The 55,939-nt window shown below is 63.6% G+C and carries 54 protein-coding genes, 1 tRNA gene and 1 pseudogene (1 of these 56 running past the window's edge); 18 read left to right on the forward strand and 38 right to left on the reverse strand.

The features are described 5' to 3' along the window. Positions 1-518 precede the first annotated feature (518 nt). Positions 519-899 carry a hypothetical protein gene (locus PCA31118_RS12105; protein ID WP_150625456.1) on the reverse strand — a complete coding sequence of 127 codons (381 nt, stop codon included), beginning with the start codon at positions 897-899 and terminating at the stop codon, positions 519-521. A gap of 322 nt (positions 900-1,221) precedes the next feature. On the opposite strand from PCA31118_RS12105, the gene PCA31118_RS12110 reads away from it, so the two are divergent. The 3 genes from PCA31118_RS12110 to PCA31118_RS12120 all read left to right on the forward strand — a co-directional run bounded on the left by PCA31118_RS12110 (position 1,222) and on the right by PCA31118_RS12120 (position 2,529). Then, on the forward strand, positions 1,222-1,470 hold the full coding sequence (locus tag PCA31118_RS12110; RefSeq protein WP_150625457.1) for a helix-turn-helix domain-containing protein: 249 nt from the start codon (positions 1,222-1,224) through the stop codon (positions 1,468-1,470). Between the two features lie 65 nt (positions 1,471-1,535). After that, entirely contained in the window at positions 1,536-1,796 is a 261-nt protein-coding gene (locus PCA31118_RS27655; protein WP_150625458.1) for a DUF551 domain-containing protein, read from the forward strand. A gap of 490 nt (positions 1,797-2,286) precedes the next feature. Continuing rightward, on the forward strand, positions 2,287-2,529 hold the full coding sequence (locus PCA31118_RS12120) for a helix-turn-helix domain-containing protein (protein WP_150625459.1): 243 nt from the start codon (positions 2,287-2,289) through the stop codon (positions 2,527-2,529). A 67-nt stretch (positions 2,530-2,596) separates the two neighbouring features. On the opposite strand, the gene PCA31118_RS12125 is transcribed toward PCA31118_RS12120, so the two are convergent. The 3 genes from PCA31118_RS12125 to PCA31118_RS12135 form a co-directional block, all read right to left on the reverse strand. Next, a complete protein-coding gene (locus tag PCA31118_RS12125) occupies positions 2,597-3,142 on the reverse strand; it encodes a hypothetical protein (RefSeq protein ID WP_150625460.1) in 546 nt (181 codons plus the stop codon). A gap of 257 nt (positions 3,143-3,399) precedes the next feature. Then, entirely contained in the window at positions 3,400-4,038 is a 639-nt protein-coding gene (locus tag PCA31118_RS12130) for a hypothetical protein (protein ID WP_150625461.1), read from the reverse strand. A 17-nt stretch (positions 4,039-4,055) separates the two neighbouring features. After that, positions 4,056-4,337, reverse strand: a complete 282-nt coding sequence (locus PCA31118_RS12135) for a hypothetical protein (protein ID WP_150625462.1) — start codon at positions 4,335-4,337, stop codon at positions 4,056-4,058. Positions 4,338-4,692: 355 nt separating this feature from the next. On the opposite strand from PCA31118_RS12135, the gene PCA31118_RS12140 reads away from it, so the two are divergent. The 3 genes from PCA31118_RS12140 to PCA31118_RS12150 all read left to right on the forward strand — a co-directional run bounded on the left by PCA31118_RS12140 (position 4,693) and on the right by PCA31118_RS12150 (position 7,436). Beyond that, positions 4,693-5,118 carry a hypothetical protein gene (locus PCA31118_RS12140; protein ID WP_150625463.1) on the forward strand — a complete coding sequence of 142 codons (426 nt, stop codon included), beginning with the start codon at positions 4,693-4,695 and terminating at the stop codon, positions 5,116-5,118. Positions 5,119-5,270: 152 nt separating this feature from the next. After that, positions 5,271-5,344 (forward strand) — tRNA-Gly (locus PCA31118_RS12145). Positions 5,345-5,582: 238 nt separating this feature from the next. Beyond that, a complete protein-coding gene (locus PCA31118_RS12150; protein WP_150625464.1) occupies positions 5,583-7,436 on the forward strand; it encodes a tyrosine-type recombinase/integrase in 1,854 nt (617 codons plus the stop codon). Positions 7,437-7,483: 47 nt separating this feature from the next. Here the strand turns inward: PCA31118_RS12150 and PCA31118_RS12155 are convergent, their stop codons facing one another. Further along, positions 7,484-8,110: a LysR substrate-binding domain-containing protein gene (locus tag PCA31118_RS12155; protein ID WP_150625465.1), complete on the reverse strand. Its 627-nt coding sequence runs from the start codon at positions 8,108-8,110 to the stop codon at positions 7,484-7,486. A gap of 106 nt (positions 8,111-8,216) precedes the next feature. Here PCA31118_RS12155 and PCA31118_RS12160 point away from each other — a divergent pair, with 106 nt between their 5' ends. Continuing rightward, positions 8,217-8,516, forward strand: a complete 300-nt coding sequence (locus PCA31118_RS12160; protein WP_150625466.1) for a helix-turn-helix domain-containing protein — start codon at positions 8,217-8,219, stop codon at positions 8,514-8,516. Between the two features lie 26 nt (positions 8,517-8,542). Here the strand turns inward: PCA31118_RS12160 and mobH are convergent, their stop codons facing one another. From mobH to PCA31118_RS12175, 3 genes are all read right to left on the reverse strand, one after another. Further along, positions 8,543-10,387: a MobH family relaxase gene (mobH, locus tag PCA31118_RS12165; RefSeq protein WP_150625467.1), complete on the reverse strand. Its 1,845-nt coding sequence runs from the start codon at positions 10,385-10,387 to the stop codon at positions 8,543-8,545. Between the two features lie 202 nt (positions 10,388-10,589). After that, positions 10,590-11,510 carry a nucleotidyl transferase AbiEii/AbiGii toxin family protein gene (locus tag PCA31118_RS12170; RefSeq protein ID WP_150625468.1) on the reverse strand — a complete coding sequence of 307 codons (921 nt, stop codon included), beginning with the start codon at positions 11,508-11,510 and terminating at the stop codon, positions 10,590-10,592. Then, positions 11,503-12,261, reverse strand: a complete 759-nt coding sequence (locus tag PCA31118_RS12175; protein WP_174990437.1) for a type IV toxin-antitoxin system AbiEi family antitoxin domain-containing protein — start codon at positions 12,259-12,261, stop codon at positions 11,503-11,505. The genes PCA31118_RS12170 and PCA31118_RS12175 overlap by 8 nt, the downstream gene beginning before the upstream one ends. Positions 12,262-12,490: 229 nt before the next feature. Between PCA31118_RS12175 and PCA31118_RS12180 the strand changes: the two genes are divergently transcribed. Then, the gene (locus tag PCA31118_RS12180) at positions 12,491-12,856 is read left to right on the forward strand and encodes a DUF3742 family protein (RefSeq protein ID WP_023115034.1); all 366 of its coding nucleotides are present in this window, start codon (positions 12,491-12,493) and stop codon (positions 12,854-12,856) included. A gap of 7 nt (positions 12,857-12,863) precedes the next feature. On the opposite strand, the gene PCA31118_RS12185 is transcribed toward PCA31118_RS12180, so the two are convergent. From PCA31118_RS12185 to PCA31118_RS12260, 16 genes are all read right to left on the reverse strand, one after another. After that, complete coding sequence (locus PCA31118_RS12185; protein ID WP_150625470.1) at positions 12,864-14,387, reverse strand: conjugal transfer protein TraG N-terminal domain-containing protein; 1,524 nt, start codon at positions 14,385-14,387, stop codon at positions 12,864-12,866. Positions 14,388-14,402: 15 nt separating this feature from the next. Further along, positions 14,403-14,756 (reverse strand): hypothetical protein, encoded by a 354-nt coding sequence (locus PCA31118_RS12190; protein WP_150625471.1) that lies wholly within the window; start codon positions 14,754-14,756, stop codon positions 14,403-14,405. After that, positions 14,753-16,159: an integrating conjugative element protein gene (locus PCA31118_RS12195; protein WP_150625472.1), complete on the reverse strand. Its 1,407-nt coding sequence runs from the start codon at positions 16,157-16,159 to the stop codon at positions 14,753-14,755. The genes PCA31118_RS12190 and PCA31118_RS12195 overlap by 4 nt, the downstream gene beginning before the upstream one ends. Positions 16,160-16,169: 10 nt before the next feature. Beyond that, a complete protein-coding gene (locus tag PCA31118_RS12200) occupies positions 16,170-17,114 on the reverse strand; it encodes a TIGR03756 family integrating conjugative element protein (protein WP_150625473.1) in 945 nt (314 codons plus the stop codon). Further along, complete coding sequence (locus PCA31118_RS12205) at positions 17,111-17,560, reverse strand: TIGR03757 family integrating conjugative element protein (RefSeq protein ID WP_150625474.1); 450 nt, start codon at positions 17,558-17,560, stop codon at positions 17,111-17,113. Before PCA31118_RS12205 ends, PCA31118_RS12200 begins: the two co-directional genes overlap by 4 nt. A 167-nt stretch (positions 17,561-17,727) precedes the next feature. Beyond that, positions 17,728-18,222, reverse strand: a complete 495-nt coding sequence (gene radC, locus PCA31118_RS12210; protein WP_011237261.1) for a RadC family protein — start codon at positions 18,220-18,222, stop codon at positions 17,728-17,730. A 195-nt stretch (positions 18,223-18,417) separates the two neighbouring features. Continuing rightward, complete coding sequence (locus PCA31118_RS12215) at positions 18,418-19,161, reverse strand: DsbA family protein (protein WP_150625475.1); 744 nt, start codon at positions 19,159-19,161, stop codon at positions 18,418-18,420. Positions 19,162-19,174: 13 nt separating this feature from the next. Further along, complete coding sequence (locus PCA31118_RS12220; protein ID WP_150625476.1) at positions 19,175-22,063, reverse strand: conjugative transfer ATPase; 2,889 nt, start codon at positions 22,061-22,063, stop codon at positions 19,175-19,177. Next, positions 22,063-22,497, reverse strand: coding sequence for a TIGR03751 family conjugal transfer lipoprotein (locus tag PCA31118_RS12225; protein WP_150625477.1), 435 nt, complete (start codon positions 22,495-22,497; stop codon positions 22,063-22,065). Before PCA31118_RS12225 ends, PCA31118_RS12220 begins: the two co-directional genes overlap by 1 nt. Next, positions 22,478-23,911 carry a TIGR03752 family integrating conjugative element protein gene (locus PCA31118_RS12230; protein WP_150625478.1) on the reverse strand — a complete coding sequence of 478 codons (1,434 nt, stop codon included), beginning with the start codon at positions 23,909-23,911 and terminating at the stop codon, positions 22,478-22,480. Before PCA31118_RS12230 ends, PCA31118_RS12225 begins: the two co-directional genes overlap by 20 nt. After that, positions 23,901-24,815, reverse strand: coding sequence for a TIGR03749 family integrating conjugative element protein (locus PCA31118_RS12235; protein WP_150625479.1), 915 nt, complete (start codon positions 24,813-24,815; stop codon positions 23,901-23,903). The genes PCA31118_RS12230 and PCA31118_RS12235 overlap by 11 nt, the downstream gene beginning before the upstream one ends. Continuing rightward, positions 24,812-25,504 (reverse strand): PFL_4703 family integrating conjugative element protein, encoded by a 693-nt coding sequence (locus PCA31118_RS12240; RefSeq protein WP_150625480.1) that lies wholly within the window; start codon positions 25,502-25,504, stop codon positions 24,812-24,814. Before PCA31118_RS12240 ends, PCA31118_RS12235 begins: the two co-directional genes overlap by 4 nt. Beyond that, positions 25,501-25,911, reverse strand: a complete 411-nt coding sequence (locus PCA31118_RS12245) for a TIGR03750 family conjugal transfer protein (RefSeq protein ID WP_150625481.1) — start codon at positions 25,909-25,911, stop codon at positions 25,501-25,503. The genes PCA31118_RS12240 and PCA31118_RS12245 overlap by 4 nt, the downstream gene beginning before the upstream one ends. A 12-nt stretch (positions 25,912-25,923) precedes the next feature. Then, a complete protein-coding gene (locus PCA31118_RS12250) occupies positions 25,924-26,298 on the reverse strand; it encodes a TIGR03745 family integrating conjugative element membrane protein (protein WP_150625482.1) in 375 nt (124 codons plus the stop codon). 22 nt (positions 26,299-26,320) lie between these two features. Continuing rightward, entirely contained in the window at positions 26,321-26,560 is a 240-nt protein-coding gene (locus tag PCA31118_RS12255; RefSeq protein ID WP_003140997.1) for a TIGR03758 family integrating conjugative element protein, read from the reverse strand. Continuing rightward, entirely contained in the window at positions 26,557-26,922 is a 366-nt protein-coding gene (locus tag PCA31118_RS12260) for an integrative conjugative element protein, RAQPRD family (protein ID WP_150625483.1), read from the reverse strand. The genes PCA31118_RS12255 and PCA31118_RS12260 overlap by 4 nt, the downstream gene beginning before the upstream one ends. A 223-nt stretch (positions 26,923-27,145) precedes the next feature. Here PCA31118_RS12260 and mads1 point away from each other — a divergent pair, with 223 nt between their 5' ends. From mads1 to PCA31118_RS12300, 8 genes are all read left to right on the forward strand, one after another. Beyond that, positions 27,146-27,346: a methylation-associated defense system helix-turn-helix domain-containing protein MAD1 gene (mads1, locus tag PCA31118_RS12265; RefSeq protein ID WP_031754989.1), complete on the forward strand. Its 201-nt coding sequence runs from the start codon at positions 27,146-27,148 to the stop codon at positions 27,344-27,346. A 58-nt stretch (positions 27,347-27,404) separates the two neighbouring features. Beyond that, entirely contained in the window at positions 27,405-30,284 is a 2,880-nt protein-coding gene (locus PCA31118_RS12270) for an SNF2-related protein (protein WP_150625484.1), read from the forward strand. After that, the gene (locus PCA31118_RS12275) at positions 30,284-32,050 is read left to right on the forward strand and encodes an AIPR family protein (protein WP_150625485.1); all 1,767 of its coding nucleotides are present in this window, start codon (positions 30,284-30,286) and stop codon (positions 32,048-32,050) included. The genes PCA31118_RS12270 and PCA31118_RS12275 overlap by 1 nt, the downstream gene beginning before the upstream one ends. Beyond that, a complete protein-coding gene (locus PCA31118_RS12280; protein WP_150625486.1) occupies positions 32,050-34,047 on the forward strand; it encodes a Shedu immune nuclease family protein in 1,998 nt (665 codons plus the stop codon). Before PCA31118_RS12275 ends, PCA31118_RS12280 begins: the two co-directional genes overlap by 1 nt. Positions 34,048-34,059: 12 nt before the next feature. Beyond that, entirely contained in the window at positions 34,060-35,769 is a 1,710-nt protein-coding gene (locus PCA31118_RS12285; protein ID WP_150625487.1) for a site-specific DNA-methyltransferase, read from the forward strand. After that, the gene (locus PCA31118_RS12290) at positions 35,769-38,507 is read left to right on the forward strand and encodes a DEAD/DEAH box helicase (protein WP_150625488.1); all 2,739 of its coding nucleotides are present in this window, start codon (positions 35,769-35,771) and stop codon (positions 38,505-38,507) included. Before PCA31118_RS12285 ends, PCA31118_RS12290 begins: the two co-directional genes overlap by 1 nt. Positions 38,508-38,642: 135 nt before the next feature. Beyond that, complete coding sequence (locus PCA31118_RS12295) at positions 38,643-40,376, forward strand: ATP-dependent nuclease (protein ID WP_150625489.1); 1,734 nt, start codon at positions 38,643-38,645, stop codon at positions 40,374-40,376. Beyond that, entirely contained in the window at positions 40,363-41,781 is a 1,419-nt protein-coding gene (locus PCA31118_RS12300; RefSeq protein WP_150625490.1) for a UvrD-helicase domain-containing protein, read from the forward strand. Before PCA31118_RS12295 ends, PCA31118_RS12300 begins: the two co-directional genes overlap by 14 nt. Here the strand turns inward: PCA31118_RS12300 and PCA31118_RS12305 are convergent. The 6 genes and pseudogenes from PCA31118_RS12305 to PCA31118_RS12330 all read right to left on the reverse strand — a co-directional run. After that, a pseudogene (locus tag PCA31118_RS12305) lies at positions 41,778-42,023 on the reverse strand (TIGR03747 family integrating conjugative element membrane protein); the annotation flags it as partial. The gene PCA31118_RS12300 and the pseudogene PCA31118_RS12305 sit on opposite strands and share 4 nt — an antisense overlap. Positions 42,024-42,052: 29 nt before the next feature. Then, positions 42,053-42,529 carry a Mov34/MPN/PAD-1 family protein gene (locus PCA31118_RS12310; RefSeq protein ID WP_050411167.1) on the reverse strand — a complete coding sequence of 159 codons (477 nt, stop codon included), beginning with the start codon at positions 42,527-42,529 and terminating at the stop codon, positions 42,053-42,055. Next, entirely contained in the window at positions 42,517-44,148 is a 1,632-nt protein-coding gene (locus PCA31118_RS12315) for a ThiF family adenylyltransferase (RefSeq protein ID WP_150625491.1), read from the reverse strand. The genes PCA31118_RS12310 and PCA31118_RS12315 overlap by 13 nt, the downstream gene beginning before the upstream one ends. Next, a complete protein-coding gene (locus PCA31118_RS12320; RefSeq protein ID WP_150625492.1) occupies positions 44,145-45,287 on the reverse strand; it encodes a CBASS cGAMP synthase in 1,143 nt (380 codons plus the stop codon). The genes PCA31118_RS12315 and PCA31118_RS12320 overlap by 4 nt, the downstream gene beginning before the upstream one ends. Continuing rightward, a complete protein-coding gene (locus PCA31118_RS12325) occupies positions 45,281-46,282 on the reverse strand; it encodes a CBASS cGAMP-activated phospholipase (protein WP_017462924.1) in 1,002 nt (333 codons plus the stop codon). The genes PCA31118_RS12320 and PCA31118_RS12325 overlap by 7 nt, the downstream gene beginning before the upstream one ends. Before the next feature lie 6 nt (positions 46,283-46,288). Further along, positions 46,289-46,513 carry a DUF2188 domain-containing protein gene (locus PCA31118_RS12330; RefSeq protein WP_023093135.1) on the reverse strand — a complete coding sequence of 75 codons (225 nt, stop codon included), beginning with the start codon at positions 46,511-46,513 and terminating at the stop codon, positions 46,289-46,291. A gap of 288 nt (positions 46,514-46,801) precedes the next feature. Between PCA31118_RS12330 and PCA31118_RS12335 the strand changes: the two genes are divergently transcribed. Together PCA31118_RS12335 and PCA31118_RS12340 are read left to right on the forward strand one after the other, a co-directional pair. Next, positions 46,802-47,191: a helix-turn-helix domain-containing protein gene (locus PCA31118_RS12335; protein WP_017462926.1), complete on the forward strand. Its 390-nt coding sequence runs from the start codon at positions 46,802-46,804 to the stop codon at positions 47,189-47,191. 2 nt (positions 47,192-47,193) lie between these two features. Beyond that, positions 47,194-48,063, forward strand: a complete 870-nt coding sequence (locus tag PCA31118_RS12340) for an ImmA/IrrE family metallo-endopeptidase (protein WP_017462927.1) — start codon at positions 47,194-47,196, stop codon at positions 48,061-48,063. Between the two features lie 57 nt (positions 48,064-48,120). Here PCA31118_RS12340 and PCA31118_RS12345 read toward each other — a convergent pair whose 3' ends face one another. The 8 genes from PCA31118_RS12345 to PCA31118_RS12380 all read right to left on the reverse strand — a co-directional run. Further along, on the reverse strand, positions 48,121-48,870 hold the full coding sequence (locus tag PCA31118_RS12345) for a TIGR03747 family integrating conjugative element membrane protein (RefSeq protein ID WP_150625493.1): 750 nt from the start codon (positions 48,868-48,870) through the stop codon (positions 48,121-48,123). Then, positions 48,867-51,023, reverse strand: coding sequence for a type IV conjugative transfer system coupling protein TraD (gene traD, locus PCA31118_RS12350; protein ID WP_150625494.1), 2,157 nt, complete (start codon positions 51,021-51,023; stop codon positions 48,867-48,869). The genes PCA31118_RS12345 and traD overlap by 4 nt, the downstream gene beginning before the upstream one ends. Positions 51,024-51,031: 8 nt before the next feature. Next, the gene (locus PCA31118_RS12355) at positions 51,032-51,565 is read right to left on the reverse strand and encodes an integrating conjugative element protein (protein WP_150625495.1); all 534 of its coding nucleotides are present in this window, start codon (positions 51,563-51,565) and stop codon (positions 51,032-51,034) included. After that, on the reverse strand, positions 51,562-52,182 hold the full coding sequence (locus PCA31118_RS12360) for a lysozyme family protein (RefSeq protein ID WP_150625496.1): 621 nt from the start codon (positions 52,180-52,182) through the stop codon (positions 51,562-51,564). Before PCA31118_RS12360 ends, PCA31118_RS12355 begins: the two co-directional genes overlap by 4 nt. Beyond that, a complete protein-coding gene (locus PCA31118_RS12365) occupies positions 52,167-52,886 on the reverse strand; it encodes a TIGR03759 family integrating conjugative element protein (protein WP_150625497.1) in 720 nt (239 codons plus the stop codon). The genes PCA31118_RS12360 and PCA31118_RS12365 overlap by 16 nt, the downstream gene beginning before the upstream one ends. 9 nt (positions 52,887-52,895) lie before the next feature. Continuing rightward, positions 52,896-53,543 carry a hypothetical protein gene (locus PCA31118_RS12370; protein WP_150625498.1) on the reverse strand — a complete coding sequence of 216 codons (648 nt, stop codon included), beginning with the start codon at positions 53,541-53,543 and terminating at the stop codon, positions 52,896-52,898. After that, positions 53,540-54,109, reverse strand: a complete 570-nt coding sequence (gene pilL2 / locus PCA31118_RS12375) for a PFGI-1 class ICE element type IV pilus protein PilL2 (RefSeq protein ID WP_150625499.1) — start codon at positions 54,107-54,109, stop codon at positions 53,540-53,542. The genes PCA31118_RS12370 and pilL2 overlap by 4 nt, the downstream gene beginning before the upstream one ends. Before the next feature lie 197 nt (positions 54,110-54,306). Beyond that, positions 54,307-55,939 carry the 3' portion of a helicase-related protein gene (locus PCA31118_RS12380; protein ID WP_150625500.1) on the reverse strand. Its footprint extends 641 nt past the window's final position, so only the last 1,633 of its 2,274 coding nucleotides appear in the window; its start codon lies off the right edge, out of view; the stop codon is at positions 54,307-54,309.

Here is a 55,939-nt window from a genome sequence, read left to right on the forward strand (position 1 = left end):
CACAGGCAACAAAAAGAGCCCGTGCACAAGGGCTCGGGCGAAAAGCCGTACCCTCGGGGGGGCATGTCGGGGCACGGCACGTTGATCAGCTTCCACCCGGCACCGAATGCACACAACGAAAATCCTCTGATCGGAAGCTCGGCTTTGTGAGTTGATTTTGTTGTCAAGCGCCCTTCGTTTTTACTTCATATTTTCGTCATACTCCCCGCCTATATAGCCCCGCTCCAGATGGGAATTTCCCCGATTGGATTGCACCTACCGCCAACAGTTAAGCTTGGTGATTTTATCCATCACCTTTTCCATGTACCTATCCTTCACGTACTTGGGATTCTGAGAAGTCGCGATGTCTCGAACCATCCCGGCTAACGGTTGGCAGATTGGGCTTTCCACGCGAATTCGCGTCGCGATCATTTGGTCAAGGTCGGGGGACGGCTGGGTCTTCTGTTGACCAGTCTGCGCAAATGCAACGCCACTGATTGCCCAGCAGATCACGAAACATGCACGTGGGATCGCTCGCATCATCGCTCCCATGGGAGTTTTGGACGGGGTATGTACACTTCGACGGTCTTCACCTTCGTATCAGGCGACAAGTACGCCATCGTTTCGCGGATCGTCTCGTTCGAGTTGATTCGCGTATCGCCGAACGCCCGTTTCTCCAGAACGACACCGCCATCCCCCTTCTGAATCACACCTCCCCCTTGAAGCGAATACCACCGCGCGCCGGACGTGTTCGTGATATCGCAGTACACGTCAGGGGTGAACCACCCTGATTGCTTGCACACGACCTTCAGGTCGGGGTTGTCGTTGAACAACTTGATTTCCGGTGGTGACACAGCACCGCAGCCTGTCACGAGCGCGGAAACTGCCATAGCTCCAAGAGCCGTTCGAAATTTCTTCATCTGGAATCCCCGTTTGGCGTCGATTCTTATCGAATGCGTTCCGTCTGGCTGTTGCCACAACGCACACAACGCCCGGTGTTGAACCCCATGTTCGAACAAGCGCTGTTCGACACCTGATTGCACCCCACGTGACCGCACCGTACGCAGCGATACAGCAACATCCCGCATGACGAGCCGTTACGGGTTCCTTTGCACATCGACATGTTCTTGTTCTCCGTAGTTGATGGCTGGGCATGATGACCAGCGTCGGTTACGATATCCCAACTTAGACTAACCCACAATAGGTTATTGAATAGTCCATATCCGGTTCAAGAATTACCGGATGCCGAATCCTATCCATGATCCGAAGTACCAAGTGTTCCGTCAAATGTTGTTGGATGCCCGCAAGGAGAAGGGGCTACAGCAGGTCGAAGTTGCGGAGAGACTTGGGAAGACCCAGTCGTTCGTGTCGAAGTACGAACGGGGGGAGAGACGCCTCGATTTTTGTGAGTTCATCGAGGTTGCAGCAGCGCTGGAAATTGATGTGAACGCCTTCGTCCTTCTTTATCGAAGTCTACTCAGCGACGTTTGATACCACTCGAACGCGTCTCGTTCGTTGACAAGTCGCACTCACTCGCACCGGAGATTACTGCTCCTATGACGCCAGTGGATTGGATTTCATCTAGTGACCGTCTTCCAGCGGCAGAACCCGGACGCACTCGCGTGACGGTACTGGCAGTCGTAAACGACCCCACGTTCTTGGCACCGGGAGAACTCCCGTTTGTTGATATTGCGACGTACTGGCGCGAACGCGGAATTTGGACAATCACATGCAGGAGTGAAGATCGAAGCGTTTCAGACTTGCCGGTTTTGGTGAGCCACTGGATGAACCTCCCTGCGTTGCCGATCTTGACCTAGAATTTCCTGGCAGCATGCCGGGTTTAAACGGACCACGGGCAGTAAAAGGCTATCTTGCTCGGTCGGTTTCTGAACTGACCTGACACTTCGCGCTGAGGAAGCAAAGAAAAAATTCAGCCTTCGGGGGCATACATACGGACCTGTGTCTTTTGCATAGGAGTTCAGGGTATTGATGGCTATTGCAGTATCGTTCCCCTACAACGGACTTCGAATTGTGAGCAACTCAGTCCCTGACACGAAAGGTGGATTTCGGGGCGTTGCTGAAATATTTGCGGTCGAATCTGGCCTCACACACGAAACTCTACTCAAAACGGTACGTTCCGGCATGCAGATGGACGCGGCATCCGCTATCGATGAAGTGTCTGAACTGGCAAAGAAATGGGTGGACCGCCGAAATCGTTAGGCGCCAACGATTTCTGCGCACCGACTAGCTTGCACTTCTCACTCTTTGACACGACGGTGCGATCAACTTGCATGTAGATCGCACCTCATGAACTTCTTCCCGCATCACCAACGTCGCATCGACGCTCTCGCCGAGATCCTTATCACCACCCGGAAAGCGAAACGCTTGGCAACAAAACAGCTTGCCGCCCGACTTGGCAAACCTGAAGCCTTCGTTCTCGGCTACGAGTCCGGCGTGTACCGGCTTGATCTTCCTGAACTCGTAGATATCGCTGATGCCATTGGGATCGACATGGTTGAACTCCTCAACCTTTACCAGCAGAGAATCTGAATAGAACAACCCTACTGTGCATGGTCACTGCAGCTACGCCAATGTCCAAACATGAAACACGACGTGGCTACCAACGTGCGTCGACCTCGATTGACGAGATACTCACGCCGGGGCGCAGCTGGAAAGGCGACATCTCATCCCACCAATGATCGTCTGCCCACGCTTCTAGCTCGCTTTTTACCGAGACCAAGAAACGCTCCCCGGACAAGGACTCAACGTCTCCAACAACCTGAAGCACCGTATCCTCGACAAGGCTGACGTCAGCGTCGATTAGTCGATCGTTTAACTCGTTAATTGCGTTGATCGCGAATTGAGTGATCACGAGGCAGAACCCATGACTGTGCCCTCGGTCACGGAACGCGGGCTCAATGAAGACATCCCGAATTTCAACTTCGACCGCAATTTCTGTACCGCGACCAAAATATTGAATCTGCACCGTGAACGCACAAAACCCTACGGGCCCATCCGCGTTTGCGAGCACCAACATGTAATCGATTAGAAGCGTTTCCGGGTCGTAATGGTTCAACACCGAGTTCCCTGTGCAAATGCTCGATGCGCCCATTTTCTTCGACAATGTCCTTCCTGCTAGGCCCGAATACTCCGGATCAGACATTTGATCTCTCGCCCACGCCTTCTTAAGTTTCGCCTTGAGAGTACGGCACGTTTCGAGCACAGACCAACCAGGCGCAGCACCGTAGGTTATCGTCCACCGATTGTGTGAATTCCGCGAGGAATTGTACTCATAGATAATCTCCCCGACCGAGAGTGGAACCGATAGCGGCTTCGCCATCGCCAATCTGAACACGTGTTCGGTGTCTCCTTGGGCGGAACGCATATTAAGCTCTCAATTATTACGCGGCATGCACAGACTTAGTCTTCGGGGATACCAAACATCTCAGCGCAGTGTTCGATTCTCTTCCTGACATTTTCAGAGACTGGTACCGTGATGTCCTCCTCGACAAGATGCAATACTTCCTTCGCACCAGACGGGTTCTTCTTCAATATCACGCGGGCATACACTCGAGCTTCAACATCGTATTCATCCGCCGTCTGATCGTTATTCCGACACGTTAGTCGATGGCGAATTAGGGCCAGTGCCGCGTCTGGCTTGCTGCCGTGTTCTTGGTCCCGAAGAATGTTAAGAAGGCGAGCGAGTTCATCGTCGGAAACTCGCCAGTCGACGCCCCGCCAAGCTATCGGCTCCACGCCACTCCACTTGTCCTCACGGAATTCGGCAAATACTGTACGCGCCTTATCCTTAATTTGATATACACCGTCACGGGTAGGCAAGCGCTCGGCGGGATACCACTCAGTGATGGTCCCGGTATCTTCGCAGCTAGTGCACACGCCACTCTCGTTTCGCGCCGCCTGATACACGAGAAATCCAAGGCCATCCTCGCTCTCCGACGCCGGATGGTGCTCTGTATAAAAACCCAGAGCGCGCAATCGGGCCTCGAACTCTGAGATCAGCTCACTTACCTTCCTATTGATGCGTCCTTGGCGGTCCATTGTAATCGCGTATCTCGTCAGATTAGGTCAGCAAGAGGCTTCTCAGTTTCGTTGGAAAATCTTTCACGACGCAGCGAAATGAAGTGCTCCCCTTCAAGAATTTGGAGCGGGAGAGCCTCATCGTGACCAAACTCCTGACAGAGATCTTCCCAGAGGCTGTGGAGGACCCGATATGGCTTCTTAACCTTACGCTCCACTCCTGTCCAATGATAAAGCTGATCTTTTCGGATAGTCGCATTACCTGTCAGCCACACCTCTTCGAGGACCTGCTCCAAAAGCGCTTCGCGATACTTGGACATAACTTCACTCTCACAAAGAAAGATGAGAGACTAGCACGCTAAAAAATTAACGGCATCTTAATTTTTTATTCGAACACAAAAACACTCAGAGTCACATAAATTTCTTGTAGGAAGGAATGACAAGGACCATGATCGTCTCAACCGCGGCCTCAAGTACGTCCTTAGATAGATTAGCTGCAAACCTAGACGGAGATTTCCGCGTACTCCGTGGTCTTGCTGCTGATCATCGTGAGTGGTGGTGGCACTTTGGGGAACGACGATCAAGAAAAACCACGAAGAACCACAAAACACCGCTCTGTGATATTCTGTAAGGTTGCACTCAAACGCCAATAGACATAATGCACCGAGGCACGGTATGTCATACGACGCGGTACTTCCGAAGGCAAAACGCATTGAATCGCTTCTTCGTAAGCTCGGCTACTCCGGGAAAGGTATCCATGAACTCGTGACGTCTGCGGGCGATGACTTACCACGCAACGTCAGCCGAGCTGCACGCAAAGTGGCAAGCATAAGAAATAAAGTAGTCCACGAAGCAGACTTCGTTCTGAACGACGATGACCTTGCCAGCTTCCTCGAAAGCGCTGAATTTGTTATTAGGGAATTGGATGACATATGGGAATGCAGGCAACCACGCAACTCAAGTTCGTCGGAGGAATCACAACACAGGTCCCCCGCCCCTGACACCGGGAGCGACTATTGGGATACAGCAAAAAAAGTTGGCGCCGTCGCTGGCACGGTGATTCTCGCAGTAGCTGCAATATTCTTCGCGACGTACAAATGAGCCGGAACACCGCCACGAAATCGGACCAAAAGGAATCCCCAAAAGCGCCTGCGATGGGAATCGATCCCAAGGCTCTCACCCCAGAATCGTACACACCGACAAAACGCCCAGATTGCCAAACGCCCCCAACCCCGCGTAAAATGGCGCTCTTCGCGGGCGTCGTATAATGGTAATACCCTAGCTTCCCAAGCTAGAGCCGTGGGTTCGATTCCCATCGCCCGCTCCACCGCATCATTCTGCGGACTTCCGCAGAAGTCCAAGAGAGTCTGCAAGTCATTGCCATACAAGGACTTTTCCTCTCTTTGACGTTCTGCCGCGGTCCACTGCGATCCGCCTACAGCCAGGACTTTTAAGTCCACAAACAAGTCCATTTTTGCGGGCGCGGCTGATTCCGGATTGTTGATGGAGGGGCGAAGTCGACGTGACCAGCATCTGGTTCCTGACTCATGTTCAGGAGCAAGAGCATGGCACTCTCAGACCTGGTCGTTCGACAGGCCAAGGCAACTGGCAAGGCATACACCCTCCCTGACTTGGATGGCCTCTCCCTGGCCGTCACCGCTGCAGGGGGCAGGACTTGGCACTTCCGCTACTACTGGGCGGGCAAGCAGAAGCGGATGTCGCTCGGCACCTACCCGGAGGTGACACTTCGCGAGGCCCGCAGCCTACGCGATGAAGCGCGCGCCCTGCTGGCCAAAGGCACCAATCCTCGCGTTCACCGCAAGCAGAAGCGCACCGCTGTCCGGCTCGCCGACGAAAATACCTTCGAGGCGGTGTATCGCAAGTGGCTCAAGCATCGCGGGCTCAGCCTCAAGGAAGGCCGGCAGACGACCCTCTCGATACTTCCGCGCATCTTCGACAAGGATGTGCTGCCCGCCTTGGGCAAGCGGTCGATCTATGAGATCAAGCGTCCCGACCTCTTGGAGGTGATCGCCAAGATCGAGAAGCGCAGGGCGCTCTCCGTCGCCGAGAAAGTCAGGACGTGGTTCAACCAACTGTTCCGCTACGCGCTGGTGATCGTGCCGGGCCTGGAGCAGAACCCCGCCTCCGATCTCGATGTGGTGGCGCTGCCGCTGCCACCCGTCAACCACAACCCGTTCCTGCGCATGGCCGAGCTGCCGAAGCTGTTGCAGCGGCTGCGCAGCTATCGCGGCAGGCGGCAGACCCAGCTCGGGCTGCGGCTATTGCTGCTGACCGGCGTGCGAACCGGAGAGCTGCGACAGGCGACGCCGGATCAATTCGATCTGGACCGTGGGCTGTGGATCATCCCGCCCGACGTCGTGAAGCAACTCCAGTTGGATATGCGCAAGAAGCGGCAGCAGCCAAAGGACATCCCGCCCTACATCGTGCCGCTGTCGATTCAGGCCATGGAGATCGTCCGGCACCTGCTGGATGAGTTCAAGCCGGCCCAGCACCACCTGTTCCGGCACGACAGCGACTTGAAGAAGCGCATCAGCGAGAACACGCTCAATGGTGCGCTCAAACGCATGGGCTATCAGGAGCGCCTGACCGGACACGGTATCCGCGGCACGATGTCCACTGCGCTCAACGAGATCGGCTACCCGAAGGTCTGGGTGGATGCACAGCTCTCGCATGTCGATCCCAACAAGGTCAGCGCGACCTACAACCATGCCGAGTACGTGGAGCAGCGTCGCCGCATGATGCAGGACTGGGCCGATCGGCTCGACCTCTTCGAGCAGAACCAGGTCGAGGCGGCCAGCATGCCGCTCACCGTGCATCTGGAAGGCGTGCCCGCGTTTCCGAGTGAGCAAACCGCAAGCGCGCCCTCCGCGCCGGTTGCCGCTTCGCCAATCCTGCTCGTGACGAAGCCGGGTGACGCCATGCCGTTGGTTTCTGCCGCCGCACATCGGCTGCCGGCGGTTCCGCCCCCTCGATCGGCCGCGCCGCTGGTGCCTTCGGACATTCAGCGCGAGAGGATGGAACTGTTCGATGTCTTCGAAGCGCCGCACAACCTTCCCGTCGCTGCGTTTGCCAAGATGGCGGGCAAGTCCCGCAGGTGGATCAGCTACGAGATCAAGGCGGGCAACTTGCTGGCGTTGAACGTGGGCAACCGCGGCCAGCGGGTGCCGGACTGGCACCTCGACCCACTCAAGCACGAGCTGATCCAGTCCGTCCTGAAGCTGACCAGGGGTGCGGACCCTTGGCAGATCTACCATGCACTGCTGCAACCGCGCTCGATGCTGCGGGGGCGTTCGGCACTGGAGGGCGTGACGGCCAGCAATCTCGACAAGCTCGTTATGGCAGTGAGCACAGCCGTGAAGGAAAGCGAATGGACCCCGCTGCGCGTCGGGGTCGCCTAGCAGCAGGAATGCGGGATCGTGGCGAAACCGCGATCCCCGCGCGTCTGTCAGGACACCAAGCGCGCGCGGCGGGCGAATCTTGCCTGGGTGTCCGACAAGGAAGCGTTGCGGCGGAGCAGGTAAGCCATCACGATCGATGGTGCGCCGGCCAGCGGCCGCACGGCGATGCCTCGGCGTAGGTAGCTCGCCAGTCTCGCGGCAGGCGCAATGGCGATCCCGTACCCGGCGGCAACCAGCGTCATCGCCACATCGAATGTCTCCACCGTTTGCTCTCGCTCTTGCAGCGCGTTCTGGAACACACGCTGCACGGTCATGCGCCATGGTTCATCGGCCGTGGACTGCGAGCAGATCAAGGGCTGCTTGAGCACTTCCTCGCACGGCACTTCACGGTAGGCCAGCAGGTGGGAGCGCTTGGCCACGGCGACCGCCAGCGTGTCATGCCACAGCGGCTCGCATACCCAGCCAGGCCACTGCCGGGCAACCGCAGACAAGGCGAAGTCGAAGCCGTCGCCCGGCAGCTCCGCGCCTCGACCGGGATCTGTCCATCCGGCCAGGACGGCATGAGTCTCCGGCTCTTCGGCACGCTGCAGGGCGAGCACGTCGGCGAGCTGGGGAGGCACCCATTCGCCGAGGACGGCCATGCGAATTTCGGCGGTGATGTCACTCGATTCCACGTCCAGCTCCCCCCAGGCGGTGAACTCGTGGCAACTGATCTCGAAGCCGTTGAATGAGTTAAGTTTAACGTGGTTTAAATCGTGACCGTGTTCGACGCTCTTGGCAATGCCAAAGCGTTCGATCCAAAGGGGCCGCCCCACCGGCACCACTACCTACGAAGCGGAACCAGCCATCGCGTTTGGGGCTGCCGTGCGGGAAGAAAGAACCAACCAGGGCATCGCTCAGGAAACGCTGGCCCACATGGCCGGCATCGAACGGTCGCACATGGGCAAGATCGAGCGCGGCGAGCATGTCCCCACGCTCCCTCTCATCCTCAAGATTGCCCGTGCGCTGAAATGCAGTTCCGCCCACTTGATGACTCTGACCGAAGTCAAGCTGGCAGAGTCGGCCCCATCCGCAGATTGAAGCCGGCCCGCACAGCGGTCGCATGCCTACGCCTGATCGTCGTCCTTGCCCCCAAGGGCTGAATCTTCGCGCTTTGCGGCCTCGTTGACGAGCCGCAGGTATGGGTTGTCTGGCGGCGTCTCCTGGAACAGCGCATCCGGGCTGGCGAGCAGGTAGCCGTGCAGCCGGCGCGACTTGCGCGGCCCCGTGACTTCGCAGGTCCAGATGTTCAGCCCGCTCGGCTGCTTGCGGTGCTGTCCCAGCTTCTCGAAGCGCTTCTGCACCCACTGCCACCCCTCCAGCTTCTCCTGCTTGGCCAGCGCGGCGACTTGAAGGTACTCCTGCGCGTAGCGCTGGAACACGCCGGGGCTGACGAGGTAGGTCGTACCGGCGACGGTATGCACCAGGGCCTTGGCGTCGTTGATGATGAGCTTGCGCGTCTGGATGCTCTGACGCAGCCAGGCCATGAAGTGCGCCCCAGAGGGCTCCGCGCGATCCTGCGAAGGCGCGAGGCTCATCTGCGGCGGGGGCACGGTCGAAGGGGCCGGCTCGGGCTCGGCAACAGGGGAACTCGGGATCTCCGGTGCCGTGGGTGGAGCGGTGTCGCCCAGCAGGTCGAGTAGCGCGGCCATGCCGGTGTCCATGGCTGCGGATGCGATCGGCGCCGTGCTCGCGGGTGCAGCTTCGGTGCCTTCCAGGCGCGACCCATCGGCCACCGCCGGCGCCTGCGGCGCCGCTTGTTCCTCTTCGACCTGCACACGGCCTGCGAACGGCACCGGCCGGTCGGCGGCATCCCAGATCATCGCCGGCGAGAGTTTCAGGAAGGTGAAGGCGTGCGACCAGCCGGCGTCGCTGGTGACGGTAGCCTTCCAGATCGCCTTGCCATCCGGCGTCGGTTGCACGATGCCGTGATCCTGCAGCACGTTGAACACCGCCGTGTTGCTCGCCGGGATGCCGCCGATGCCCTGCGACAGCAGATGGGCGCGCAGCTTGTCGGAGACGGTCTTGCTCACCAGCCACAAGGCGTCTTGGGTCAGCCAACCGTCCGCCGGGCCGGCCTGGTTCAACTTGAACTCTTCCTTGAGTAGGTAGCGCAAGCCGTCGAGCAATTTGCGTTGCAGCGCATGCTTGGGCGCCGCCAGCGCCTTGCTGGGATCGCCGCCGAGTTCCTGGGCGACCGATGCCTGGTCGGCCTGCACGACCAGCTCGCCAAGCGTGCCGGCGTGCTCGTACTGGCCGGCCAGCACGTACAGCAGCGCGGCCCAGAGGTCGGGATAGCCGCTGAGCCAGTCGAAGATGTCCCGATCGAGAATGCGCGCGTAGAGCAGTCCGGTGGCGGCGCTGTGCAGGCGGTACTCACGCTCCTTTCGGTAACGGAAACGGTAGGGCTTTCGCAGTGGGCCGTGCCAGGGATGCCAGACGCTGCCGTCGGCATGCTCGACGTGCAGATCGACCGCAATCTTGCCGATGTCGTGCAGCAGGGCCGCGTAGGCCGTGCCTGCGGTCCAGGCTTCGGCCTGGGCCGCCTGTGCCTCCGGCGTGACGCCCGCAGGCAGCAGGTATGACTGCCGCAATTTCAGCGCATAGGCGACGATCTCCAGGCCGTGGTCCAGCATGCCGCCCGGATAGGCGTGGTGGTGGTTCTCGGAGGCCGGGAACTGCTGGACCAGCTCGGCGTAGCGCTCCAGTGGGGCGAGGTAGAGCGTGGCGAACTGCCGGCGCGAGAGCGATGTGCGCTGCCAGATGTGTTCCAGCAGTTTCTGCCGGCGCGGCGTGGCCAGCAGCGATGCGGCCGACTCCGGCCGCATCAACCCTTTCGGAGTTTCGACGGCGGAGGTGGGCGGTGTGCCGGCGGTGGGTGGCACCCGTTTGCGCTGGAACAGCGAGAGCATGGCGAACCCCGGATGACGGGCTGCTCGGGGCGCCTTTTGGCCTTTTCAGGATAGGGCCTTTCCCCTTGGCGCCCTTCCTTTGCCCCTTCTCAGCCCTTTGGCCTTTGTCGGAAGCCTTTGGGTATAGGGCCGCTGCTTCGTGGATGCCACGATGAATGCGGCATGGGGCAATCCCGGCAAGTGGGGCGCTGCGGGATGTTCGTCAGCTCTGGCCCAAGCCGGTGTCGAGGGCGGCGGATTGCGCTGCGAAGTCGTCGGGACGGCGCTTGCGGAAGGTTTCGAGATTGGCGAGCTTCCAGCGCAGTGCCGGCAGTTGCGCGGCGTGGTGGCACTGCACCAGCGACCAGTCCGGTTCTGCGCGCGCCAGCCCGCTCAGAAACTGCTTGTGCGCGGTGCTCAGTCGCTGTGGCAGCTCGCGTCGCATCCTGGCGCGAGCGTCGAGCAGTGTCTCCAGGGAGCAGTCCACTTCGGTCATGCCGACAAAGGCCCGCTCGTACTCGCCGGCGATGTCCTTGTCGTTGCCGAACAGCACTTCGTGGGGCGGCCGGTTGTGGCCCGCCAGATAGATCACGAAGCACTCGACCATGCCGTCGCTGATGTCGCCCGATTCGTAGAGCTGCCACACGTCGAACAGGTCGCGGGGGTGCTGTCGATCCAGCGCGGCCACCAGCTTGCTGGCGTACAGCTCGTCCGGTGCCAGAACCGGCAGCTCGAACTCGACGCCGAACAGATCGCTGGTCTTGGCGCTCAGCGGCCGCCGCTCGACGGGCAGCACGCTGCCGCGGAACACGACATTGACCTCGATCTTCACCTGGCTGGCGTCGTTCTCGACGATCAGCTTGGTGTCTCCCAGGTCCTTGGCGCGAACCAGGCGTGTCTGCACGCCCAGTGGCGCAACGCGCGTGGCGATGGCGGCCAGCTCCTGGTTGATGGCTTGCAGCGCTTCGTCGCGCGGCGTCTGCCACGGGAGGTACACCACGTCGATGTCCACCGAAAGGCGCGGCATGTCCCGCACGAAGAGGTTGATGGCCGTGCCGCCCTTCATGGCGAAGATGTCGTTGGCGAACACGTCGGGCGCGACGGCCAGCAGCAGGCGAACGGTGTCCGCGTAGGTCTTATCCATGAGGTCTCAGGCTCAGCAAGGTGCCGTCATCGAGCCGGCTCATCCAGCGCGTGTTGCTGCCGGTGCGAACCGGGTACTGCTCCAGCAGGGCATCGACATCCACGAGGCTGGTCTCGCGCGCCCAGGTCAGGAACAGGCGCACGGCCTTCACGCTGGCGCAGCAGGACAGCAGTTGCCCGAGCAAGTCCTTGCGGGGGGAACGCAGTCCATCGAAGAGGTTGCGGGCCTCTTCGAGGCTCTGCTTGACGCCGGCTTCGTACAGCAGCTCCAGCACGGCACGCTCGGGGGCTGCCACCCGCAGATCCTCGGGCAGGCCAGGCGGCGTGGTCAGGGTCTTGCCGGCCAGCGCCGTGTCCGGCCAGTCGAACAGGCGGGCGTGGACGTAGCGGGCCGGAAAGCGCGAAGTGAACCAGGCCGGCAACGCGAAGCGACCGTCGCCCCACAGCACCAGCGCCTCCCGGCTGCCCAGGTTGTGCCGCACCCCCTGCAGGGCCAGGGCGCTCTTGCCGCCGACGTGCAGGCCGGGCACGCGCTGTTGCAGGAACTTCAGCGCACCGTAGACCCCGAACTCATCGTTCGGGAAGGCATAGACGCCATGGGCCAGGCGCACGAGCCACCCGCCGTCGGCATAGTGGGCGGCGAGCTGGGGCGACACCCCGAACTGGCTCAGGGTGGCAAGGTCGAACGGCGCCCCACGGGAGAGTCCCGCCTGCAGTCGCTTGATTACCTGGTGCCTAGAATTTCCATCCATGTTATAAAAATAACACAGAATCCAATCGACCCCTAGAGCCATTGCAAGAACGTGCATGGAAAGTAGCATAAGGTTTGATTTATCGTGCAGAATCTAATCGACCTGCGACCCGAGCCAACCCGGCTCTGCCGGCCGCAACCCGCCCTCCTGATCGCGGTCTATGCTGGAGGGCAGGCCACGACCGGCCGCTCCGCGAGGTGAGGCACCACTGAAGCCGAGGCATATGAGCATGACCACCAACACGCACAACGGGCGCTGGAGCCACCGGCTGGGCCGGGGGGCTGGCCGTGCCTGGCGTGGATACCTGCGCCGCGAGCAGCGTGTCGCCGGCTGGCTGGTGACGCGCGGGGTGCCCGCGGGCGCGGCGACGGCGGTGCTCTGGATCGTCAAGCTCGCCGTGCTCGGTGCGCTGCTCTACTCCGCGTTCTGGCTGGCCCTGCTGCTTGCCTTTGCGGTGACTGCTGCATGGCTCGTGCAGCACGATGACCCTGATCAAGAGGAACCGCAACCCGAGTGGAGGGAAGGCCCCAACGGCTTCGGGCTTTATGACAAGAGCGATTGGCGCATCGACCCGCATGTGACCGACGACGACTGAACGGCGGTCACTTCTTCGATACGGCGCTCATTGCCATGCCAGCGCCACGCCCCCCAGCGCCTTTGGCGTCCGAGGTGGCGGTGGACAACCCCTGCACGATATTTCCCGTGCGCACGCCTGCCCAAGCCAATGCCATCACCCAAAACGTCGGCAGCACGATGAACATCATCGCCATGACGAAGTTGAGCAGCATGTCGCCAAAGGCGTTGTTCAAGCCGATCAGCGGATCGAAGTTCGTGTGCGGCCTGTCCGCGCCAAACCCCCAACCGTAGAGCGCATCCAGGATCGTGCTGTCGATCCAGCGTGCGAGCTGGAACCAGAAGTCCACGAAGAACAGCGCGAACTGGACGCAGCTCACCGTCACCACCGTCTTCAGGTCGTAGGTGCCGATCAGCAGCACCAGCGGGATGCAGATGACGAGCGCCATCTTGAGCATCGCCAGCACCATCGGCAGCGCCTGGCGCACCACGTCCATCGCCGGAAAGAAGCCCAGCGAGCCGACGGTCAGCCCCAGGTCGCTCGCGCCGCGCGTGACGATGTTCGGCAGCGTCTTGTCGATCTGGCCGCCGTAGTCGGTGTAGACGGCGCCCTGGTTCATCTTCTGCTGCCGCGGTGAGACGACGGCGCGGATCACTGAGTCATTGACCTCGCTCTGCGACAGGAAGCCCACCCAGCGCCCGATGCGGGTCAGCAGGTCCGGGTCGACCTGTGCCAGCAGCCGGCTGCGCAGTCCCTGGCCGCCATCGGCCCACCACTGCCGGCAGGACGGATAGCCGCCGCCGCTGTCCACCTGTGCCAGCCCTGCATCGCGGGTCGCGTCGTAGGGCCAGGCCGTGCGTGGGGTCTTGGCGCGATAGGTGTCATAGAAGCCGGGCGTGTCGAGGAAGTAACTCGACCCGATCCAGGTGACGTCGTTCATCTGCTCGTCGGAGAGCGTCGGCCGGTTCATGAACAGCTTGGCGCGCGACGGCCCGTAGCAGTCGTGCGTGAAGTCGGCGACCTCCTGTGCCAGCACCGGATCGTCGATGCGCGTGGCATCCACATCCATGCGAATCTGACGCAGGTCCGTGCCGCAGGGAATCGCTGCCACCGCGGAGCCCGTCACGGCTTTCGACAGCGCGTGCATGAAGAACCACCACACCGGCACCAGCGCGCTCTGGTCGTTGAGCGCCGTGTAGACGTTGGACCAGCCCGTGTCGTTGGGCAGTGGGACGTTGACCTGGCATTGCGCGGAGCGCGTGGTGTCGAACTTGATCGTGGCGAGATCCACCGGGATGAACGGGATGCCGGCGAACATGATGACCACGATCGCCACCCACACCCGGTTCTCGATGCGCATCGACGACAGCACGCCCTTGTTGCCCTCGTCCGCACCTTCGCTGCGGACCTTGAGCCATTCCTGGATCACGATGGCCACGAACGGCAGCGCGAACACCCCGCTGGCCACGAGGATGCTCCAGATGCCGTTGTTGACCACCCAAGCCACCAGGGTCAGGTAATACTCCAGGTAGTCCGTGGTGTAGAGCGTCATGCCTGCCTCCCGGTCTCAGCCGTGCTGCAACAATTGGCTGGCTTCCAGCGCGACCACGGCGATCACGGCCGCGATCTCCGTGCGCAGCAGGCGCTGATGCGTCTCGCGGGACGGCTCCCGCCGCAACAGGCGCCGACGCATCCACCACCAGCCGTAAGCCGTCGCTCCGTAGAGGCACAGACGCCACACGAAGAAGTGGCCGGCGTGCGCCTTCAGCCAGTGCTGCCAGCCCTCGACGCCGCCGACCACGTGGATGCCGGCGATGTTCACCGCCACCGCGGCGGCGACCACCAGCAAGGTCCACAGCAGCGCCAAGCCGATGCGGCGGTTGAACAGCCATGGCAGCCGCAGCCAGGCCAGCCGGCTCATGGCGTACCGCTCCGCGGCTTCTGGACTTCCCGCAGACGGTCGCGCGTGGTGTCGCCCTCGAAGACGCCGCGCGAACCGGCAGCGCGGGTGCTGTGGCGCTGGATGATCGCCATCGCCGAGTTGCCGGCCAGCGTGCGCCGCAGCTCCAGCTCAGTCTTGAGGTTGTTGATCTCCTGCTCCAGTGCGCTGTTCTCCTGGTCGACCGCCTGCACGGCCAGCTCGTTGGCGGCGACGTTCGGCTCCTTCTTGCCGGTCAGCAACGTGCGTTGCAGCAGCAGGGCCTTCTCCAGCACGCTGGACAGCGCCGCCTCGGACGCGAGGCGCCTGCCCAGCACGTCCTGGTCGGGCTCGTCACGCAGGGCCTCGATCACGCCGCGGGTGATCGGCAGCGAGCTGCTGCCGGCTGCGTCGAGATTGGCCAGCGTCGTCGGCCGGGCGCCCGTCACCAGTTCCTGCAGCGCCTGCAGCTTGGTCTCGTACTCTTCCTGGATCATTGGCGTCAGCCCGACGCCAGGCGTGGTCTGGGTCTTCGTGCAGTTTTCGCAGGTGCGTTGCTCGCGTTCGCCCAACACGCGGGTCGCCCAGTCGGCGGCCGCCTGGGGCGAGGACCAGGTTTGGCAGGTCAGGCGGTTGCCGCAGGCGCTGCGCGCGATCGACGAGGTATCGGTGGCGCTGCGCCCGTTGAGCAGGTTGTAGCCCGCGCGCGTCACATCGCCGACCACCTTGATCGAACTCTGGCCGGAGCCGCCCGCGTTGCCGCCGCCGACCCAGGGCACGCCGTTGTTTCCTTTGTTGGACTCGGCCTGCTCGATGGCGGAGACGGCATCGGTGCTGCTGACCGCATCCCGCAGCGCCATCCCTTCGGCGAGCTGGTCCCAGCCGGCCTGGCCGCCGGCCATGTCCGCCATGCGATTGGCGATGGCCCGGCAGGTCATCTTCGAGCGGTCGAAATCCAGGCGCGCCTGCAGGATGCCGTTGGTGAGCAGGTTGTACAGGCCCGGGTCGGCGCGCTGGATGATCAGGGCCGGCAGCGAGGCTACGGCGCTGGTGGCGTTCTGGATCACGTTGCTCATGATCGTCTGGAAGCCGTTGGTGATGCCGTTGAGCTGGTTCTGCAGCGTCGTGGTGATGCTCATGTCGCCGCAGATCAGGTTGCTGTTCCAGCCGACGCCGACGCCGATGCTCTGCATGTTGCCGGCACCACCCATCGACACGGCCCGGCCGCCGCCGATGCTGTAGAGCACGTCGTCGCCGATCACGCTGCCGCTGACGTTCACGCCATTGGGGTCGATGCGGGTCTGCGCCCAGGCGACGCCGACGGCCAGCGTGATGGCCGCCACGAGCAGCGTGGCCCGCAGGTGCGACTTCGCGCGGCGCAGGAAGTCAGGGAGGGAGGCGTTCATCGTGGGTTCCTCACATGAAATCGACGCTGCCGAGGAAGACCTGGCCACGGCGCCGGCAGCAGGAGTACGGCCGCCACAAGGCCCAGGCGTAGTCGCCCTGCTGGGCCTGCACGCGGGTGCGGTTGTGCGGGAAGACCGCGCAACTGTTCGAGAGCGTGGGCGTCAGCTCCTGCCACTTGCCCGTCGAGGCGTCGGTCTCCATCAGCGCGCCGGCCGGCCAGTAGCCGTCGCGGGCGCTGGCCAGCAGGGGCTGGTACACGTGAATCTGGTTGCGGCGCGTCACGATGTCGCCCGCGCGCTGCGCGACCACGGCGCCGCTCTTGTGGTCGTCGGTCTGGTGCAGGAAGCCACCGCGGGGATACACGTTGCCCCAGAGGTTCAGGCCGGTGCGCGTACCGATTTCGCGCCGGCCGGGGATGAGCGCTTCGGGATAGAACGCTTCCGGGATGTTGTAGCGCCAGGCGATCGTGTCGAGCGTGCTCAGCAGATACGGCATGAAGGCCGTGCCAGCGCCTTCGCAGGTGTAGCCGGAGGCGCTGGCGAACTGGCTGAACACCATCCCGGCCGGATGGCCGATGACATCGGCGTTCTTGAACTTGGCGAGGTTGTTCTCGTTGTCGTGATTGGTCGTGCCGTCACCGCCAGCCTTGGCGCTCGGGTTGGGCATGCTCATCGCCCTGACTTCCTGCCACGGGTTTTCTCCGGTGTTCGAGTAGCTCGACACCACCGCATCGGGGACGTAGTGGCGCACCTTGACGGAGGTGCGAACCGAGCAGCCGAAGGGCGTGCAGTACAGCCAGTAGCAGATTCCGACCACGCGGTATTCGAGGCAGTCGGGGGACAGCGCCGACGAGACGATGGTGGCGGTGTCCAGGGCGAACGTCGACGTGGCCGCGCTCAGCAGCAGCGAGGCGGCGGTGGCGCGCAGGCGCCGGCGTGCCAGCAGGAGGCTCATGGCTGCGTGCTCCGGTAGGCGTTGATGCGCGCGACGGCGCGGGGCACGTCGGGCTCGCCGTAGACCACGTAGCGTCGATCGACCACCACGGCGGGAATCTTGGCGATGCCCAGTCCCCAGGCATCCGCGACACCTTGATAGGCATGGCCGATGCGGCGCTGCAGCGCCTCGCCGCCGTCATGCAACCGCTGCCGCACCACGGCTGCGGCCTGTTGCGGGTCGGCCGGCAGGTGCGCGGCGAGTTCGACCTCGATGCGCGTGGCCTGGTCCAGCTCGATGATCCGCACGCCGGCCGGGGCCTGCACCGGATGACGGCTGTCGGTGACGATGAGCACATCGGCGGCCGCCGCGATGGGACCGAGCAGCGCGGCGCACAGGCCAGCGGCCAGCCGGGCGGCCAGGGGGTGCCGCGAGGCGGCAGGAAGGTTGAGGGAATGAGCCGGCATGTCGCGCCTCCGCGGAGTCGATGCAGACTCGTAGTCGAGCGCAACGCAGATCAGGGGACGACAAAGAAACCGAAACCGGTCAGTCCCGATTCTCTGCGGGCCGGCGAAAAGAAGCGGGAGCCAAGGGCTCCCGTGGTGATGAAAGGAATGCGCGTGGGGTGGTGCTGCTACAGCAAGCCGGCTTCGGCGAACGAGTACGGGCTGCCCTTGCCGACGATGAAGTGATCCAGCACCCGGACATCGACGGTGGCCAGGGCGCTCTTCAACCGCTCGGTGATCGCACGATCGGCGGCCGAGGGCTCGGTGTTCCCCGAGGGGTGCTGATGCGCCAGGATCAGCGCCGAAGCGTTGAGCGCCAGCGCACGCTGGACCACCACCCTCGGATACACCGAAGTCTGGTCGACCGTGCCCTTGAACAGCGGCTCGAAGGCGAGTACCTGGTGCTGGTTGTCGAGAAACACGACAGCGAAGATTTCGTTCGGCTCCGCGACCAGTTTCAGGCGCAGGTAGTCGCGCACGGCGGCGGGACTGCCCAGCGCCGGGCCGGCCTTGAACACGCGGTTCTCCAGCAGGGTGATGGCCTGCCGGATGATCCAGTCTTCGTGCTGGGCGGCGAGCAGGGTGAGCGACTCCGGGCGGGAGTCGGCGATGACGAGAGACATGGCGAACCTCCAATGGATGAGATCGGAGGGCGCCTGCCCCTGGAGGGCAAACCCTCCTGGGAACGATGGGGATGGAACGGGTGACGAGCGGGCATCCACCACCGCGGATGCGGTGGCTGTTCGCGTCAAGGGATGCGATGCGAACGGGTTTCGATCAACGCGGACGAGCCGCGCCGCAGCCTTGAAGATCGATGGCTACCTGGGCATGTCACCGGCAACGCCGGCGGGCATGTCTGGGGAATGGGCGGGTTCGGCTGCGGTCGTGCTGCCGGCGGCAAGCAGGTCGATGGCCGACAGCAAGGCATCGCCTTCGACGGGGCCGTGCAGCAGGAGGGTCTTGCCGGACTCGCGGTCGCGCAGTTGCAGGGCCGGCGTGGCCGCGATGCCCTGCTGTGCTGCTTCCGCCGTCTGGGCACGGATGACCGCATCGGGGCGATCGCTGTCGAGACAACCCTGCATGGCTGGCGTGAGGTCGGGATAGCGCAGGCCCTCCGGCAGGCCCTGGCCGTCGCCACGGGTGTGCGCGTAGAGCCACGCCACGGCTTGCCAGAACGTGGCATGTCCGCCGGTCTCGCCCGCGCACTCGGCCAGGCGCGCCCCGGCAGTCGCGGCCGGCTCGTGCATGGACAGCGGCAGGTGGTGCCACTGCCAATTCACCTCGGGATGGGCGTCGATCCAGCGCTTGAGCGCGGGGAAGTAGGCCCGGCAGTACGGACACTCCAGGTCGGCGTACCCGACCACCGTGAAGCGCGCATCGGCACGGCCATACAGCCAGGGCGGGCCGGCCGGTTTCGGCGCTTCGGACCCGGCGGCGACCAGGGACATGGACTCGGTTGCCGGATGCGGCGCGCGCAGCAGCATCCACGAGGCCACCGCAATCGTCGCCACGATCAGCAGACCGATCCGGGGATGACGGCGGGCGAAGGAAGGCATGCGCATCGTGTCGCTCCCGTCAGGCCAACGTATCCAGCGCCAGAGGTTCGATGCCCCGCGCACGGTCGATCTTCTCGGCCACGCGGAAGGCGGCATCCAGCTCGCTGATGCCGTGCTGCTGCATCAACTGGAAGCGTTCGGCCTTCTCCTCGGGCTCGGTCATCGCCATCGCCAGGTAGAGGCTGGGCGGCACAGCGCGGAACAGCACTTCCATCGACTTGGACAGGATGACGCCCTCGCTGAACTTGCCGGCCTCCTTGCGTGCCGAGAGCATCAGCGCCTTCTGCGACGCGTTGAGTTCGCGGAAGCGCGCGATCTTCTCGACTTCATCGGGTGGCATCGACAGGCAGATCCACCACTCGATCATGTTGAGCATCGGCTCGGCCGCCTTCGGCAGGTCGTCCAGGTTCTGCGTGGCGAGCCAGAACCAGGCGCCGAGCTTGCGCCACATCTTGGTGATCTTGACCACGTAGGGCGCGAGCAGCGGGTTTTTGGTGATGATGTGGCCTTCGTCCGTCACGTTGATGATCGGGCGGCCCAGGAACTGGTCGCGCTCGGCGATGTTGTTGACGGTGTTGATGAGCGAGATGTAGGCAATCGAGAGTTGGGCGTTGTAGCCCTCGCGCGCGAAGGTGGCCAGGTCCACGATGGTGATGTCCGCCTCGGGCCACGGCGTGCCGGACCGGTCGAACATCTCGCCGTCCACGCCCTGGCAGAACATGTCCATGGCGTCGGCCATCTCCAGCAACCGGGCGCGCCGCATCTCCGGCAGCGTGGCGTCGCGGGCGCGCTCGCGCAGCGCGTCGCGCACATCGCGGGTCAGCACCGTGCGCTTCTCCGCTACGCATTGCTGTGCCGCATCGAGAATGCACTGGCGGATCAGGCTGCGGTCGGCGCGGGTCATGCGCGCTTCTTCCTTGTCCTCGCCACCGGTGATCATCAGTCGCGCAGTGATCTCCAGCTCCCCGAGCACGTCGCGCTGCTCGTCGCCTTCCACGGCCATGCCGGAATCGGTCTGGTCTTCGTCGAGCGCATCGGCGTCCAGCGTCTGTACCTGGCTCGGCGTATCGACCAGGCGCCAGGCGTCGGCGAACGGAGCCAGACTGACGCCCGCGCCGGGTGCAAGTTTCACCCGATGCACGGTGAGACCCAGCCGTGCCGCGAAGTCGCCAAACAGGCCGAAGCTGTTGCCCGCCTCGACGATGAACAGGCGCGGCCGATAGATCGCCGTCACCTGATTCAGGATGTTGTTGAGCGTCGCGCTCTTGCCCGAACCCGTGGGGCCGAACAGGAACAGATGCGCGTTCATCTGCCGGTCGAGGCGGTTCAACGGATCGAAGGTGATCGGGCCGCCGCCGCGGTTGAAGAACGTGATGCCCGGATGCCCCGTGCCCTGGCTGCGGCCCCAGACCGGCGCCAGGTTCGCCGCATGTTGCGCGAACATGAGCTGGGTGTACCACTGGCGCTTGTCGGAAGCCGGATCGAACACACACGGCAGCCAGCGCAAATAGCTGTTCAGCGGCGCCACCTCGTCCTCTTCGCGTACCGGTTGCAGCCCGGCGTTGAGCATCACGTTGACGAGCTGCAGGCCGCGCGCATCGAGCTGGGCCAGGTCGCGGCCGCGCAGGTAGAACGCCAGCGCGCCGCGGTAGAGCTTGTGCGCGCTGCCGATCAGGCCGCGCGCCTGCTGCACGTCCTGCCGGGTCTGCTCCGAGGCCAGGGTCTCGCCGACGGCCTTCCTGGCGAGGTGGTTGAGGTGCGCCTCCAGCACGTCCTGGGGTGTGGCGACCAGCGTCAGGCACATCACCGTGTCCTCGGGCATCTGGTCGAACAGCGCGTTCATGGCATCGCCGCCCTTGCGCGTCTCGCCCGTCAGATGGCCCGTCACGGGTGGCGTGCGCAGGCGATCCATCACGATCACCCGATGCGGCATGCCGTCGAAGAACCACAGGCCGTTGGGCACGTCCGAACGTGGCTGGCCGAAGAACAGGCGCTGCGCGAAGTCAGTGCCGCTGGCGAGTTCGATCTCTCCCTCCTCCCGCTCTTCCGGGTAGCGGGTCAGCGCGTAGAAGCGTTCCCGATCTTCGGCAGTGGCACCGAGCAAGGTCGGATTCGGGTTGAACCAGCGCAGCAGCCAGGCGTGGATATCCGCCGCGCCGAGACGCCGAGCCTTCACGCCGGCATTGGCCAGCCCGCCGGCGAGGCGGTCGCAGATCGTCGTCAGCGCCTGCTCGGGCGACTGGCCGCGCCGCGGAGTCGGGGCCGCGGACGTGCGGCGGTAGACCACCATGCGCACACGCCGGACCTGGCCGCGCCACGGCAGGCGCGTCACCGTGGTGTCCTCGAACAGGCCACCCGGCTTGGCGATGGCCCGCAGGTGATGGGCAAAGAAGCGCAGGTAGAAGTCGCTGAACGCGGCGCCCTGCGCACGCGGCTGCAGATAGTTCGCCAGGGAGCGCAGATAGTTGTCCCAGTCGGCCTCGTCCTGGGCGTAGAGCTGCACCACCCAGGGGTTGTCGTCCAACTCGTCGAAGGAGTCCTGCAGGGCGTTCTCCAGCGCATCGCGCGCCTGCCATAGCCAGGCCATCTCGCGGCCCTCGGTGCCGACCGGCGCCAGCTCGAAGAAGGCCGCCACCGACTGGCCATCTTCCAGCAGCATGCACTTCGTGTCGGGCAGGTACTCGACCCAGGGCAGCAAGTCCGCGAACGACGGCGCGACGCCATAGAGCGCATCGTGGTCGGCCTGGGTGGCCGGCCTGCGCCGGCCCCGGCCGAGCGCGCTGCCCGGCTCGGCGACACCCTGTGCCGCCAGCGCCGTTACGTGCCGTGCCCAGGCGTCATCGGCCGCATCTGCGGCGTCAGCCGGTGATGCGTCGGGCCTGCGTGACCACGGCAGCGACCAGGCCATCAGTAGTCCTCCACGCGCTCGCCCGGCATCGCGTACTGCACGCGCTGGTAGAGCGGGAACACCGTGCTGTAGCCAGGTACCGGCACCGGGTCGGTGCCCGCGAGATGCGGGAACACGTACATCACCAGGTCGGGGTTCGGCAGGCGGTGGAACTGGCGGTGAATCTCGTTCTGCGCGGTGCGGGTGTAGCGCGCCTGCACGCCGGGCGCCGCCTGCACATCGGCCTCGGTCAGTGGCCGGCGCAGGCCCTGGCGCGCATCGAGCAGTTGCCGCGCGGCCTGGCCGCTGACCGCGCTGCCGCCGGCCTCCTGATGCCAGATGTCGAGCATGGTGCTGTCGCCATGCGGCAGCAGCTTCTCCTTGCTGGTGGCGCAGGCGCCGAGCAGGGTGGCCGCCAGCAGCACGGCGCTCGCGTCAATCCAGATCCGAGGCATGGGCTTCTCCGGTGCGGTGGTGGACCCGACGCCCCTTGGCGTCGTAGTCGATGTCGAGCGGCTGCTCCAGATGCACGGCCACCCTGGCGCCGGGCTGCACGTAGACCGCCGCGAAGGCCTGGCCGTAGAGCTTGTTGACCCAATCGGCCATGTCGCGCACGCCGCCCGCGAGGATGCGGCCCATCGCTTCGTTGCCGCTGGTGCCGACGGTGCCCAGCGAGCCGTTGCTGTTGGCGACCACGGCAACGCTGCCGTTGTCGGACTTGATGAGCGAGGCTGCGCCGGCGCCGGCCGCGGTGATGAGTGCCTGGCTGCCCAGGTACTGCTGGGCGTTGCTGCGCCGCTCGCCGCTGACGCAGGGAATGCCGTAGGGGTCGCTGATCCAGCCCAGGCCGCCCTGGATGCTGGCGCCGTTGTGACCCGAGTTGCCGCCACTGCTGCCGCCCTTGCTGCTGTCCTCCGGCACCGTGCGGATGGTGCCGTCCTGGAACACGAACGTGACCGTGCGGATTTGCCCGCGCACGCACGAGAGCGTCCAGTCGCCCGAGGCCGTGCCGCTGACCACGGCGCCGGCCACGTCGGGGATGTCGATGCCGTTGGCCGTGAGGTTGTCCGGGCCGACCAGCACCTTGAACGGATAGGGATCGTTGACCGTTCCATCGATCGGCACGCGCCCGATCAGTGCCGTCATGGCAATCGACCCCATGAGCGTCGAGTTCGACGGCACGGTGTAGACCGCCTTCGTGGATGCGCCCACCGCGCGGCTGCCGACGTCGGCGACGGATTCCACTGCGGCCGACAGGCTTTTCTGGGCCGGCCCGAAGCTCAGGGGAAAGCTCGGCTCCTTGCTGCCGTTCTTGGCGTCGACCTTGGCATCGTCGGGCTCCACCCACTGCGTGCCACCGACGCCGCGGTTGAAGCGCTTGCCGTCACCCTCTTCCAGCCCCAGCCCGACGGGCAGATCGGACGGGCCACCCTTGCCGGAAAGGCCGTCCAGTTGCCGCTGCAGATCCTGCAGCAGCCCCTGGGTCTGCTGCCTGTCGCTCGCCACCTGATTGCGCTCCTGCTCCAGGCGGTTGCGTTCGCCTTCCAGCGCGCTCTGGATGCGTTGGTCGATCGCGCTTTCCCGCGCACGCAGGCGCTCGTTCTCGGCCTTGTGCTGCTTGTTGTCGCCGAGCGCGCTCTGCAGCTCGGTGCGCAACTGCTTCACCTGGGCCACCAGCGTGGCAACGGTATCGCGCGGCGTGTCGCCAGCGATGCCCAGGGCATTCATCTCCTCGGGCGTGAGCGTACTGGCCGCGCCCTTGGGAGCGGGCTGGCCGCCGGGCGCGCCGGAGAACAGCTTGATGCCGACGAACACCAGCAGCAGCGCCATTGGGATCAGCAGCCACTTGAGCAGCGGATTACTCTTCATCGCGCGCTCCTCCGGTCGAGCCGGCCGCGGCGGCCGGCGGCAGGTTTACGGTGGCGTCGATCGGGCTCAGCGCCGGCAGCAGCGACTCGGCCAGGCCGTGGCTGCGCGTGACCAGATAGAGCACCGTGGTGTCGGACGGGGTGCCGGCCGGCCCCAGGTTCGGATGCTGGAAGGTCGCCGCCACGAAGTTCCCCTGCAGGGCGCGCGGGTCGAGGTCGAGCCAGCGCGCCGCGGTATTGGTGAGTCGCACGGCCGTCACCCGCTGGTCTTCCAGGCGCCACGCGGCCAGTGCCCGCGCGTGCACCGGCAGCGTCGGCAGCAAGGTGTCCAGCGCGAGGCCGCGGCGCAGGTTCACGCGCCCGATGCCGGCGACCGGCTCGACGGTGCGCAGCGGCGCGTACAGGTGCTGTGCGGCATGGCGCGTCAGCACGACCGGAACCGGCGTTTCGCGCCGGGGAACGGATTTGTCTGCGGGCGCAATGGCCTGCTCGTCCGCGCCGCCTGCTGCACCGCCGCCGTAGCGCTTCGCGGGGGCTTCCGCTTCCACGATGCGCACCGGCTCCAGCGGCGCCTGGCCGTCCTTCGCCGGCTCGGCGGCGATGTCGAGCAGGATCAGCGCGCCGGATTCCACGTCCTGCAGTTGCAGCCGCGTGGGCGGAATCGGCTCGCTCGCCCGCAGGTAGATCGCGCCGCCCGCACTCTGCACGCGCAGGTGATCGCCGACGCTGGCCGGCACGCCGACGCGCACATTGCGATCGATGAAGACCACGCGCTCTTGGCCGACCACCAGCGGCACCGGCAGGGGCAGGCGCTCCCAGCGCAGGATTTCCACGGCCTGGCTGGCCGGCACGAAACCGAGGGTCAGCAGGACGCCGGTCAGGGCCGACAAGGCAACGGACTTCATGGGGAGTCTCCCTGCAGGTGGCCGGAGGTGTTGGCGGGCGCGCCGGCCTGGGCCGGCGTCGGCGGCGTTTCGATGCGCTGGGGTGCGCTGGCGTAGCAGTCCAGCGCCAGGCCAAACGGGTTGTGCTCGGGGTCGATGTCCAGCCGGACGACCTTGATGGGGTAGCGCACCAGGGCGCGCTTGACCTGCTCGGAGCCGTAGTATTCGTCCGCGCTCACGTCGAGCGTGACGATCCAATCGCGGTCGGAAACCACCTTGACGCGCGTGGCCGGATCATCGCCATAGCCGCGGCCGGGAATCTCGTAGATGCCGCGCACGCGCTGGCGCAGCTCGCCACTGGCGCGCCGGTACTCGTAGTCCTGTTGCAGAAAGGCCCGGCAGCTCGGCGTCAGGTAGGCCGACAGCGCGCGCAGGTTGCGCGGGTAGTCTTCTTCGCCGTTCGTGGGCCAGCGCTGCACCTGCTGCCAGATGTAGAAGGAGAAGGCATACACGCTCTCGGGCGGCACGTCCCACCATTTGCGCGTGCTGCCCGAGCGCAGGTCCGGCGGCACATGGATGGTGAGACTCTTCGGAGCACTCCACCAACCGAAGCCGAGCAGCAGCGCCACCGCGAACAGCGCGCCGGCCCCCAGACGCAGCGTCTTCACGTGCGCCTGCAGGTGCGCGACCTCGTTCTTGAAACGGCTCATGGCGCACCTCGATCGGCGTTGCGCCGGGTCGTCCAGTAGCCCGAGCGGATGATGAGGCGCTGGCCGCCCAGGAGCGCTGCCAGCGCCGGATGCCGCAGGGCCAGCCGCCATTGGAGCTGCCGGTACAGCCAGGTGTCGGGCCGGCCGCGCTTCTGTGCGCGCAGGAAGCCACCGCCGACGAAGACGCCCAGCGCGATACCGGCGACGATCAGCGTGGGCACCATGGCGATGCTGTGCGTGAGCCAGGCCAGCGGCAGGCCGAGCGCGAACCCGGCTGCGGCCGACAGGCCGGCGCAGATCCACAACTCGTCGGCGGTCAGCCCGCGCACGACCACCGGCTGGCGGTTCAGCCGGTGCGGCAGGAAGGTCACCAGCGTGTCGCGCAGGGTCTGCGAAGGGACGGCCATCGCTTGCCGCCCTCACAGCACGCCGGTGGCCTTGGTGAGCAGCCAGATGCCGACCACCAGCAGGATCGCGCCCACGGCGACCGTCAGGCCGAACTGGCCCCAGGTGGCGCGGCCGGTGTGGATCTCCGAGTAGCGGGTGTAGGCGTGATAGCAGACACCGACGAACATCGAGGCGACCACGAGCAGCGCGATCAGCAGCACGATGTCGTAGCCGTAGTTCTGCAAGGTCTGCAGGATGCCGCTGCCCTGGCCGCGCGAAGGGTCCTCCATGGTCGGCAGGCCTTGCGCGAAGGCCGACAGCGGCAGGCCCGCGAGCGCCAGCGCCAGCGGCAGCAGCGGAGCGGCGATGCGGGACGGAATGCGATGGGATGTCGTTGGCGTGTTCATGGCGTATGGCCTTTCGTGACGGTCAGGAGAGGAGGAAGAACGTCAGCACCAGGTACATCGCCACGAAGCGCACGACGACGGCGAGGAACTGACGTTCAGTGATGCGGTGCTCGGCCCAGCCGACGTAGGCGGTGCGCATCGCCCACACGCCCCACAGCAGCAACACGGCGAACACGAAAGCGAGCACGACGGCAGAGACGGCCGAAGGCGCAAAGCCGCCATTGGCCTGGAAGGCGGCGACCTGATCGGCAGAGGGCGTCATGGCGACGGCTCCTCGTCGTCGACGCGCTCGCGGCGGACGTAATCGCCGGCCAGCGGGACGGGATCGCGCGGCTGGGCGCGCTGGGGCACGAGGTAGTCCTGCAGGCCGGCGCGAACGCGCTTCAGGTCTGCGCGCAGTCGGGCGTAGTCGAAGTGGTAGCGGGCGCGTTCCTGCGGCGCGGTATGGGCGGCGTGCTCGGCCAGGCGATCGATCAGGTCGAGCTGGCGGGCGAGCGCGGCGAGCTGCTCACGCTCCATGGCGACGCCGTCGGCGGCGACGGCAGGCTGCAGCGCCGAGAACGACACAGCCAACACCACGGCAAGCGCAGGCCATGCGGATGTGCGGCGGTTGGTCTGTCCCATCGTGCCATTCCCCGTTGAAGCGGATGGCCAGATGCTGTGACGCGCTCTCGCTTCGCGCCGCAGGGAATGGGAACTACGGCATGACCGGATTTGTTGGTCGCGCTGGCCTGCATTCGCGCAATGCCTGGTGGATTTCTTGTTGGCTAGCGCCTACCACCTTTTGGTAGAATTGAGCAAACTTGGCAATCCAAAGTCACGAAAGACCAAACCAGATGGTTTTCAGATGAGTGAAGTCGAGAGCGAGATCCTCACGCTGGAGGAGGTCGCGGCCTACCTCAAAGCCGGCAAACGCACGGTCTATCGCCTTGCCCAGAAAGGAGAGATTCCGGCGTTCAAGCTCGGGGGAACCTGGCGCTTTCGCCGTTCGGAGCTGGATCGCTGGATCGCCGAAAGCATCAACAAGACGAAGCCGGAGGCCGAGTGAGCGCGGACCATGCCAGCCGCCGAATCACGCTCGGGGAAGAACAAGGGGAGGATCGCCGTTGACAACACAGCAGCTTCTGACGCCGCACCAGAGCCAGTACTTTGCTTGGCTGCTGACCAGGCGTGCAGCAGGCGACTCCGTGGAGTCGCTGGCTTCGACTTTGGTCGATTCGCAGGTCGATCTGAATCCCCATCAGGTCGAGGCAGCGCTCTTCGCTTGCCGCAACCCCCTCTCACGCGGCGTGATCCTCGCCGACGAGGTTGGTCTAGGCAAGACCATCGAAGCCGGCTTGGTCATCTCCCAACGCTGGGCGGAACGGCGGCGGAAGGTGCTCATCATCGTTCCGGCGAACCTGCGCAAGCAATGGCACCAAGAGCTGCAGGACAAGTTCGGCCTGCAAGGGCTGATCCTCGAAGCCAAAAGCTACAACGCAATCCGCAAACAAGAGCAGCGGAACCCGTTCCTGTTCGCCTCCGGTCCGATCATCTGTTCCTACCAGTTCGCGAAGGCCAAGGCTGACGATGTCAAGAGCATCGACTGGGACTTGGTCGTCCTCGACGAAGCGCATCGCCTGCGCAACGTCTACAAAACCAGCAACGTCATCGCCAAGACCCTCAAGGAGGCGCTGTCGCGCGTTCACTCCAAGGCGCTCCTGACCGCGACGCCGTTGCAGAACTCGCTGCTCGAACTCTATGGGCTGGTCAGCTTCATCGATGACCGCGTGTTCGGAGACCTTGATAGCTTCCGCTCGCAATTCACTGGCCGAGAGCAATCCTTCAGCAGCCTGCGTGACCGACTGGCCCCCATCTGCAAGCGCACCCTGCGCAAACAGGTTCAGCCCTACGTGTCGTACACAGCGCGCAAGGCCATCGTCGAGGAGTTCACGCCGTCGAGCGAAGAGCAGGAACTTTCCAGGCTCGTCGCCGATTACCTGCGCCGCCCTAACCTCAAGGCCCTGCCCGAGGGGCAGCGCCAACTGATTTCGCTCGTACTATGGAAGCTGCTCGCCTCCAGCACGCATGCGATTGCGGGCGCGTTGGAGACGATGGCCAAGCGTCTCCAGGGTGTGCTCGACGAAGTCACCGAGGCTCCCGATCTGGTCGATGAACTCGACGAGGATTACGAGTCGCTCGACGAAACCGCCGATGAGTGGAGCGACCAAGACTCAGATGTCGAAGCATCGAGCCGAACGGAACGCGATGCCATCGCGCAGGAGATCGACGAGCTGCGCCACTTCAAAGCGCTGGCAACCAACATCCGTGACAACGCCAAGGGCAAGGCGCTGCTCACCGCGCTGGATCGCGCCTTCGCCGAACTGGATCGGTTGGGCGCGGCCCGGAAGGCCATCATCTTCACCGAGTCCAAGCGCACGCAGGAATACCTCCTCAACTTGCTGGCCGACACGCCATACGGCGACGGCATCGTGCTCTTCAACGGCACCAATAGCGACCAGCGTGCGCAGGCGATCTACAAGGACTGGCTGAAGCGCCACGAAGGCACCGACCGCATCACCGGCTCCAAGACCGCCGACACCCGTGCGGCACTGGTCGAGCACTTCAAGGAGCGTGGCAAGGTCATGATTGCCACCGAGGCTGGAGCCGAAGGCATCAACCTCCAGTTCTGCTCGCTCGTCATCAACTACGACCTGCCGTGGAACCCGCAGCGCATCGAGCAGCGCATCGGGCGCTGCCACCGCTACGGTCAGAAGCACGACGTGGTGGTGGTCAACTTCGTCGACCGCAGCAATGAGGCCGATGCACGGGTGTATGAGCTGCTGTCGCAGAAGTTCCAGCTCTTCGAGGGCGTGTTTGGGGCTAGCGACGAAGTGTTGGGCGCCATCGGTTCGGGCGTCGATTTCGAGCGGCGTATCGCCGAGATCTACCAGAACTGCCGAGAGCCCGAGGAAATCAAGTCCAGCTTCGAGCAACTCCAGTCCGACCTCTCCGGCGAGATCAACGAGGCGATGGTCAAGACGCGCCAGGTATTGCTTGAGAACTTTGATGAGGAGGTGCAGGAGAAGCTGCGCATGCGGGCCGACGACAGCCGCAACGCGCGCAACCGCTTCGAGCGGATGCTGATGGACTTGACCCGCGCCGAACTGGTTCATTGCGCCGCGTTCGATGACGACGGCTTCGATCTCCGCCACATACCGACTGGAGTCGAGCACAGCGGCCTCACGGGCATCGAGCTGGGGCGCTACGAATTGCCCCGCCGCTCCGGCGACGCGCACCTATACCGCATCAATCATCCGCTGGCGCGATGGGGCATCGAGCAGGCCAAGGCTCGCGCACTCAACGGGGCTCGTCTCGTCTTCGACTACAACGCCTACGGTTCAAAGATCAGCACGCTTGAAGCCTGGCGCGGCAAAGCCGGATGGCTCATCGTGAAGCTGATCTCGGTCGAGACACTCGGCAACCAGGAGCAACATCTGCTGGTTGCCGCGGGCACGACCGATGGCGTCGTGCTCGCGGAAGAAGACCCGGAAAAACTGCTGCGCCTGCCCGCGACCACGCAGGCGGCCAGTCTGTTCAATGCCCCTGACGCCACCCTGCTGGCCGACGTGGAAGCCCGCAAGACCGCGCTCCTGCGCGACGTCAACGAGCGCAACCTCGGCTACTTCGAGCAGGAAGTCCAGAAGCTGGATGCCTGGGCGGACGACCTGAAGCTCGGTCTGGAGCAGGAGATCAAGGAGATCGACCGCGAGATCAAGGAGGTGCGCCGAACCGCCGCGACCTCGCCGACGCTGGAAGAAAAACTGTCATGGCAGAAAAAGCAGCGCGAACTGGAAGGCAAGCGCAGCAAGCTGCGCCGCGAGCTGTTTGCCCGGCAGGACGAAGTCGAAGCGCAGCGCAATGACTTGATCAGCCAGCTTGAAGTGCAACTCCAACAGCAGGTCGAGGAGCGCACGCTGTTCACTGTCGAGTGGGAGCTGGTCTGATGGCAACAGTTATCGCTCGCCCCCTCGAACTCGATCTGCTGTGCCAAAAACTTGATGCGGACTACGCGAACCGAATCACCGGGACGGGAAACACTCCAGAGTCTCGGCGTAGAAACTACCTGTCCAAGGCAATCGCGGCATTCGTCCTGCACGAAGACGCTGGCGCCAATCTGGATGAGGCCGTGGCCGCCAGCATCGATGGTGGCCAGGATCATGGTATCGATTCGGTGTTCGTTTCAACGGATCAAACGATCTGGCTGGTCCAGTCCAAGTACAAGGAGTCAGGCACCGGCGAGCCCGAACTCGGTGATGTATCCAAATTTCGGGATGGCGTAACCGACCTTCTGCAAGGACGCTGGAATCGCTTCAATAACGCCCTGCAAAACCGCCAAGCGGCAATCACCAACGCCTTGAACAGTGGTGTCTGCAGGATCAAAGTCGTGCTGGCCTATTCCGGCACGGCGGTGTCCGATGATCGGCGCGACATCTTTGCCGACTTGGAGCGCGCGTTCAATGGCGCGAATCCGGGCTTTCTTCGGTGCCATGCTTATGGGCTCACGACCCTGCACGACCTACATCTAGACGGAGTTTCGGCCCAGCCCATAGAAGCCGAAGTCGAATTGAAGGACTTCGGCCACACGCAGGAACCCTACCGGGCGTTCTACGGGCGCATGGACGGCAAACGGCTCGCCGAGCTTTGGGCGGCACACGAAGAACATCTGGTTGATCGGAACATTCGCCGGTTCAAGGGCACGACCACCGTCAATGCAGGGCTGACCGAGACACTCCTACAAGAAGCACAGCACTTCTTCTACTTCAATAACGGCGTCACCTTCCTCTGCGATTCCATAACGGAACAGCACCCCCGCGACCCGCATCGTCAGACTGGGACGTTTCGCATTCGCGGGTTGTCCATCATCAACGGCGCGCAAACGGTTGGGGCGATCGCCCGCGAGCCACTGGCCCACTACGATGCTCATCCCACCGTAGTCATGGCGACTTTCGTTTGTCTTGAGAACGCGCCTGATGGTTTTGGCGATCGAGTCACCCAATCGCGCAACCGCCAGAATGCCGTTGAGCTGGAAGATTTTGCCGCGCTTGATGAACGTCAGACCATGTGGCAGCAGACCTTGCAGATGGCCGGCGTCACCTATCTGGTCAAGCAGGGGGAGGACGATCCGCCGCTATCACCAACCTGCTTCAGCGCACGTGAACTCGCGCCGTTCCTGGCTTGCACCGTAACCACGAACGACTGGCAGGACTACGTGACCGCGGCCAAGGCCGACAAGAAGAAGCTGTTTGGGCGGGAGGGGTTGGTATCAGCCACCGACCCCTTACGTCAGTCCTACGAACGACTCTTCGCTGACTCGCTCACGGCAAGGCAAATGTGGCGGATAGTCCAAATCGGCCGAGTGGTCGTAGAGAAAGTCCGCGCACGTGCCACCGCCGAGGGCGATCCCGCCGGCTTGCCAGCGGGGACACTCCCTGCACGGGAGATTCTCAATCACGGCGCCTGGTTGGTTCTACACGTCATCTTCATCCGCCTTCAGTTGCAGAACGGGTCGACGCTGGCGTTGACCCAGGATGAACTGACAGCGATTTCACGCGAGGTCGATCTTGTTTGCGAGCGTCTTGTGAGTTCTGTCCAGGGCGAGCAGTGGAACAAGCAGGCGCGGAGCGTGTTCGAGAACAAGACTGATTGTCGAACTGTAAAGGGACGCCTGATGGCGGCCTTGGCGCAGCAGAATCAGGGGGCAAATCAATAATGCTCGCAAACATCAAAGGTTTGGTCGATCGACTGGAGCTTTCCCAGGCCAAGGCAATGATGCCTCTTTACGAGGCTATCTCGAATGCCGTCGATGCAATCGAAGAGCATCAAGACGGCTTCAGCAATCATTCGATTCGCATCCGGCTGGTGGCAGCCAACGATCTTGCCCATCAAGCTGGGGATGGGACTCTGGTCGTGGACGGCTTTGATGTCATTGATGATGGCGTTGGCTTCAACGACAAGAACCTGGCTTCGTTTCAAGAGGCGCACACGCTTTCAAAGGTCAGGGTCGGCGGCCGAGGTGTCGGGCGCTTCACCTTCCTGAAGGTCTTTTCATCCGTACACATCCGCAGTGTCTTCAAACGCGACGGCAAGGCTTTGCTGCGCGAGTTCGACTTCAGCATCCAAGATGAACTGAAAGGCGCAGACACCACGTCTGAAATCAGAGAGGCATGTGGCACGCATACCTCTTTGCGGGGCATGGATGACAAGTTTCGGGCTGGGTGGCCTACCCAGCCCGAGACCATCGCTGAACGCATCATTGCGCACTTCCTGATCCGGTTTGCGGCCCGCTCCTGCCCTCCGATGACTCTGGAGTCTCCGGGACATGCTCCGATTGATCTGCACGCTCTGTTTCAATCAACAGTTCTGGCGCACATCCAAGAGCAGTTCTTCGAGGTATCGGGGCATACATTTGCCTTGCAGGCATATCGTCACCGAGACGGACGCTCGCGCCATGAACTCAACTTGTGCGCGAACGGGCGCGAAGTCACCACGAGCAAGCTGCGAGACTTGCTTCCGGAGCTTCCCGAAAAGCTGATTGACGAAGACCAAGCGCCGTACACCTTGATCGTGCTGGTCACCGGAGAGTACCTGGACGACCATGCCAACCAAGAGCGCACGCGCATCGCTTTCCAAAGCGATGAGGAGCCCGAGCTTGAGCAGACCCTCGTCTCACGACGGGCCCTGAACCAGGGTGTTGCAGGCGCGTTGCGGCCGCTGCTCTTGGACGACTTGAAGTCAACGAACGAAGAAAAGCGTGCCCAGATCGAGAAGTTCGTGGAGCAAGCCCCCGAGTACAGGGCGCTCACGCATCCTCGCTACAAGGAGATGATCGAGCAGAAGATTCAGCCAGGCCTGTCTGAAGACAAGCTGGACGAAGCGCTACTGCACGTCAAACGAGAAATTGAAGATGGAGTGCGCAAGGATTTGCGGCACGTTGCGGCCAACTTCGAAAGTCAGTCGTTCGAGCAGTACGCAGAGATGTTTCAGAAGCTGGCCGAACAAGCAAATGAGCTTGGCAAAGCTGAGCTTGCAAAATACGTCACCCATCGCCGCACCATTCTTGATCTGGTATCGCTTAGCTTAAAAAAGAGGCGGTCAGACGATAAGTATCCGCTGGAACGCGTACTTCACAAGATGCTTTTCCCGATGGGCGTCACATCCAAAGATATTTTCTTCGAGCAGCAGAACTTGTGGGTGATTGATGAACGGCTTTGCTATCACACACTGCTAACGTCCGATAAAAAGCTGAACTCCATAGACGGCCTTGAAGATACCTCCGGGAAGGAGCCGGATATTTGTTCCTTTTTCTACGACACCCCGATCGGGGTGCGGGAGCAGGAAGATTCCACGGGCTCAATTGTCGTGATCGAGTTCAAGCGACCGGGGCGTGACGATTACCAGGCGGACCCCGCCCAGCAAGTCATTAAGAGATTTGTTGAGATTCAAGAGAGCAAGCTGGACGACGTTGATGGCAGACCGATTAATGCGCGCGGAATTCGTTTCTTTGGCTATTTGATAGCTGACTTGACGCCATCTCTCAAGCGGGAAATGCGAATGAACTATCACGAGTCCATTGATGGCGAAGGCTATTTCAAAACGCTCACGGGCGGAAATGGCTACGTAGAAATTATCTCTTACGACAAGCTCCTCAAAGATGCCGCGCGCAGAAACCGCGTGCTATTTGAAAAGCTTGGCCTGCACAAGAATTAAGGTGACACGAGTATGAGCAAGCAAAAACTAGAACTTACCTGGATCGGGAAGGAGAAGCGGCCCAAACTGGAGCCGCGCATCCTGCTCGAAGATCCCGAGAAGTCATATCACTGCAAGCATCGCGTGTCTGAGAACGACATCTTCGACAATCGGCTGATCTTCGGCGACAACCTGCTGGCACTGAAAGCGCTGGAGCATGAATTCACCGGCAAGGTGAAGTGCGTGTTCATCGATCCACCCTACAACACAGGCAGTGCGTTTAAGCATTACGACGACGGCCTGGAGCATTCGATTTGGCTTGGTCTGATGCGCGATCGAATTGAAATTATTCGACGTCTCTTGTCAGACGAAGGCTCGTTATGGATCACCATCGACGACAACGAAGCGCACTACCTCAAGGTTCTGTGTGACGAGATATTTGGTCGCTCCAATTTCGTCAGTAGTTTTGCTTGGGAAAAGGATAAGGGCCGCCGAAATGACACCGACATTTCTAGTGCGCATGATCACGTACTTCTCTTTGTCAAGAACCGTGACATCTGGAAGAAGATACGAAATCCCATTCCTCGAACAGATGCGCAAAAGGCGCGTTATCGCAATCCGGACAATGATCCGAGGGGGCCTTGGCTACAAGGAGATAACGGCACTGCGAAGAGTGGTGGGGAATCTCTCCTGTACCCAATCACTTTGCCGTCAGGAAGAGTTGTGGTGCCGCCAAAGGGAAACTATTGGCGCTTCTCGAAGGAGAATTTCGAGAAGTCTCGTGCAGAAGGTCGAGTCTATTTCGGCGCCAACGGCGATGGAATGCCGTTGATCAAGCGCTACCTGACCGACGTTCAGGACGGCGTTGTGCCGAGAACATGGTGGCCTGCGGAAGAGGCTGGATCAAACCAATCAGCGAAGCGCGATCACTTAAGGAAATTATTGCCGGATATCGAGCCGTTTTCCACCCCGAAGCCCGAGGAGCTTGTTCGCCTGATTCTCCATATTTCGACAGGCCCGGGTGATTTGGTTCTGGATTCGTTTGCCGGATCTGGCACTACGGGAGCAGTGGCGCACAAAATGGGGCGTCACTGGATTATGGTTGAGCTTGAAGAGACCTGTCACACCCACATCATTCCCCGTCTGAAGAAGGTCATTGATGGCGAGGACAAAGGTGGCATAACCGATATGTTGGATTGGCAAGGTGGCGGCGGCTTCCGCTACTACCGCCTTGCGCCCAGCCTGATCGTCAATGACCGCTGGGGCAACGCTGTCGTCAACCCGGAGTACAACGCCACGATGCTGGCTGAGGCTCTGGCGAAGCTGGAAGGCTTCACCTACGCGCCCTCGGAAACACACTGGTGGCAGCACGGCCACTCCAGCGAGCGCGATTTCATCTATGTCACCACGCAGAACCTGTCCGCCGAACAGTTGCAGGCGCTGTCCGATGAAGTCGGCTCGGAGCGGAGCCTGCTGGTGTGCTGCGCCGCTTTCCACGGAGTCACGGCGGCCAGAGCGGCGGAGCGTTGGCCGAACCTGACGTTGAAGAAGATTCCGAAGATGGTGCTGGCCCGCTGCCATTGGGGCCGTGACGACTACAGCCTGAATGTGACCAACCTGCCGATGGCGGAGATTGAGAAGGCCGAGCCTGCGGCCACGGTCGATAACAGCAAGAAGATCAGGAACAAGAACGCGGCCCTCGCCAACGCGGGACAGGGCGGCCTGTTTGGGGAGAACGAATAATGAACGCCCGCGTCCTGCACGCCGTCACCGGCCGTCTGTCTCTTCGTCCACCCCAGGCGGAATCGCTCATCAAGCTGGTTCGCGCGCTCGGTGCCGCGCCCGAACTCTTGGGCCACGAGCGCGATGTCCCGGCGATCCTCTCCACGCTGAAGGCCGAGTTCAGCACGCTGGAGGACTTCGAGCGCGAATTTCCATCGCTGTGCTTTGCGCTGGCCACGGGCGTGGGCAAGACGCGGCTGATGGGCGCCTTCATCGCCTACCTGCATCTGGCGCACGGCATCAACAACTTCTTCGTGCTCGCGCCCAACCTGACGATCTACAACAAGCTCATCACGGACTTCACGCGCAACACGCCGAAGTACGTGTTCAAGGGCATCGCCGAGTTCGCGCAGCAGCCACCGCTGATCATCACCGGCGACAACTACGACCAGACCGGCGCGGCGGTGGATGATCAGTCGATGGGCTTCGCTCACGACGTGCGCATCAACATCTTCAACATCTCCAAGATCAACTCCGAGGTGCGCGGCGGCAAGGAACCTCGCATCAAGCGGATGAAGGAAGTGCTGGGCGACAGCTACTTCAACCATCTGGCGAACCTGTCTGACCTGGTGCTGCTGATGGACGAGTCGCACCGTTACCGGGCCAGCGCCGGGGTGCGCTCTATCAACGAGCTCAAGCCGCTATTCGGACTGGAAGTGACGGCGACGCCGTTCGTCGAGTCCAGTCGTGGGCCGGTGCCGTTCAAGAACGTGGTGATGGACTACCCGCTGGCGCGGGCAATGGAGGATGGCTTCGTCAAGGAGCCTGCCGTGGTCACCCAGCGCAACTTCGACGCCAAGGCGCACACGCCCGAGGAGATCGAGAAGACCAAGCTGGAAGACGGCGTGCGCCTGCACGAGACGACCAAGGTCGAGCTGCTCACCTACGCCCGCGAGAACGGCGTCAAGCCGGTCAAGCCCTTCATGCTCGTCATCGCTCGCGATACCACGCACGCGGGGCAGCTCTTGGCGCTTCTGGAGTCGGAGGCCTTCTACGAGGGGCGCTACCAGGGCAAGGTGATTCAGGTCGATTCCAGCCGTACCGGCGCGGAAGAAGAAGAGATGATCACGCGCCTACTGGCCGTGGAAAGCGTGGACGAGCCGACCGAGATCGTGATTCACGTCAACATGCTCAAGGAGGGCTGGGACGTAACCAACCTCTACACCATCGTGCCGCTACGCGCCGCCAATGCCCGCACGTTGATCGAACAGTCCATCGGGCGCGGCCTGCGTCTGCCCTACGGCAAGCGCACGGGCGTCGCGTCCGTGGATCGCTTGAACATCGTCGCGCACGACAAGTTCCAGGAGATCATCGACGAGGCCAACCGCGGCGACTCGCCGATTCGCCTGAAGCAGGTCATCCTCGATGCGCCGAGCGCCGAGGACAAGAAGGTCAGCGTGCAGGTCGAGTCCGGGGCGGCGGCGCGTCTCGGTTTGACGGAAGCACCGGTCGTGATCACGGGGGCTTCAGCCACTGACAGTGGAGCGGAAGTCCCCGCGCCCAGGCCGGTGTTCACCACTGAGGCGGAGAAGCAGGCCGCGCGTGTGGTCATGGACGTCATCGGCAAGTACGAGGTCAAGCGCGATCTAGTGCCCACCAGCAGCGCGCTGCTGAAACCAGAAGTGCAGAAGGAAATCCTCGCGGAGGTGGCGGAGCGGTTGAAGCCGCTACAAGGCGAATTGCTTGCGGGCGTGGATGAATCAGTCCCCGCACTTGACTTGTCCGCCGTGGTGGCGAAGACCACCGAGATCGTGGTGCAGCAGACCATCGACATCCCGCGCATCGCGGTGGTGCCGACTGGCGAGGTCACGACGGGCTTCCACGCCTTCAAGCTGGATGTGAGCCAGCTCCATCTCCAGCCGGGTGAGCGCGAGATCGTCATCCATAACCTGCGCACCAACGAGCAGGACACCCTGGCCGCCGAAGTTGGGCTCAAGGAGCAGCGCCCGGAGGACTACATCGTCCACGCCCTCGTGGACTTCGATGACATCGACTACTTCACCCACGCCGATCTGCTCTACGACCTCGCGGGCCAGATGGTGCAGCACCTGCGCGGCTACCTGTCCGAGGACGAAACCATCAGCGTGCTCGATCGTGACCGCCGCTTGATTGCACGGGAAATCCACGCGCAGATGATGGCCCACTTCTGGGAAGAGGCGACCGAGTACGAGGTGCAGGTCAGTCGCGGCTTCACCGAACTCAAGCCTTGTAACTACACCGCTACGGCAGGCCAGACGGCTCACCACTTCCGGGAGACCGTGACCGAGACCAGTCGCATCAAGCAAATGCTCTTCGGTGGATTCGCGCGCTGCCTGTACCCGCTGCAGAAGTTCGACTCGGATACCGAACGGCGCTTCGCCATCATCCTGGAACGCGACGCGACGAAGTGGTTCAAGCCCGCGAAGGGACAGTTCCAGATCTACTACAAGCTCGGCACCGAGCAGCCGGAGTACATCCCCGACTTCGTGGCCGAGACGGACGCGACCATCTTCATGGTGGAGACCAAGGCACGCGCCGACATCAACACCCAGGAGGTTCAGGCCAAAGCCGCTGCCGCCATGCGCTGGTGCAAGCACGCTTCCGATCACGCGGCGAACGTAGGCACCAAGCCCTGGAAGTACCTGCTGGTGCCCCATGACGAAGTCAGCGAGTCGAAACGGCTCGCGGATTACCTGCGCTTTGAGGTCAAGGCTAATTGAGTTGCCCTCGATCGATTTCGGTGAGCAAGAGCGATTCCGGCAAGGCCCCCAGGCGGCGGGAATGATGGACTTCGCCGGGCACTTCGGCGCGCAACCCTCGTGGCCACGGCCGCACGATCACCAGAGAGGCAGCCCATGGCACGAATCAGAAAGATCGAGATCGCCAACTTCCGCGGCATCCAGTTGCTGGCCTGGTGCCCGACGCCTGGCATCAACTGCCTGATCGGCCCGGGCGACAGCGGCAAGTCCACGGTACTGGACGCGATCGATCTATGCCTGGGGGCCAGGCGTAATGTCCAGTTCTCGGATGCGGACTTCTTCGGCCTGGACATCACGACCCCAATCAGCATCACGCTGACGCTCGGCGACCTCGATGACAGCATGCGGACGCTGGAGGGCTTTGGTGCATACCTGCGCGGATACCACGCCAACACTGGCGTCGTCGAGGACGAGCCCTCTGCCGGCGCGGAGGTTGTGCTCTGCCTGAACCTGACGGTCGCCAGCGACCTGGAGCCCTCGTGGACCCTTGTCTCCGACCGCGCCGCACAGCAAGGCATCGTCAAGACGCTCGCATGGAAGGATCGCGTCGCCCTGGCGCCCACTCGCATCGGCGCCCTGGCGGACTTCAACCTGGGATGGCAGCGCGGCTCCGTGCTGAACCGCATCTCGGAGGAGCGAGCCGACGCTTCAGCCGCTCTGGTCAAGGCCGCAAGGGATGCGCGCAGTGCCTTCGGAGACCAGGCCGAACAACAGTTGGGAGAAGCGCTGGGGATCGTCACCACCACTGCTCAGGAGCTGGGCGTCAACATCGGCGCTAAGGCCAAGGCGCTGCTGGATTTGCATTCGGTGTCGTTCGGTGGCGGCACCATCTCCCTGCACAACGAAAGCGGCATCCCGCTTCGCAGCCTGGGCGTCGGGTCCACGCGTCTGCTTGTCGCTGGCCTGCAGCGCAAGGCGGCCGGTCAGGCGTCGATCGTGCTCGCGGACGAACTGGAGTACGGGCTGGAGCCGCACCGCATCGCGCGGTTCTTGGGCTCCCTCGGCGCCAAGGAGGCCGCTGCTCCGCTGCAGGTGTTCCTCACCACCCACTCACCCGTGGCGCTGAGAGAACTGTCGGGCGGCCAGCTCTTCGTGTTGCGCCGCGGCCCCCTCGGCCATGAGGCTCGCCTGGTCGGCGCCGACAATGACATCCAGAGCACGATCCGCCTCTACCCCGAGGCCTTCCTGGCTGGCTCCGTGGTCGTGTGCGAGGGAGCCAGCGAGATCGGCCTGCTGCGCGGCCTGGACTTGTACAGGCTTGACCAGGGGAATGCGTCACTGGCTGCATTGGGCGTGGCCCTCGTCGACTGCGGTGGCGGGGAGCCGGATCGACCGTATGCCCGCGCCGCAGCGTTCCAGTCTCTGGGCTACCGGGTGATGGTGCTGCGCGACGACGACAAGAAGCCCACACCTGCTATCGAGCAGGCTTTTGTCCAGAACGGTGGCACCGTCGTCGCCTACCGAGCGGGCCGGGCGCTGGAGGACGAGCTGTTCGGCAGTCTCACGCCGGCTGCCTGCCAGAGGCTGATCGGCTACGCCAACGAATTGCATGGCGACCTGATCGTCGAACACCTGCGCACCGTCTCGAACAACACGCTTACGTTCCAGCAGGTCTGGGACGAGATCCGGAACACCGGCCACCTGTCGGCCGAATGCAGGGCCATCCTTGGTCAGGCGGCGCGCATCCGAAAGGCGGGCTGGTTCAAGTCCATCTCGTGGATGGAGGACGTGGCGAGGACCATCGTTGCACCGGACCTGCATCTTTGCGATCAGGGCTTCCGTGCTCTGATGGACCAGGTATTCGGGTGGGCCACTGATGGACCACGTTGAAATCGACCTTCGTGCAATCGAACGCGGAACCGTCACCGCACCGGCCGGCTGCGGCAAGACACAGTTGATTGCCCACGCGCTTGCCGGGCATCGGGGCAACAAGCCCATCCTCGTGCTGACACACACGAATGCCGGGGTCGCGGCCCTGCGTGGCCGGCTGGACCGCGCCGGTGTGCCAGCCAGCGCCTATCGATTGAGCACGATCGATGGCTGGGCCATCCGGCTCATCTCGACCTTTCCCGGCCGCAGCGCCCACGATCCGGAGATTCTGCGGCTGACTGCACCTGCGCGGGACTACCCGGCAATCCGCGACGCCGCCTGGAAGCTCCTGCAAGCCGGGCACGTCAGTGAGGTGCTGAAAGCCTCATATGCGCATCTGATCGTGGATGAGTACCAGGATTGTTCGGTGCCTCAGCACTACATCGTCTATTTCCTCTCGTTGATCTTGCCGACCTGCGTGCTGGGCGACCCCATGCAGGCGATCTTCGGATTCCGGGGCAATGCGCTGGCCGACTGGAACCAGCACGTGTGCGCGCATTTTCCTGTCGTCGGGGAACTGGCAACGCCCTGGCGATGGCGCAACGCCGGCGCGGAAGCGCTGGGACAATGGTTGCTGGAGGCCCGCCGGTTGTTGGCGGTGGGGCAGTCGGTGGATCTGCGTAGTGGGCCACCGGAGCATGTGACCTGGATGCAGGCCGTACCACCCAACGACCATGCCCAGCGCCTAGCCGCTGCGAGGACGGCATCGCCAACCGCTGACGGGCGCGTGCTCATCATCGCCGATAGCCGCAACCGAGCAGCACAGCAGAACTTTGCGAGCCAGACGCCGGGCGCTTCGACGGTCGAGGCCGTCGATCTGCAAGACCTCATCGCCTTCGCCAGCAACTTTGATGCGGGGGCACCGAATGCCCTCGCGCAGTTACTGGCGCTGGCGCAGAGCGTCATGACCAATGTGGGCGTGGCGGAGTTGACGCGGCGCCTGGAGTCGTTGGCAAAGGGAACTGCAAGGAATCCTCCGAACGAGGCAGAAAGCCGCGCACTGGCGTTCGGGCGCGCGCCCTCTCTCGCTGCGGCCGCCGCGCTGTTGTCGGAGCTGCGGGCACTGCCGAACGTGCGTGTGCATCGGCCGGCCATCCTCTACGGAGTGCTCAAGGCGCTCCGAGAAGCCTCGTCGGGGGCCGTCCCTCTGACAGAAGCGGCCCGGCGCGTGCGGGAAGAGAACCGGCTGTTGGGGCGCCCGCTACCAAAGCGCGCCGTCGGCAGCACGCTGTTGCTCAAGGGGCTGGAAGCCGAAGTCGCGGTGCTGCTAAATATCGAGGGCATGAGTGCGCAGAACCTCTACGTCGCCATGACCCGGGGGTCGATGAAGCTCGTAGTGTGTAGCGCCAGTCCAGTGATCGGTTAGAGACACTTCTTGAATGTCGCCGCCGCAATGCACACCGCCACGCCGAGCAATGCGGCGCTGGGCAGCAGGATCAGCAGCGGGTTCACGCTGACCGGCAGTGCCAGGTAAGTCACCCACGGCAGTACGGCCAGCGGGATCAGGCTGGCCCTGGCGCGGTGATAGATGAACCCCGACTCGCGGCCCGCGCCGAAGCGGCGGATGTCCCGGCGCACCAGGCCGTCCACCAGCCCGACGAAGGCGGCACGCTGCGACGACATTGGTTTGTGTGCCGCTATTCCACAGGGGAGAATACTGATCCTTGGCCTGAGCCTGGCACCAACTCAATATACAGGGCATTTCGGCCAACAATGACAGCGAGCGTTGGTCGCTTATCCCGACGCTTGGCCGACAGACGGTTCCACTCCGATCTATCGAGGCCCGACGGGTTGGGGTTGTCTTCCGGATGGGTGTGCCATTCGCCCAAATAGCGGATGGTTCCCTGGCTCGCCGTCCATCGAGCCAGTGCAATGGCTTCGTGGCCGAATGGCATTCTCTCGAACAGGTAGCGAAACCGTTTGTCCCATGCCGTGGGAACCGTTGCATGCTCAATGAGCATGTGAGTTCCATGGACCGAACCGAGTAGCAGCCCGCCAGCTTCGCAGTCAGAATCACTGGCCTGGACATGCTGGCGGAAGGTCTCCAGCGTGGACTTCGAAAAATGCAGCAGCGTTCTGTTGTCGTCGGCCGCCCAAGAGCTCATGAATTGCATAAGGGGCACTCCCGATCCCGCGGCGGATCGCAATCGGGTGTGGCAAGCTGCTGGGCGCGGTCGATCAACCTGGTTCGTAACGCGGGGGTATAAACGCCGTTGACCCAATCGAGGGTCATCTCAGCGCCCAGGCTGGCAGCGTGCACCGACACCGAAGCGGGGAATGGCACGTACAAGCCTTCGCATCCATGCCCCGCCAGAATGGCAGGAAGAGGATCAGTGATAGAACGGAACTCGCCTCTTCTGTTGCTATGCCAAAGACATCGATAGCACGCATCAGATGCTTTCGTCCTCAGGAGCGCACGGACAGCCGTTCCCGGCCCCTCGATCCAGACCGAAAGCATGGGCGTCGGAGGCGGATAGTGGCCGCACAGCCAATGCCCGAGAGATTCTTCTCCGGTGGCATCTATGAGCAGGTCCAGCTCTCCCAGTTGGGCATGCCTGACATCCACGGGCAGCGCGCGAATCTCGGCGCCTGGCGCCAAGCGCTTGAGTTCCTTCGCCATAGCCTCGGCCTTGTTCGACAGCAGGTCCGGGAATCCGAGGCGATGGCGCCCGATGTTTTGCGGGAGAAGGCAATCGAAATCCACCAACGTGAGTTTTCCGCCACATGTCCCCGCCCCAGCCTTGACAAGCATGTCCGACAGATAGCCGCCAATCGTGCCGCATCCAACGACGGCGATGTTCTTCCCTGCAAGCGTCTTTGAGTTCGGCATGTTCCGCTGGGCAAGGTACCGATCGTCAATTCTGACCACCGAAATGGGCATCACCTTCAACCCATAGCTCGAATCCCTGCGATCTATGAGCTTGCTCTTTTGGACAAGACTTTGGCGGTCGTAGAGAACCGCAAAGCCATAGGTCATCAGCGGTGACTCGATGACGATCAGAACTCCGTTGGCCTTCTTCCTCTCCCCCTCCTTGATACGCTCGTGAATCTTGCGCCGGCACCGGGGATCAAGAGTGCTCTGCCACGCCAGGATATCCCCGACTGTTTCAGGAGGCCAATTGCTAGTCAGAGGGCGCGGTTGAGCACCGGTCTTTACTCGGTAAGTCAGCACCGTTCTATCGGTGACCTGGTAGCCGAGCGACTTCAGCTTTTCAGTTGTTCGATCTTCGTTGTCGGTGATGAACCACAAGGGGCACCCATTGGCATGCGCGACGATGCAGTTCTGTCGCCCTAGATCCTCGCCTTGCATGTCCACGAAACAATGCCAGCCGTGCCAATAGGCGAAGAACTCTTCCGCGAGGTCTTCGATCATCTCCCCCTGCATGATCTGCCCGAACACGACGGCCGCGCGTTGCAGGCACGCCAGCGACTGTCCGACAGGATCGTAGATGTCCAGAACGACGGTGCCCTTGGCGAGATAGCAAAGCCCGCCATCTGCGCCAAGATGAGGAACCGCTGCGGGCAGCTCAGGAGGGATTTCCAGCAGCCGGATGCGAGGCAAGTCGAAGAACGTGGGGTCAAGCTGGACTTCGCACGGACAACCCTTGTCCGCTTGGGGCGGGGTCAACCGCCCGTGCAGCCTGAACCAGCCGTCATCCGTCTTGCCAACAAACGCGAAGCCTCGCTGCTTGAAGGCCTCGATCACGTCTGCGACCGCTGCGGCGCTGCTCATCCAGCTTTCGTTCGTCCGATGAGTTCGCTAGGACCAGCAGTAGCGGGAGTCGCGGCAATGGTGGCGGCAACGGACACCAACTTGACCCGATCCGGCTCGTTCGGAAAACGCGGGCCGAATTCGCCTCGCATCCAGATGCAGGCCTGTGAAGGACTGCCGGCGCCGGTTGCTCCGCGAAGCACCTTCTCAAACTCTTCGAATGCTTTGGCCGCATCTTCGACACCCGCTTGGCCAAGTCGCTCCGTGAGCGATTCGGACTCTTCCACGGGGTTGTTCACTCCCCCACGCAACCGGCCTGGCAGTGCCGCGACGACATCCAGCAGAGCGAGGTCGTCGCGCCTATCGCGTTTCTCAAAGAGCGGGGCCGCGGCGGCCATCAACAGGATCGAGGCTGGTCCTCCGCTGGACCACTTCCAATCGCGGAACGCCTTCAAGTAACGAACCACGCGGCGGAACTGCTCCCCCTTGGCTTCCACTTCGCCCAGGAACCATTCCTTCACGGGCCTCGGGTCAGAGGACATCCAGTTGCATTCACGATGGGCCAGGAGAACCTTGTCAGCCGGCAGCGCGGTCCAGGCATCGCGCTCTGCCATGTTCACCGCTTCCGTCAGCGAGTCGTAGCCATATCGCTCCATCGAAGCCTTTGCGAGCGTGACAAATTCCTCGTCGGGAATGGCGTACAGAGGAATATCAATGTGAGCATACGCAGCAATGACGATGCGGATGCAGGTCGGCTTGTCGGTGACAAGCTTCCACCGCCTTTCCTCGACCAGCGGCTTCAATGCTTCTTCCGCAGCGGCAAAGAACACCGTCGCCGCAGTGCTGGGACGCTTCGTCTGCGAGACGAAACTCATTGGCAGATAGCAGCCATCATCGACATCCGCCTGCTGAGGGTGTTGTGCCGGGGCGTTCAGCGTCTTGTATGCCCACGACCCTTGCGTGAAGAAGCGCGGCTGCGGCACGTCTTCCGTGTATCCGTTTGCCCTAAGCACGCGGGGGATGCCTGTGCGCAGGCAGTCCCTGACGTCAGTGCGTGCGCTGGCGATCCAGGCGCGCTGCCCAGGCGTCAGATCCAGCTCGTCGTGCATGCAGGATTCGTCATCAAGGGTGGTGAAGAAGAGTGGGCTCAAGTTCAGCATGCGGCCTCCGGAACATTCTTGTTGGGGCCGTGATAGAAGATGGGAGCGCCGGCCTGGTGCGCTCGAAATGGTTGGAAAAGAGGATCGCCGAGCGCACGCTGCGCCGCGTGGTTGCCGCGATCCTTGAGCGTATTCGTGGCGCCAATGGAAACCCGATCCAGCGCCTTTACGTCCTTGCTTTGATCCGGCGTCGCCTTGTCGTCGATCTGGAAGTAGTTGTTGCCCAACGCCTGCCGCAGCATGTAGTCCACCGACGACTCCTGGGCGGAGATCACGAGATCGAAGAGTCCCCCGCGCCACTTGCCGAATCCGCGGTCGAGGCTGGCGCCGCCACGAACGGTCGCACCGATGGTCATCGTGCCGATGGCGAGGACCCGAACCAGCGCATCCTGCTTCGGCGCCAGGAACGTCTTGACTTCGTGCAACCCGAACAGGCCCGGGGCGTTGCCCACCAGCCCCCCATCCGCGAAGACACCGCGGTCGTTGCGCGCCAGAGGAAAGTAGACGGGCGCGGCGGCTGTCGCCAACGCCACATCAACGACCTTCATGCGGTGATCCAGCTCAAAGGACGGATGGTGCGGTGTCTTGAAGAACTGCCCGCGTCCCGTCGAGTAGTTGACTGCCGGCACAAGAACACGATGCTTCAGGTCGCCTATCGTGGTCCCTTGGAAGCGCTCGGTCAGTACCTCTTTCAATCCCGCTGAGTCATGCTTTGCAGTCAGCCAGAATCCCAGAAGCCGCCGCGGCAGGCTGCGGCAGCCAAAGATGCGGCTGCCCTGTTCTTCAAACAGTGCCTTGAGTTCGTAGGCCGGAATTTCCGCAGCCAGCCCCAAAGCCAGCATCCCTCCTGCCGATGTGCCGCAAATCAGATCAAAGTGCGAAGCAATCGGACGGCCCAGCACGGTTTCGAGTTCAGCGAGAACCGTGGCGGTGTACAGGCCGCGATAACCGCCCCCTGACAGGGCGAGCACATGGTAGGTAGGGATGCCCGTCATGGCACTTCAGCCCTTCGGCGGGAAGGAGTCGTTGCCGTGGCTGTCCTTGTCACGGATACGGCCATCCGGACGATGGATGACGAGTTCGGATTGCTGGTTGCGTGCGATATCCCTCGCTGCGTCAATGGCCTGTTGCTGCGTGTCGTGCACGGAGGTCGCCCGCTGATTGCCGGCTCCCTTCACGGCCCAACCGTCCTGATGAGGAACAACATGCTGATTCTTGCCTGCCATGATGACTCTCCTACAGTGGAACTATCGAAGTCCCAGCCGCTCGGCTAGGTTGTCAACGGCCGCCCGCTGTAGCACAATTCGTTGCTCACGCAGACAACAGGAAGGCCGAGCCAATCCAACCTGGAGCAGGCGTAAAACCTACATCTGTTGTCTGGCTGGACAACAATGTATCAGAGCGCGTGCGCCGGTGCAACTGGGCGTGCGGTGTGCGCCTTTGAACATCAACCGGATGTGGAGGGGCAACAGAGGGCTTGGCCCTTCTTCCCGCAACCGCAAGGATCAGAACTCATGCCGCAAACAGGCCTAGGCGTCGCCCTCAAGACGCTACGCGAACGCAGAACCCTTTCCCTGCGTGAGATCGGCCAGCTATCGTCAGTTGATCATGCTTATGTCCACCGTCTCGAAACAGGCGAGAAGACAAACCCATCCCAAGACTTGGTTGAGAAGCTATTGAAGGTTCTCAAGCCGGGGGAAAGAGATGCCGCACTCGTGATGTGGCTGGTTGACCACGCAGATGCTGATCCAAGCCTTGTTGAATTCGTGCTACAAGATCCCTCGATCAGCATCGATGTTTTTTCGGCCGCGGCTGGAGTCAGGCATCGGGGAAATGCAAGGCCTGATCCCGCGACGCTCATCGCCCGAATCAAGAAGGCCTTCGACGACGACGAGGACGACTGAACATGGACGAGGCGGATGTCAGGCAGAGAGCGCGCGCGTTTGTCGCGAGAGTCGATGTTTCGAACATCCGAGAAGACCTGTCCCCGTATGTGACCGCGGCTAACGCCAAGGTCAAGAAGGATGAGCTTGGCGATGGGGAGTCCGGCTATACCGTTACCAAGCCGAACGGGAAGCACATCATCACGGTGAATTCGCTGGAAACCGAAGAGCGCCAGCGCTTCACTGTCTGCCACGAAATAGCTCATATCGTGCTCGGCTTGGAATCAAGTCACGACGAGGTGCCGTCATGGTCCTATGCAAAGCGACATCCGAACGAGATCGCCTGCGACACGTTTGCCGCTGAACTGCTGATGCCCTATCAGCAATGGCTCTCCGCTGTTCCCAAGGAAGAGCCCTCCCTGGATCTCATCCAACACATGGCCGACTTGTTCGGCACATCATTCCCTGCAGCGGCGTCAAGGTTTGCCAGTCTTAGTGACATGCCGTGCGCATTCGTCACCATGGAGCGCGGTGCGGTGCGGTATGCCGCACGCTCAACGGCCTTGCGGCAAGCTGGGGCCTGGATACCTCCCAGGTCAGTCATTCCAGCAGGCTCCGTGGCTCACCGAATCCGCTCTTCAGGGAATAGCTCCACTGATACGGGGGAAGTTTCACAGGACGTCTGGTTCGACAACTGGGAAAAGGGCCTTGACCTCTGGGAACTTTCAAGACATTACCAGCGCACCGATACCACCATCTCCTTGCTATGGTTCGACAGCGACGATTTGCCGGAGGTTGAGGTGAACCGCTTCGGCGCACGTGTCGAAGACGATGGAGGCTTGGCTGAACTGACGGGAGAACTGCCATGGCCGGGGCGAAGCAGGCGCCGCTGAAAAGCGATCACGGCCACGACCGCAAGGAGGTTACTCCTATACGCCATTCGCGCGTTCTTACAGGTACTTCTTGAACGTCGCCGCCGCAATGCACACCGCCACGCCGAGCAATGCGGCGCTGGGCAGCAGGATCAGCAGCGGGTTCACGCTGACCGGCAGAGCGAGGTAAGTCACCCACGGCAGCACGGCCAGCGGGATCAGGCTGGCCCTGGCGCGGTGATAGATGAACCCCGACTCGCGTCCCGCGCCGAAGCGGCGGATGTCCCGGCGCACCAGGCCGTCCACCAGCCCGACGAAGGCGGCCATCAGGAACAGCGGCAGGGTCAGGCACAGCACCAGCAGCCGCACGAGGAAGACCAGCGTCGTGTAGGCCGCCGCGATCAGGTAGCTCTCCACGTTCACGTAGACCAAGCCGATGTAGTAGCGGAAATCCTTGGTCGGGCGGCGGCTGCCGGCGCTGGCCTGCGCCGAAGCGTCGCGTATCCAGTCCAGCAGGCCGCTCTTCACGAACAGCCAGTCGTAGCCCTGCTCGACCAGCCGGTGCGCGGTGCGCCCCGGCTCCTGCACCAGCGCGCTGCGCGTGAAATGCGTGGAGAGCTGCTCCAGCTCGTAGTGCAGCATGCCCTGCGCGTGGCGCCAGCCCTGATCGGGCCAGAAGAAGTGCATGCCGACGCATTCGATCAGGATGCACAGCAGCAGCGCGCCGCACAGCACGCCGAAGAAGCGGAACGGCAGCGTGACCAGGCCGGCGATCAGCCCCTGCTGTCGTTGCTGCTGGCGCTGGGCCGCGACGGCCGGATCGCTCATGCTTCGGCCTCTTCAGCGGCGGCCATCTGCTTGAAGTCGTCCAGCAGGTCGTCGGGCAGCGCCTTGTCCTGCAGGCCGGGGATGCCTTGGTTTTCCCACCAGTCTCCTGCCTCGACGTAGTGCTGTCGCATGTAGCCGGCCAGCTCCTGCAGATCCTTCGGCATGGCTTCGTCGGGATCGGGTGCCGGCAGCGGCATGCGGACTTTCCAGAGGTTGCCGCCCTCGATCAGCGCGAAGCACTGCCCCTTGGGCAGCGCCACCACATGCGCCGGCTCGATCAACGGCACGCTGTTGCTGCTGATGCGGTCCTGGGTGTTGGACGTGAAGGCAGTATTGCCGTGCGGGTCGGAGCTGTCGGTGGCGCCGCTCATCAGTGCCGTGGCATACACCTCGACCTTGGGCAGTTGTCGCGTCAGCAGTTCGGCGGTGGCGGTCTCGCGCACGCGCAGCATGAACAGGTTGTTGAAGTTGCCGACCACCTGGCCGGCCTTGGCACGGTTGCCGATGCGCGCCTCGATGTCGCTCAAGGTCTGCGTGTAGGCCGTCACCTGTACGCCGGCACCGCCGCCCTTGTTGATCATCGGGATGAACTCGTCGCCCATGAGTTCATTGAATTCGTCGGCGTGGACGTTGATCGGAATCTTGGCGCCCACCGCTGCGCCGGGCAGCCCGTCGTCGATGCCGAACTTGTAGATGTGGCCGGCGACCGAGACCAGATCGCTGAACATCGAGTTGCCCACCGCCGCCGCGACTTCGGCGTCGGACAGCGCATCCAGCCCCACGTAGACGACCGCACGTTTGCGGATGACCTGCATCCAGTCGAAGATTGGCCGCGGGTCGGACAGGTCGGAATAGTTCGGTGCGAGCAGTTGCGAGATTTTGCCGGTGGTGAGCTTCTCCAGCAGCGGCAGCAGCGAAGCGACGATCTTGTCGAAGTACGTCCGGTCGTAGCGCACGGCGCTGCGCAGGCCGTCGAGCACCGGGTCATAGACGCGCACTTGGGACAGGTACTGTTCGAGGGCCACCACGCGCTTCTCGCGCCCGATCATGTTGCGCGGGATGTTCTTGTCGTTCAGCTTCGCTTCGAGCTGGACGATGACCTCCCAGGCCTTCGGCTCGTTCTTGGCGAAGTAGTGCTGGGCGTACTCGATGAACAGCGCGTCGATGTTGATGACGTGGCGCTGGATCAGCAGGTAGTCCGGCCGCTGCCCCAGTTCGACCAGGGCGCGCGCGATGATGTTGACGAAGCGCCAGGCGAATTCGCGGAAGGCGGCGCTGTTGCCTTCGCCCGAGAGCTGCCCGGCGATGCGCGTGGCCACCTCGGAGATTCGCCCGAACCGGCCCACGGCGTTGTAGCGCGCCGAGATGTCCGGCCAGCCCAGATGGAAGACGTAGAACTCGCCTTCGCGCCCGGCGCGCTTGGCCTCGACGTACATGCGCTTCAACAGGTCCGCATCGCCCTTGGGGTCGAAGACGATCACCACCTCGTGCTCGCCGCGGACCTTGCGGCGGATGTCCTGGGTGATGAACAGCTCGGCCAGCCGCGTCTTGCCCACGCGCGTGGTGCCCAGCACCAGGGTGTGGCCGACCCGCTCGCCCAGCGGCAGCGTGACGTCGACCTCGTGCGGCTCGATGCCATGCAGGCGCGGCAGTCCGCCGACCGGCGGCAGCGGCCGCGCCGGGTTGAGCGGGCTGTCCCAGGCCAGCGCGCGCGCCAGCGTCGAGACGGGAAACGGCGCGAACTCAAGCCGCTCCTCCAGCCGCCGGGCGGCCCGGTAGATCGCCGTCGGCTCGACATAGCGGCGGAACTCCGGCCGGTAGGTCTGCATCAGCCGATGCGTGTGTCGCTGCTCCCAGCGAAAGCCCCGGCCGACGAACAGCCGTTGCTGACTCACCGGCACGTCGCGGCTGGTCATCACGTAGCGCGGCAAGCGGCGGATGTTGCGGCGATAGCGCAGGATCGCCCAGGCATCGCGCAGGCGAATCGCGCCGAAGGTCAGGAAGGCCAGCGCCGAGCCCAGGCCGAGCAGCGGATTCAGCGCGAGCGACCACGGTGCCACCAGGCACAGAATCGCGGCGCCGGTGCAGACCGCCACGGTATGAAGCTCCACCGCTGGCCGCAGCAGAACCTCGACCGCATGCGGTTGGGCCATTTGCGCACCTACTGCTCGATGCCGGTGGACGTGATAAGCACCGGGTAGTGGCGCAGGCCCAGGCGCTGGGCCAGGTCGTCGCCGGAGGCCGGCGACAGGATCAGGCCGGGCGCCAGCCTACGCAGCGCCGTCAGCGCGGTCATCGACTCGACGTTGACCACCAGGCCCACGGCCCCCAGCTCGCGCAGCGCGGCCTGCCGCTGCCGCAGCCAGGCGCGCGAACGCTCGTCGTCGCCGATCAGGAATAGCGCCGTGAGGCCCGGCGCCCGGATGACGCGGCGCTGCACCTCGCCCGGCGACAGTTGCGTCGAGCGCACCGGCAGCATGGCGGCTTCGGCGTCGGCCGCGGTGCCCACGCGAGGGGTCGGCATCGGGGCCGGCGGCGTGGCCTGATCCGGCTGGGGATTCAGCGGCCGGTAGTACGGCAGCGCGGAGTCGCCGCCGCGGTCTTCGACGACGATCAGCGGCGCGGAGACGGTCTGGGCGAAGACGGTGGTCGTGCACAGCAGCCCGATGGCGGCGATGAGGACGATGTGGTTCATGGCGTGGTGGCCTGAAGGGTTGGAACGGGAACGCCGGGGTCGAGCACGCGGGTCAGGTGCCGATGCACACTGCGCCGGTAGCGCGCCGCGGGCACCCCGCCGGCGGGCCGGTGGTAGCGGCCGATGGCAAGCAGCCAGTCCTCGCCCGGCGTGTGCTGTTCGCGCAGGATTTCCGCAGCGATGGCGAGGTTGCGGTATGGGTCCAGCAGCTCGCAGGGCTGCGTGTAGCGATGCGTGTGGTAGCCGAGATTGACCTGGCCGAGGCCGGCGTCGATGCGATTGGCCGGCGTGTGGGCGAGCGCACGGTGCAGCCCCGCGCAGGCCTCGGCGCGGGTGGCGTAGCGCTGTGGCGAGCCGGCGACGTTGAGCGTCCACGGCCAGGGGATCAGGCGCCCGCGCAGCATGGCGCCGCTCTCCTGCAGGGCCACCGCGTACAGCACCGCCGCCGGCACGGCTGCGCGATGCGCCGCCAGTTGATAGGCCGGCGGCGGCACTTCCCGCGCCAGGGCGGCCAACGCCCAGCCGCCGGTGGCGAGCAGCAGCACGGCGCTGGCGCAGCGGATGGCGACGCGGGATGGCCGACGCTCCTGGCCCGGAGTACCTATTGCCGCTGCCATTGACCGTTCACCTCGCGCACCACGGCCGGCAGATCGCCGGGCAGGCCGAGCGACAGCCAGCGCCCCGCATCGTGGTTGAGCGTGATGGTGCGGGCGCGCACCCTGGCCGGGTCGATGCCCGCCTGGGTGGCCCACTGCCGGATGCGCGCGTCGTCCTGACGGCTGCCGACCATGTAGAGGTCGAAGGCCGTGCCGGCCGCCTGCAACTGCTGCACGCGCTGCGCGCACGGTGCGCACTCGGCCTTGACGAACACGGCCAGGCGCCCCGAGCCGGTGTTGCCGGCACCCTGCGCCTTGGCGCCGGGCAGGCTCACGCGCGGCTGGCCGGGAAACAGGCGCTGCCACGCCGCGTCGTAGGCCCGCTGGTAGGCCAGCGTCTTGCCGACGCGCCGGGCCTCGGCCTGCACCTGCAACTCCGCGTAGCGCCTGCGCTCCTCCTCGCTGCGGGCCTCGATGCCCAGCGCCGTGAGCGGATCGAGCTGGGGCGAATAGACCCCGAGCGGCCCCTGCATCAGTTGCCGGTAACGTGCCCACTCCTCGGAGCGAAGCCCCCACGCCCGCGCCAGCCTCTCGTCGAGCGCGGCATCAGCGCCCGGCTGCACCTGGGCGGGCACCATGCGCGAGTGCGTCACCGGGGCCGGCTGGGCGGATGCGCCGAAAGCGGCGAACAGGACGACGGCAGCGAGCAACGACCGCAGGTTCATGGCGACCTCCTACGGCACCGCAACGCGCTGCGTCTGGCCGTTCACCTGGAACACGCCCGCCTGCGCCTCGATGGACTGCAGTTGCCAGCCGCCCTCGGCATCGCCCTCGCGTAGCAGCCGGGCACCCGCGAGCGAGGCCGCGGCGGTGGAGGTGATCGACAGAAAGCGCTCGCCTCCCCGCAGCTCCACGCCGAGCACCCGGAACGGCGGCTCCGGCACCTTGGGCTTCGTCGCAACCGGAGCGCGCGGGCGAGCGGCGGATGCCACCTGCCGGGTCTTCTCCAGGCGGGTTTCGATTCCGTTCACGCGCGCCTGCAGCGTCTGCAGGTCGATGGCCAGGGCCCTCGCCTCCTCGGCCTCTTCGAGGCGCGTCATCCGTTCGTCCAGCGCCTGCCGCGCATTGGCGAATTCGGCCTGGCTGATCGGCGCCGGCCGGCGCTTGTCCGCATCGGCCTGTTGTTCGAGATCGGCCACGCGCAGGCCCGGCGCATTGACCTGCGCATCCTGTGCGCTGCTCTGGGTCTGTTCGGCGAGCCGCGACAGGCCGACGCTGTTGATGAGTGCCACGGCACTGATGAGCAGCAGCCAGAAGGCCGCGGCGACATTGAGCCAACGCGTGCGGGAATTGCGCTCGGATGGCGCGTGGAGAAAGGTCATGGCTGCATCTCCTCGGGCCGGTCGGCGTCCGGCGCGGGCGTGGCGGTGCCGGGCGGGTTGGCGGAAAGGAAGGTGGAAGCACCGTGCCGGCTGAAGCAGACCTGGCGGGTCAAGTCATCGACGGACAGCTCCCAGACGGGGCCGGCAAGGGTCAGCAAGGCATCGCGCAGCATCAGCGGACCCAGGCGCAGGTGTGCGGCGGGCAGCGGCAGCGCGTAGAGCGCGGCGGCCTCGGGCGCATCGCAGAGCCGGTAGCCCGAGCGCAGGAGCACATGGCGCATGGCATCGCCCACGCTGGCATCAAGCATGGGCGGAATCGAGACTTCCACCGCCTGCTGCAAGAGATCACGCTGCGCAGGTTCCGGCACCAGCTCGACCAGGGTGTAGCGGCCGTAGCGGGCCACCGGAACGAAACCCGGCTCCGGCGCGACGGCGGTCGGCGATGCGGCCGGCACCGCTGGCGCAGACGGCGCGGCGGTCGTGGCGCAGCCGGCGGCCAACAGGCTGCCGGCAAGCAAGCCAGCGGCGAGGGCCAGGCGGTGAACAGCGCGGATGGACGGTTGCATGGAGGGCGCTTCCTGGAACACGGAGCGCTCACCATCGCCGCCGCTTGGCCTGCGGGCAGCAAACAAAACGCACTGACGCCCGCCCGAATACATGGCTGGGCAGCGCCATGGACTGTCATACGCCCAAGAAAAACGGCCCCGAAGGGCCGTGGAAAGAAGCCGGCGACCCCGAGGGGCCACCGGCATGGGCACATGGATCAGACCGTGACAAGCTGCCGGGCCAGTGCGACCTCGACGGAATCACCATCCTGGTTCAGAACATCCAGGCCCGACTCGGGTACGTCTCCCGACGTGCTTTGCGAGACCATGATCTTCCTGGCCATCAACCCCAGGCAGGTCATCTGCGAGGAGTTGGCATAGCCCAGGTAGATCACGCGCACCGGCTGCTTCTGGCCGATGCGCCATGAGCGCCGGGCGGCCTGCTGCAGCGAATACACGTTGTAGCCGGACTGGAGGAACACGATGGTCGGGAACTCCAGCAGGTCCAGGCCGGTTTTCACCAGCTCGGGATTGGTGATGAGCACGTCGATACCACGGTCCAACTGCTCGGCGATCCAGTCCTCGCGGCGGGAGGCATCCACGCTCGCGCGCAGTACCGCAACCTTGAAGCCTTCCTGCTCCAGCAGCACCTTCAAACGCGACGTGGTATCGCGCGTGCCGGTGTAGACCGAATAGACCAGGGTCTTGCGACCTTCCGCCTTCTCTTGCTTGCAGATCTCGATCAGCTCGCGCTCCTTGGGCATCACCTCCAGCTCGTTGAACTGAGCCGGTACGAACGCCAAGGTGTTGCGCGTGCGCGGATGCACCACCGTTTCCGACCGGAAGCAGCAGTCCGGCCAGGCCAGCAGCACGTTGAGGACCACACCGAGCAGCGTCGTGTCGCGCTTCGCCAGAGCCTGCTTCAGCTCCTGGGTCAGCCGACCCGCCAGATCGCGGTAGGCCGCGGCCTGCGCCGTGTCCATCGCGACTTCGCGGAACTCCTCGTCGTAGGGCGGCAGCACGTTGCCACCGATGTCCTTCAACTTGAGGAAGACCGTGAACGGCAGGACGCACCGCAGCACGCCCTTCGGACCGAAGCCCGGCGCCTTGACCGTGCGCACCGATACCTTGGTGCCCTTGGCCGTCTTGTGCGCCGTGCCAGTGCTCTCGGAATAGATGTCCTTCAAGACACCGTGATCGCGCATGAACGCCATCGCGGCCGACGTCATGCTGCCGCTCTTCGTCGGCCGGTAGCCGTCTTCGATCATCCGCCCCGGCAGGGCTCGGAACAGCAGGTGGAATAGGTCGTCGCCGTAGCCGCCCATCAGCGTGCCGGTGAGCAGCAGCGTCTTGCGCGCCTTGGCCGCCAACACCCCCATGGCTTGGCCCTGGGCGGAGCCGCCGTTCTTGTACTCGTGCGCCTCGTCGGCGATGAGCAGGTCGAACGTGCCTTGGGGAAGCTGCCTCTTGATGAACTCGGACGGCTGGTAGCCGCCCTCACCGAAGCCGAATTCCATGTTGGCCATCGCACGTTCCATGCGATGGGCTTGCCGGTCCGAGAAGACCAGCTCGCCGTTGCCATCCATCAGGTTGATGAACTCGTGGATGTTGTCCCCGAGCATCGACGCGAGGAAGGCGTCGCCGAACTTCTGCATCAGCTTCTGCGCGGTGACTTCCCCGATGGTTGGAATACGCTTCAGCGCCTTGAGCACGGTCGAGGACTGGTCGCTGGCGGACAGGCCTCTGGGACGGATCAACGACCACAGCGGTGCATGGCAGTGGCTGCATTTGCGGCGGGACTCCTCGGCTTCCAGCTCGACCGGGTTGATCGGCTCGCCGTCGAGGTCGGTG

Source organism: Pandoraea captiosa (assembly GCF_902459775.1).
GTDB classification, from domain to species: Bacteria; Pseudomonadota; Gammaproteobacteria; order Burkholderiales; family Burkholderiaceae; genus Pandoraea; species Pandoraea captiosa.

Coding starts and splice junctions, on each gene's coding strand:
- PCA31118_RS12105 (WP_150625456.1), bottom strand. CDS start 899: ATGAAGAAATTTCGAACGGCTCTTGGAGCTATGGCAGTTTCCGCGCTC.
- PCA31118_RS12110 (WP_150625457.1), top strand. CDS start 1,222: ATGCCGAATCCTATCCATGATCCGAAGTACCAAGTGTTCCGTCAAATG.
- PCA31118_RS27655 (WP_150625458.1), top strand. CDS start 1,536: ATGACGCCAGTGGATTGGATTTCATCTAGTGACCGTCTTCCAGCGGCA.
- PCA31118_RS12120 (WP_150625459.1), top strand. CDS start 2,287: ATGAACTTCTTCCCGCATCACCAACGTCGCATCGACGCTCTCGCCGAG.
- PCA31118_RS12125 (WP_150625460.1), bottom strand. CDS start 3,142: ATGTCTGATCCGGAGTATTCGGGCCTAGCAGGAAGGACATTGTCGAAG.
- PCA31118_RS12130 (WP_150625461.1), bottom strand. CDS start 4,038: ATGGACCGCCAAGGACGCATCAATAGGAAGGTAAGTGAGCTGATCTCA.
- PCA31118_RS12135 (WP_150625462.1), bottom strand. CDS start 4,337: ATGTCCAAGTATCGCGAAGCGCTTTTGGAGCAGGTCCTCGAAGAGGTG.
- PCA31118_RS12140 (WP_150625463.1), top strand. CDS start 4,693: ATGTCATACGACGCGGTACTTCCGAAGGCAAAACGCATTGAATCGCTT.
- PCA31118_RS12150 (WP_150625464.1), top strand. CDS start 5,583: ATGGCACTCTCAGACCTGGTCGTTCGACAGGCCAAGGCAACTGGCAAG.
- PCA31118_RS12160 (WP_150625466.1), top strand. CDS start 8,217: ATGCCAAAGCGTTCGATCCAAAGGGGCCGCCCCACCGGCACCACTACC.
- mobH (WP_150625467.1), bottom strand. CDS start 10,387: ATGCTCTCGCTGTTCCAGCGCAAACGGGTGCCACCCACCGCCGGCACA.
- PCA31118_RS12170 (WP_150625468.1), bottom strand. CDS start 11,510: ATGGATAAGACCTACGCGGACACCGTTCGCCTGCTGCTGGCCGTCGCG.
- PCA31118_RS12175 (WP_174990437.1), bottom strand. CDS start 12,261: ATGGATGGAAATTCTAGGCACCAGGTAATCAAGCGACTGCAGGCGGGA.
- PCA31118_RS12180 (WP_023115034.1), top strand. CDS start 12,491: ATGACCACCAACACGCACAACGGGCGCTGGAGCCACCGGCTGGGCCGG.
- PCA31118_RS12185 (WP_150625470.1), bottom strand. CDS start 14,387: ATGACGCTCTACACCACGGACTACCTGGAGTATTACCTGACCCTGGTG.
- PCA31118_RS12190 (WP_150625471.1), bottom strand. CDS start 14,756: ATGAGCCGGCTGGCCTGGCTGCGGCTGCCATGGCTGTTCAACCGCCGC.
- PCA31118_RS12195 (WP_150625472.1), bottom strand. CDS start 16,159: ATGAACGCCTCCCTCCCTGACTTCCTGCGCCGCGCGAAGTCGCACCTG.
- PCA31118_RS12200 (WP_150625473.1), bottom strand. CDS start 17,114: ATGAGCCTCCTGCTGGCACGCCGGCGCCTGCGCGCCACCGCCGCCTCG.
- PCA31118_RS12205 (WP_150625474.1), bottom strand. CDS start 17,560: ATGCCGGCTCATTCCCTCAACCTTCCTGCCGCCTCGCGGCACCCCCTG.
- radC (WP_011237261.1), bottom strand. CDS start 18,222: ATGTCTCTCGTCATCGCCGACTCCCGCCCGGAGTCGCTCACCCTGCTC.
- PCA31118_RS12215 (WP_150625475.1), bottom strand. CDS start 19,161: ATGCGCATGCCTTCCTTCGCCCGCCGTCATCCCCGGATCGGTCTGCTG.
- PCA31118_RS12220 (WP_150625476.1), bottom strand. CDS start 22,063: ATGGCCTGGTCGCTGCCGTGGTCACGCAGGCCCGACGCATCACCGGCT.
- PCA31118_RS12225 (WP_150625477.1), bottom strand. CDS start 22,497: ATGCCTCGGATCTGGATTGACGCGAGCGCCGTGCTGCTGGCGGCCACC.
- PCA31118_RS12230 (WP_150625478.1), bottom strand. CDS start 23,911: ATGAAGAGTAATCCGCTGCTCAAGTGGCTGCTGATCCCAATGGCGCTG.
- PCA31118_RS12235 (WP_150625479.1), bottom strand. CDS start 24,815: ATGAAGTCCGTTGCCTTGTCGGCCCTGACCGGCGTCCTGCTGACCCTC.
- PCA31118_RS12240 (WP_150625480.1), bottom strand. CDS start 25,504: ATGAGCCGTTTCAAGAACGAGGTCGCGCACCTGCAGGCGCACGTGAAG.
- PCA31118_RS12245 (WP_150625481.1), bottom strand. CDS start 25,911: ATGGCCGTCCCTTCGCAGACCCTGCGCGACACGCTGGTGACCTTCCTG.
- PCA31118_RS12250 (WP_150625482.1), bottom strand. CDS start 26,298: ATGAACACGCCAACGACATCCCATCGCATTCCGTCCCGCATCGCCGCT.
- PCA31118_RS12255 (WP_003140997.1), bottom strand. CDS start 26,560: ATGACGCCCTCTGCCGATCAGGTCGCCGCCTTCCAGGCCAATGGCGGC.
- PCA31118_RS12260 (WP_150625483.1), bottom strand. CDS start 26,922: ATGGGACAGACCAACCGCCGCACATCCGCATGGCCTGCGCTTGCCGTG.
- mads1 (WP_031754989.1), top strand. CDS start 27,146: ATGAGTGAAGTCGAGAGCGAGATCCTCACGCTGGAGGAGGTCGCGGCC.
- PCA31118_RS12275 (WP_150625485.1), top strand. CDS start 30,284: ATGGCAACAGTTATCGCTCGCCCCCTCGAACTCGATCTGCTGTGCCAA.
- PCA31118_RS12280 (WP_150625486.1), top strand. CDS start 32,050: ATGCTCGCAAACATCAAAGGTTTGGTCGATCGACTGGAGCTTTCCCAG.
- PCA31118_RS12285 (WP_150625487.1), top strand. CDS start 34,060: ATGAGCAAGCAAAAACTAGAACTTACCTGGATCGGGAAGGAGAAGCGG.
- PCA31118_RS12290 (WP_150625488.1), top strand. CDS start 35,769: ATGAACGCCCGCGTCCTGCACGCCGTCACCGGCCGTCTGTCTCTTCGT.
- PCA31118_RS12295 (WP_150625489.1), top strand. CDS start 38,643: ATGGCACGAATCAGAAAGATCGAGATCGCCAACTTCCGCGGCATCCAG.
- PCA31118_RS12300 (WP_150625490.1), top strand. CDS start 40,363: ATGGACCACGTTGAAATCGACCTTCGTGCAATCGAACGCGGAACCGTC.
- PCA31118_RS12310 (WP_050411167.1), bottom strand. CDS start 42,529: ATGCAATTCATGAGCTCTTGGGCGGCCGACGACAACAGAACGCTGCTG.
- PCA31118_RS12315 (WP_150625491.1), bottom strand. CDS start 44,148: ATGAGCAGCGCCGCAGCGGTCGCAGACGTGATCGAGGCCTTCAAGCAG.
- PCA31118_RS12320 (WP_150625492.1), bottom strand. CDS start 45,287: ATGCTGAACTTGAGCCCACTCTTCTTCACCACCCTTGATGACGAATCC.
- PCA31118_RS12325 (WP_017462924.1), bottom strand. CDS start 46,282: ATGACGGGCATCCCTACCTACCATGTGCTCGCCCTGTCAGGGGGCGGT.
- PCA31118_RS12330 (WP_023093135.1), bottom strand. CDS start 46,513: ATGGCAGGCAAGAATCAGCATGTTGTTCCTCATCAGGACGGTTGGGCC.
- PCA31118_RS12335 (WP_017462926.1), top strand. CDS start 46,802: ATGCCGCAAACAGGCCTAGGCGTCGCCCTCAAGACGCTACGCGAACGC.
- PCA31118_RS12340 (WP_017462927.1), top strand. CDS start 47,194: ATGGACGAGGCGGATGTCAGGCAGAGAGCGCGCGCGTTTGTCGCGAGA.
- PCA31118_RS12345 (WP_150625493.1), bottom strand. CDS start 48,870: ATGAGCGATCCGGCCGTCGCGGCCCAGCGCCAGCAGCAACGACAGCAG.
- traD (WP_150625494.1), bottom strand. CDS start 51,023: ATGGCCCAACCGCATGCGGTCGAGGTTCTGCTGCGGCCAGCGGTGGAG.
- PCA31118_RS12355 (WP_150625495.1), bottom strand. CDS start 51,565: ATGAACCACATCGTCCTCATCGCCGCCATCGGGCTGCTGTGCACGACC.
- PCA31118_RS12360 (WP_150625496.1), bottom strand. CDS start 52,182: ATGGCAGCGGCAATAGGTACTCCGGGCCAGGAGCGTCGGCCATCCCGC.
- PCA31118_RS12365 (WP_150625497.1), bottom strand. CDS start 52,886: ATGAACCTGCGGTCGTTGCTCGCTGCCGTCGTCCTGTTCGCCGCTTTC.
- PCA31118_RS12370 (WP_150625498.1), bottom strand. CDS start 53,543: ATGACCTTTCTCCACGCGCCATCCGAGCGCAATTCCCGCACGCGTTGG.
- pilL2 (WP_150625499.1), bottom strand. CDS start 54,109: ATGCAACCGTCCATCCGCGCTGTTCACCGCCTGGCCCTCGCCGCTGGC.